Annotated in this window: 60 protein-coding genes and 2 tRNA genes (2 of these 62 only partly in view); 35 read left to right on the plus strand and 27 right to left on the minus strand. The window is 69.2% G+C overall.

Going from position 1 to position 54,437, the window contains the following annotated elements; all coding sequences use genetic code 11:
• Positions 1 to 306, minus strand: partial view of a tRNA (adenosine(37)-N6)-threonylcarbamoyltransferase complex transferase subunit TsaD gene (gene tsaD, locus RF701_RS11605; protein WP_203309054.1) — the beginning only. It extends 723 nt beyond the left edge of the window; only the first 306 of its 1,029 coding nucleotides appear in the window; the start codon lies at positions 304 to 306; its stop codon lies beyond the left edge, outside the window.
• Between the two features lie 86 nt (positions 307 to 392).
• Between tsaD and hemC the strand changes: the two genes are divergently transcribed.
• The 3 genes from hemC to RF701_RS11620 are packed head-to-tail and all read left to right on the plus strand — an operon-like array spanning position 393 to position 2,886.
• A complete protein-coding gene (gene hemC / locus RF701_RS11610; protein ID WP_308815034.1) occupies positions 393 to 1,307 on the plus strand; it encodes a hydroxymethylbilane synthase in 915 nt (304 codons plus the stop codon).
• Positions 1,304 to 1,987 (plus strand): uroporphyrinogen-III synthase, encoded by a 684-nt coding sequence (locus RF701_RS11615; RefSeq protein ID WP_308815035.1) that lies wholly within the window; start codon positions 1,304 to 1,306, stop codon positions 1,985 to 1,987. The genes hemC and RF701_RS11615 overlap by 4 nt, the downstream gene beginning before the upstream one ends.
• Positions 1,984 to 2,886, plus strand: a complete 903-nt coding sequence (locus RF701_RS11620; protein WP_287980165.1) for a hypothetical protein — start codon at positions 1,984 to 1,986, stop codon at positions 2,884 to 2,886. The genes RF701_RS11615 and RF701_RS11620 overlap by 4 nt, the downstream gene beginning before the upstream one ends.
• Before the next feature lie 3 nt (positions 2,887 to 2,889).
• Here RF701_RS11620 and RF701_RS11625 read toward each other — a convergent pair whose 3' ends face one another.
• Both RF701_RS11625 and RF701_RS11630 read right to left on the minus strand, forming a co-directional pair.
• Positions 2,890 to 3,684: a DUF72 domain-containing protein gene (locus RF701_RS11625; protein WP_374758621.1), complete on the minus strand. Its 795-nt coding sequence runs from the start codon at positions 3,682 to 3,684 to the stop codon at positions 2,890 to 2,892.
• 290 nt (positions 3,685 to 3,974) lie between these two features.
• Positions 3,975 to 4,049 (minus strand) — tRNA-Gly (locus tag RF701_RS11630).
• A gap of 140 nt (positions 4,050 to 4,189) precedes the next feature.
• On the opposite strand from RF701_RS11630, the gene RF701_RS11635 reads away from it, so the two are divergent.
• From RF701_RS11635 to RF701_RS11670, 8 genes are all read left to right on the plus strand, one after another.
• Complete coding sequence (locus RF701_RS11635; protein ID WP_308815037.1) at positions 4,190 to 4,951, plus strand: hypothetical protein; 762 nt, start codon at positions 4,190 to 4,192, stop codon at positions 4,949 to 4,951.
• Positions 4,860 to 6,398: a DNA polymerase Y family protein gene (locus tag RF701_RS11640; protein ID WP_308815038.1), complete on the plus strand. Its 1,539-nt coding sequence runs from the start codon at positions 4,860 to 4,862 to the stop codon at positions 6,396 to 6,398. Before RF701_RS11635 ends, RF701_RS11640 begins: the two co-directional genes overlap by 92 nt.
• Positions 6,395 to 9,760 (plus strand): error-prone DNA polymerase, encoded by a 3,366-nt coding sequence (locus RF701_RS11645; RefSeq protein ID WP_308815039.1) that lies wholly within the window; start codon positions 6,395 to 6,397, stop codon positions 9,758 to 9,760. The genes RF701_RS11640 and RF701_RS11645 overlap by 4 nt, the downstream gene beginning before the upstream one ends.
• 119 nt (positions 9,761 to 9,879) lie before the next feature.
• Positions 9,880 to 11,262 carry a glycosyl transferase family protein gene (locus RF701_RS11650; RefSeq protein WP_308815040.1) on the plus strand — a complete coding sequence of 461 codons (1,383 nt, stop codon included), beginning with the start codon at positions 9,880 to 9,882 and terminating at the stop codon, positions 11,260 to 11,262.
• Entirely contained in the window at positions 11,259 to 12,299 is a 1,041-nt protein-coding gene (locus RF701_RS11655) for a hypothetical protein (RefSeq protein WP_308815041.1), read from the plus strand. Before RF701_RS11650 ends, RF701_RS11655 begins: the two co-directional genes overlap by 4 nt.
• A gap of 41 nt (positions 12,300 to 12,340) precedes the next feature.
• Complete coding sequence (locus RF701_RS11660; protein WP_210357444.1) at positions 12,341 to 13,255, plus strand: sulfite exporter TauE/SafE family protein; 915 nt, start codon at positions 12,341 to 12,343, stop codon at positions 13,253 to 13,255.
• On the plus strand, positions 13,255 to 14,022 hold the full coding sequence (locus tag RF701_RS11665; RefSeq protein ID WP_210357443.1) for a TIGR02186 family protein: 768 nt from the start codon (positions 13,255 to 13,257) through the stop codon (positions 14,020 to 14,022). The genes RF701_RS11660 and RF701_RS11665 overlap by 1 nt, the downstream gene beginning before the upstream one ends.
• Positions 14,023 to 14,116: 94 nt before the next feature.
• A complete protein-coding gene (locus RF701_RS11670) occupies positions 14,117 to 15,802 on the plus strand; it encodes a helicase HerA domain-containing protein (protein ID WP_308815042.1) in 1,686 nt (561 codons plus the stop codon).
• A gap of 143 nt (positions 15,803 to 15,945) precedes the next feature.
• Here RF701_RS11670 and RF701_RS11675 read toward each other — a convergent pair whose 3' ends face one another.
• Positions 15,946 to 17,478 (minus strand): peptidoglycan DD-metalloendopeptidase family protein, encoded by a 1,533-nt coding sequence (locus RF701_RS11675; protein WP_308815043.1) that lies wholly within the window; start codon positions 17,476 to 17,478, stop codon positions 15,946 to 15,948.
• A gap of 313 nt (positions 17,479 to 17,791) precedes the next feature.
• On the opposite strand from RF701_RS11675, the gene RF701_RS11680 reads away from it, so the two are divergent.
• The 7 genes from RF701_RS11680 (at position 17,792) to RF701_RS11710 (ending at position 24,215) form a co-directional block, all read left to right on the plus strand.
• Positions 17,792 to 20,263 carry a helicase-related protein gene (locus RF701_RS11680; RefSeq protein WP_308815044.1) on the plus strand — a complete coding sequence of 824 codons (2,472 nt, stop codon included), beginning with the start codon at positions 17,792 to 17,794 and terminating at the stop codon, positions 20,261 to 20,263.
• Complete coding sequence (locus RF701_RS11685) at positions 20,256 to 20,576, plus strand: RNA-binding S4 domain-containing protein (protein ID WP_238940790.1); 321 nt, start codon at positions 20,256 to 20,258, stop codon at positions 20,574 to 20,576. The genes RF701_RS11680 and RF701_RS11685 overlap by 8 nt, the downstream gene beginning before the upstream one ends.
• 77 nt (positions 20,577 to 20,653) lie before the next feature.
• Positions 20,654 to 20,995: a ferredoxin FdxA gene (gene fdxA, locus RF701_RS11690; protein ID WP_203309042.1), complete on the plus strand. Its 342-nt coding sequence runs from the start codon at positions 20,654 to 20,656 to the stop codon at positions 20,993 to 20,995.
• Between the two features lie 252 nt (positions 20,996 to 21,247).
• Positions 21,248 to 21,781 carry a CarD family transcriptional regulator gene (locus RF701_RS11695; RefSeq protein WP_115378114.1) on the plus strand — a complete coding sequence of 178 codons (534 nt, stop codon included), beginning with the start codon at positions 21,248 to 21,250 and terminating at the stop codon, positions 21,779 to 21,781.
• A 116-nt stretch (positions 21,782 to 21,897) separates the two neighbouring features.
• Positions 21,898 to 22,647: a head GIN domain-containing protein gene (locus tag RF701_RS11700; protein WP_210357438.1), complete on the plus strand. Its 750-nt coding sequence runs from the start codon at positions 21,898 to 21,900 to the stop codon at positions 22,645 to 22,647.
• A 61-nt stretch (positions 22,648 to 22,708) separates the two neighbouring features.
• Positions 22,709 to 23,449 carry a head GIN domain-containing protein gene (locus RF701_RS11705; protein WP_308815661.1) on the plus strand — a complete coding sequence of 247 codons (741 nt, stop codon included), beginning with the start codon at positions 22,709 to 22,711 and terminating at the stop codon, positions 23,447 to 23,449.
• 55 nt (positions 23,450 to 23,504) lie between these two features.
• Positions 23,505 to 24,215, plus strand: coding sequence for a GIN domain-containing protein (locus RF701_RS11710; RefSeq protein ID WP_308815045.1), 711 nt, complete (start codon positions 23,505 to 23,507; stop codon positions 24,213 to 24,215).
• A 22-nt stretch (positions 24,216 to 24,237) separates the two neighbouring features.
• Here RF701_RS11710 and nadB read toward each other — a convergent pair whose 3' ends face one another.
• The 5 genes from nadB to RF701_RS11735 all read right to left on the minus strand — a co-directional run bounded on the left by nadB (position 24,238) and on the right by RF701_RS11735 (position 27,839).
• Entirely contained in the window at positions 24,238 to 25,818 is a 1,581-nt protein-coding gene (gene nadB / locus RF701_RS11715) for an L-aspartate oxidase (protein ID WP_203309039.1), read from the minus strand.
• 126 nt (positions 25,819 to 25,944) lie between these two features.
• A complete protein-coding gene (locus tag RF701_RS11720) occupies positions 25,945 to 26,244 on the minus strand; it encodes a DUF559 domain-containing protein (protein ID WP_308815662.1) in 300 nt (99 codons plus the stop codon).
• Complete coding sequence (locus RF701_RS11725; protein ID WP_308815046.1) at positions 26,177 to 26,329, minus strand: DUF559 domain-containing protein; 153 nt, start codon at positions 26,327 to 26,329, stop codon at positions 26,177 to 26,179. Before RF701_RS11725 ends, RF701_RS11720 begins: the two co-directional genes overlap by 68 nt.
• Before the next feature lie 180 nt (positions 26,330 to 26,509).
• Positions 26,510 to 27,454: an ABC transporter ATP-binding protein gene (locus RF701_RS11730; RefSeq protein WP_203309037.1), complete on the minus strand. Its 945-nt coding sequence runs from the start codon at positions 27,452 to 27,454 to the stop codon at positions 26,510 to 26,512.
• Between the two features lie 10 nt (positions 27,455 to 27,464).
• Positions 27,465 to 27,839 (minus strand): hypothetical protein, encoded by a 375-nt coding sequence (locus tag RF701_RS11735; RefSeq protein WP_308815047.1) that lies wholly within the window; start codon positions 27,837 to 27,839, stop codon positions 27,465 to 27,467.
• 85 nt (positions 27,840 to 27,924) lie between these two features.
• Between RF701_RS11735 and RF701_RS11740 the strand changes: the two genes are divergently transcribed.
• Entirely contained in the window at positions 27,925 to 28,167 is a 243-nt protein-coding gene (locus tag RF701_RS11740; RefSeq protein WP_210357434.1) for a zinc-finger domain-containing protein, read from the plus strand.
• A gap of 62 nt (positions 28,168 to 28,229) precedes the next feature.
• The gene (gene tldD, locus RF701_RS11745) at positions 28,230 to 29,657 is read left to right on the plus strand and encodes a metalloprotease TldD (RefSeq protein ID WP_308815048.1); all 1,428 of its coding nucleotides are present in this window, start codon (positions 28,230 to 28,232) and stop codon (positions 29,655 to 29,657) included.
• Positions 29,658 to 29,661: 4 nt separating this feature from the next.
• Here tldD and RF701_RS11750 read toward each other — a convergent pair whose 3' ends face one another.
• On the minus strand, positions 29,662 to 29,961 hold the full coding sequence (locus tag RF701_RS11750) for a CcdB family protein (protein ID WP_210357864.1): 300 nt from the start codon (positions 29,959 to 29,961) through the stop codon (positions 29,662 to 29,664).
• Entirely contained in the window at positions 29,958 to 30,203 is a 246-nt protein-coding gene (locus RF701_RS11755) for a type II toxin-antitoxin system CcdA family antitoxin (RefSeq protein WP_308815049.1), read from the minus strand. Before RF701_RS11755 ends, RF701_RS11750 begins: the two co-directional genes overlap by 4 nt.
• 49 nt (positions 30,204 to 30,252) lie before the next feature.
• On the opposite strand from RF701_RS11755, the gene RF701_RS11760 reads away from it, so the two are divergent.
• The 4 genes from RF701_RS11760 (at position 30,253) to RF701_RS11775 (ending at position 32,930) form a co-directional block, all read left to right on the plus strand.
• Positions 30,253 to 30,801: a pyridoxamine 5'-phosphate oxidase family protein gene (locus RF701_RS11760; RefSeq protein WP_210357431.1), complete on the plus strand. Its 549-nt coding sequence runs from the start codon at positions 30,253 to 30,255 to the stop codon at positions 30,799 to 30,801.
• Positions 30,801 to 31,001: a DUF2007 domain-containing protein gene (locus tag RF701_RS11765; RefSeq protein WP_210357430.1), complete on the plus strand. Its 201-nt coding sequence runs from the start codon at positions 30,801 to 30,803 to the stop codon at positions 30,999 to 31,001. The genes RF701_RS11760 and RF701_RS11765 overlap by 1 nt, the downstream gene beginning before the upstream one ends.
• A 142-nt stretch (positions 31,002 to 31,143) precedes the next feature.
• Entirely contained in the window at positions 31,144 to 31,482 is a 339-nt protein-coding gene (locus RF701_RS11770) for a P-II family nitrogen regulator (protein WP_203309031.1), read from the plus strand.
• Positions 31,483 to 31,493: 11 nt separating this feature from the next.
• Complete coding sequence (locus RF701_RS11775; RefSeq protein WP_308815050.1) at positions 31,494 to 32,930, plus strand: ammonium transporter; 1,437 nt, start codon at positions 31,494 to 31,496, stop codon at positions 32,928 to 32,930.
• 239 nt (positions 32,931 to 33,169) lie between these two features.
• Here RF701_RS11775 and RF701_RS11780 read toward each other — a convergent pair whose 3' ends face one another.
• From RF701_RS11780 to RF701_RS11810, 7 genes are all read right to left on the minus strand, one after another.
• Positions 33,170 to 33,577: a hypothetical protein gene (locus tag RF701_RS11780; protein WP_203309029.1), complete on the minus strand. Its 408-nt coding sequence runs from the start codon at positions 33,575 to 33,577 to the stop codon at positions 33,170 to 33,172.
• Positions 33,574 to 34,035, minus strand: coding sequence for a TIGR01244 family sulfur transferase (locus RF701_RS11785; RefSeq protein WP_203309028.1), 462 nt, complete (start codon positions 34,033 to 34,035; stop codon positions 33,574 to 33,576). Before RF701_RS11785 ends, RF701_RS11780 begins: the two co-directional genes overlap by 4 nt.
• A gap of 82 nt (positions 34,036 to 34,117) precedes the next feature.
• Entirely contained in the window at positions 34,118 to 35,884 is a 1,767-nt protein-coding gene (gene recQ / locus RF701_RS11790) for a DNA helicase RecQ (protein WP_308815051.1), read from the minus strand.
• Positions 35,885 to 36,132: 248 nt separating this feature from the next.
• Complete coding sequence (locus RF701_RS11795) at positions 36,133 to 36,372, minus strand: circumsporozoite protein (protein WP_308815052.1); 240 nt, start codon at positions 36,370 to 36,372, stop codon at positions 36,133 to 36,135.
• On the minus strand, positions 36,369 to 37,139 hold the full coding sequence (locus RF701_RS11800; protein WP_308815053.1) for a gamma-glutamyl-gamma-aminobutyrate hydrolase family protein: 771 nt from the start codon (positions 37,137 to 37,139) through the stop codon (positions 36,369 to 36,371). The genes RF701_RS11795 and RF701_RS11800 overlap by 4 nt, the downstream gene beginning before the upstream one ends.
• The gene (gene epsC, locus RF701_RS11805; protein ID WP_308815054.1) at positions 37,136 to 38,107 is read right to left on the minus strand and encodes a serine O-acetyltransferase EpsC; all 972 of its coding nucleotides are present in this window, start codon (positions 38,105 to 38,107) and stop codon (positions 37,136 to 37,138) included. Before epsC ends, RF701_RS11800 begins: the two co-directional genes overlap by 4 nt.
• A gap of 71 nt (positions 38,108 to 38,178) precedes the next feature.
• A complete protein-coding gene (locus RF701_RS11810; protein ID WP_308815055.1) occupies positions 38,179 to 38,718 on the minus strand; it encodes a thiamine phosphate synthase in 540 nt (179 codons plus the stop codon).
• 21 nt (positions 38,719 to 38,739) lie between these two features.
• On the opposite strand from RF701_RS11810, the gene RF701_RS11815 reads away from it, so the two are divergent.
• Both RF701_RS11815 and RF701_RS11820 read left to right on the plus strand, forming a co-directional pair.
• On the plus strand, positions 38,740 to 39,414 hold the full coding sequence (locus RF701_RS11815) for a YggS family pyridoxal phosphate-dependent enzyme (RefSeq protein WP_308815056.1): 675 nt from the start codon (positions 38,740 to 38,742) through the stop codon (positions 39,412 to 39,414).
• The gene (locus RF701_RS11820) at positions 39,411 to 40,076 is read left to right on the plus strand and encodes an HAD family phosphatase (protein WP_308815057.1); all 666 of its coding nucleotides are present in this window, start codon (positions 39,411 to 39,413) and stop codon (positions 40,074 to 40,076) included. The genes RF701_RS11815 and RF701_RS11820 overlap by 4 nt, the downstream gene beginning before the upstream one ends.
• Before the next feature lie 7 nt (positions 40,077 to 40,083).
• Here RF701_RS11820 and RF701_RS11825 read toward each other — a convergent pair whose 3' ends face one another.
• A complete protein-coding gene (locus RF701_RS11825) occupies positions 40,084 to 40,692 on the minus strand; it encodes an ankyrin repeat domain-containing protein (protein ID WP_210357421.1) in 609 nt (202 codons plus the stop codon).
• A gap of 76 nt (positions 40,693 to 40,768) precedes the next feature.
• Here RF701_RS11825 and RF701_RS11830 point away from each other — a divergent pair, with 76 nt between their 5' ends.
• From RF701_RS11830 to RF701_RS11840, 3 genes are read left to right on the plus strand one after another with little or no spacing between them, the layout of a single operon-like run.
• Positions 40,769 to 41,359, plus strand: coding sequence for an SCO family protein (locus RF701_RS11830; protein WP_308815058.1), 591 nt, complete (start codon positions 40,769 to 40,771; stop codon positions 41,357 to 41,359).
• A complete protein-coding gene (locus RF701_RS11835) occupies positions 41,356 to 41,784 on the plus strand; it encodes a YcgN family cysteine cluster protein (RefSeq protein WP_210357419.1) in 429 nt (142 codons plus the stop codon). The genes RF701_RS11830 and RF701_RS11835 overlap by 4 nt, the downstream gene beginning before the upstream one ends.
• A gap of 10 nt (positions 41,785 to 41,794) precedes the next feature.
• Positions 41,795 to 42,469, plus strand: a complete 675-nt coding sequence (locus RF701_RS11840) for a SprT family zinc-dependent metalloprotease (RefSeq protein ID WP_308815059.1) — start codon at positions 41,795 to 41,797, stop codon at positions 42,467 to 42,469.
• On the opposite strand, the gene RF701_RS11845 is transcribed toward RF701_RS11840, so the two are convergent.
• From RF701_RS11845 to RF701_RS11865, 5 genes are all read right to left on the minus strand, one after another.
• Complete coding sequence (locus RF701_RS11845; RefSeq protein WP_210357417.1) at positions 42,442 to 44,586, minus strand: transglycosylase domain-containing protein; 2,145 nt, start codon at positions 44,584 to 44,586, stop codon at positions 42,442 to 42,444. The genes RF701_RS11840 and RF701_RS11845 overlap by 28 nt on opposite strands.
• Positions 44,587 to 44,757: 171 nt before the next feature.
• Positions 44,758 to 45,171 (minus strand): peptide-methionine (R)-S-oxide reductase MsrB, encoded by a 414-nt coding sequence (msrB, locus tag RF701_RS11850; protein ID WP_210357416.1) that lies wholly within the window; start codon positions 45,169 to 45,171, stop codon positions 44,758 to 44,760.
• 31 nt (positions 45,172 to 45,202) lie between these two features.
• On the minus strand, positions 45,203 to 46,285 hold the full coding sequence (locus RF701_RS11855; protein ID WP_308815060.1) for an FAD-dependent monooxygenase: 1,083 nt from the start codon (positions 46,283 to 46,285) through the stop codon (positions 45,203 to 45,205).
• Positions 46,264 to 46,953, minus strand: a complete 690-nt coding sequence (locus RF701_RS11860; protein WP_308815061.1) for a methyltransferase domain-containing protein — start codon at positions 46,951 to 46,953, stop codon at positions 46,264 to 46,266. The genes RF701_RS11855 and RF701_RS11860 overlap by 22 nt, the downstream gene beginning before the upstream one ends.
• Complete coding sequence (locus RF701_RS11865) at positions 46,950 to 47,996, minus strand: type III polyketide synthase (protein WP_308815062.1); 1,047 nt, start codon at positions 47,994 to 47,996, stop codon at positions 46,950 to 46,952. Before RF701_RS11865 ends, RF701_RS11860 begins: the two co-directional genes overlap by 4 nt.
• Positions 47,997 to 48,238: 242 nt before the next feature.
• On the opposite strand from RF701_RS11865, the gene RF701_RS11870 reads away from it, so the two are divergent.
• Both RF701_RS11870 and RF701_RS11875 read left to right on the plus strand, forming a co-directional pair.
• The gene (locus RF701_RS11870; RefSeq protein WP_203309012.1) at positions 48,239 to 48,706 is read left to right on the plus strand and encodes a hypothetical protein; all 468 of its coding nucleotides are present in this window, start codon (positions 48,239 to 48,241) and stop codon (positions 48,704 to 48,706) included.
• A 295-nt stretch (positions 48,707 to 49,001) separates the two neighbouring features.
• On the plus strand, positions 49,002 to 49,601 hold the full coding sequence (locus RF701_RS11875; protein WP_210357412.1) for a PilZ domain-containing protein: 600 nt from the start codon (positions 49,002 to 49,004) through the stop codon (positions 49,599 to 49,601).
• A 37-nt stretch (positions 49,602 to 49,638) separates the two neighbouring features.
• Here RF701_RS11875 and RF701_RS11880 read toward each other — a convergent pair.
• Positions 49,639 to 49,725 (minus strand) — tRNA-Leu (locus tag RF701_RS11880).
• 145 nt (positions 49,726 to 49,870) lie between these two features.
• Positions 49,871 to 50,608, minus strand: a complete 738-nt coding sequence (locus RF701_RS11885) for an MJ0042-type zinc finger domain-containing protein (protein ID WP_210357410.1) — start codon at positions 50,606 to 50,608, stop codon at positions 49,871 to 49,873.
• 177 nt (positions 50,609 to 50,785) lie between these two features.
• Between RF701_RS11885 and ftsE the strand changes: the two genes are divergently transcribed.
• Genes ftsE through RF701_RS11905 form a run of 4 tightly spaced genes read left to right on the plus strand, consistent with a single transcriptional unit; the run spans position 50,786 to position 53,614 of the window.
• Positions 50,786 to 51,496: a cell division ATP-binding protein FtsE gene (gene ftsE, locus RF701_RS11890; protein WP_308815063.1), complete on the plus strand. Its 711-nt coding sequence runs from the start codon at positions 50,786 to 50,788 to the stop codon at positions 51,494 to 51,496.
• Complete coding sequence (locus RF701_RS11895; RefSeq protein ID WP_308815064.1) at positions 51,493 to 52,398, plus strand: permease; 906 nt, start codon at positions 51,493 to 51,495, stop codon at positions 52,396 to 52,398. The genes ftsE and RF701_RS11895 overlap by 4 nt, the downstream gene beginning before the upstream one ends.
• Complete coding sequence (locus RF701_RS11900) at positions 52,395 to 52,931, plus strand: YdcF family protein (protein WP_203309008.1); 537 nt, start codon at positions 52,395 to 52,397, stop codon at positions 52,929 to 52,931. Before RF701_RS11895 ends, RF701_RS11900 begins: the two co-directional genes overlap by 4 nt.
• Positions 52,910 to 53,614, plus strand: a complete 705-nt coding sequence (locus tag RF701_RS11905; RefSeq protein ID WP_308815065.1) for a lysophospholipid acyltransferase family protein — start codon at positions 52,910 to 52,912, stop codon at positions 53,612 to 53,614. Before RF701_RS11900 ends, RF701_RS11905 begins: the two co-directional genes overlap by 22 nt.
• Before the next feature lie 36 nt (positions 53,615 to 53,650).
• Here RF701_RS11905 and RF701_RS11910 read toward each other — a convergent pair whose 3' ends face one another.
• Positions 53,651 to 54,437 carry the 3' portion of a prephenate/arogenate dehydrogenase family protein gene (locus RF701_RS11910; protein ID WP_210357407.1) on the minus strand. Its footprint extends 119 nt past the window's final position, so the window shows 787 of its 906 coding nt (coding positions 120-906); the start codon falls outside the window, past its right edge; it ends in the stop codon at positions 53,651 to 53,653.

Genomic DNA, 54,437 nt, shown 5'->3' on the forward strand with positions numbered 1-54,437 from the left:
GGCGAGCGCCTTGCCGGTGACGAGGCCGACCATGACCCCGCCGATCAGTCCCGGTCCAGCCGTCGCGGCGATCGCATCTACCTGGTCGAGCCGCAGCCCCGCATCGTCCAGCGCGGCCGCGATTAGCGGCTCCAGCGCCTCGACATGCGCGCGTGCCGCGATTTCAGGCACTACCCCGCCGAACGGCGCATGATGCGCTTCCTGTCCCGCCAGGCGATGCGCCAGCACCCGGCGGTCGCCGGTCACCAGCGCGGCGGCAGTCTCGTCGCACGAGGATTCGAGGCCAAGGATGATCGATGCAGCCATGCTGCAGGCCTTTACGCGCTCGCGCGAAACTTGTCGAAGCCCCGCGCTTTCGCCATGGCGGCCGGGTACGGCAGGAAGGGCAAGGGGTGACCGTCAAGTTCAGGCTCGGCACGCGCGGCTCTCCGCTGGCGCTGACGCAGGCGAACATGGTGCGCGACGCCCTGTGCGCGCGCCACGGCTGGCCGGTTGACGCGGTCGAGCTTGTCGTCGTCCGCACCACCGGCGATCGGGTGCAGGACCGTGCGCTCGCGGAGATCGGCGGCAAGGCGCTGTGGACGAAGGAGCTCGATCGCGCCCTCCTCGATCGCGAGATCGACGCCTGCGTGCACTCGATGAAGGACGTCGAGACCTTCCGACCCGATGCGATCGCCATTGCCGCGATGCTGCCGCGAGCCGACGTGCGCGATCGCCTGATCGGTGCGGCCGAGATCGCCACGCTGCCGCCCGCCGCGGTGGTCGGCACCAGCAGTCCGCGCCGTCGCGCGCAGCTGCTCCGCCAGCGGCCGGACCTCCGCATCGTGCTGTTCCGCGGCAACGTCGATACCCGATTGGCCAAGCTGGCGGCGGGGGAGGCGGATGCGACGCTGCTCGCGGCGGCTGGGCTCGATCGGCTGGGTCGCGATACGATCGGCTATGCCATCCCGACCGACACGATGCTTCCCGCACCGGCACAGGGCGCGGTCGGCATCGAGGTCCGCGCCGCCGACGCCGCAGCGCGGGCGATCGTCGTCGCGATCGACGATGCGGTGACGCACCGCTGCGTCCTGGCGGAGCGTGCGCTGCTCGCCGCGCTGCGTGCCGGTTGCCATTCCCCGGTCGCCGCACTTGCCTCCGCCGCCGGCACGACGCTGTCGCTGCGTGCCGAGTTGCTGGCCGAGGATGGCGGCGCGTTCGTCGAGGGACATGTGGAGGGGATGATCGGCGAGGCGATCGCCGCCGAACTTGCCGGAGACCTGCTGTCGCGCGCCCCCGATCGCGTCAGGCGTCTGTTCGACGGATGATGGGCTCCCTCGTCGTCCGACCCGAACCCGGCAATGCGCGGACCCTCGCGCGCCTGCGGGCGGCCGGCGGCGATGCGCTGGGGTGGCCGCTGTTCGCCGTCGAACCGGTCGAATGGGCTCCCCCCGATCCCGCGACGTTCGATTCGCTGCTGGTGACGAGCGCCCAGGCGATCCGGCAGGCCGGTCCGCAATTGCGGATGCTGGCGATGATGCCGGTGATCGCGGTTGGACACGCCACGGCGTCGGTGGCGCGTGCGGCCGGGCTGCAAGTCTCGATCACCGGCACGCGCGATGTCGCCGCCGTACTGACGACGGCGGCCGAGGCCGGGCTCGTCCGTCCGCTCCATCTCGCCGGACGGGACCATGTCGCGACCGGGTCGCTCACTGCGATCGTTTATGACAGCGTCGCACTGCCCGTGGACGCCGCCGCCTTCGCCGCCGCAGCGGCGGGGCGGCTCGTGCTCCTGCATTCCGCCCGCGCGGCCCGGCGCGTCGCCGCGTTGATCCCGCAGGGCGAACGGCACGACGTGTCGATCGTGGCGCTGAGCCCGGCGGTCGCGTGCGCGGCGGGATCGGGCTGGCGGGCGGTAGCGGCGGCGGCGCAGCCGGTGGACGCGACGCTCGTCGCGCTTGCACAATCGATTGACCGTGCGGCGGGGGGCGGGGATAAGACGCTATGACCGACCATGTGCCGATCGACGCGATGCGTTCGCGCGCCCCGCGAAACGGCATCCAAGCGGGTGTCGTAATCCTGTTGGCGCTACTCGCTTTTGTCGCAGGCATCGGGCTTGCGGCCTATGCGATGAAGCGAATCGCCTGGTTTGGCGGCGCGCCCGTGCAGGCAAGGCGGCAGGCTGTCGCCGAACCGTCCGGCTTCTCGCCGTCGCAGCCGGTCAACGCCAATGACGAGGGTGCCGCGCCGGACGCAGCCGCGCTTGCGTCGCGGCAGGCGACGCTCGCCGGCCAGCTTTCTTCGATCGAGGCGCGTACCGCCACGGTGACGACGGAAGCGAATGCCGCCGCCGGGCAGGCGGCGCGCGCGGAGGGCGTGCTCGTCGCGGTCGCGACACGACGCGCGCTCGACCGCGGAACCGGGCTCGGGTATCTCGAGGAACAGCTCCGCACGCGCTTCGGCGCCAGCCAGCCGCGGGCCGTCGCGGAGGTCATCGCGGCCGCGCGCCAGCCGGTGACGCTGGAGGATCTGCGCCAGGGCCTCGATGCGATCGCGCCGCAGATCCAGACGATCGGCAGCAGTGATCTGATCGTAAGCCTTCGCCAGGAGCTCGGCAGCCTCGTCGTCCTGCGTCGTGCCGACACGCCCTCGCCGCGTCCGGCCGACCGGCTGGCGCGCGCCCGCCGGCTGCTCGAGGGCGGGCAGGTCGAGGCGGCGCGGGCGGAGGTGCTGCGCATGCCGGGCGCCCGCAACGCCGGCAACTGGCTATCCGCAGCGGGCCGCTACGTCGCGGCGCGCCAGGCACTCGACCGGATCGAGACGACGGCGCTCAGCATGCCCGCGCCGACACCCGTGGCGCCCGCGCCTCAGTCGACGGCGCCGGCGGTGACCACGGACGGCGTCTGATCGTCAGCCTATCCGCTCGATCAGCGCCATCGCGCCATGGGGCGCGCGGATCTTGGCGCCGTTGATGAAGAAGATGAATGTGTCCCGCGCTTCGCGGGGCGGAGCGTCGGGGCTGGCATAGGGCAGGCCCGGCGGCTGTTCCCCCGCCGCCCAGCCGCGTGCGATCCCGGCCCAGCGATCCAGCGCCGGATCGCTGTAGCCGTTCGGCTGCGCGTCCTCGGCCTGTTCCAGTCGCGCGTACACGAAGTCCCCCGCCACGTCGGCGATGGCCGGATAGTCGGCGGAGTCGGCGAAGGCGATCGCCACCCCGGCCTCGCGTGCCATCGCGACGAAAGCCGGATCGGCGAAGCTTTCGTGCCGCACCTGCACCGCATGGCGGAGCGTGACGCCGGCATGGGTTCCGGGCAGCAGGGCAAGGAAGGCGCGCATGTCGTCGGGATCGAAACGCTTGGTCGCCATGAATTGCCAAAGGATGGGACCCAGCCGGTCGCCAAGCTCGACGATGCCCTGTCCGACGAACCGCTCGATCGCTTCGCCGGCCTCCGCCAGCACCTTGCGGTTGGTACAGTATCGCGATGCCTTGAGCGTGAAGACGAAGCCGTCGGGTACGCTTGCCGCCCAGGCGGCGAAATTCTGCGGTTTGAAGCGGGAATAATAGGTGCCGTTGATCTCGATCGCGGTCATCCTGGATGCGGCATAGTCCAGCTCGCGCTTTTGCGGCCATCTTTCGGGATAGAAGCTTCCCCGCCACGGCTCGTAGGTCCAGCCGCCGATCCCGATTCGAATGGTCATGGGCATGGTATACGCGCAAGGCGCGGTAAGGGGCGAGCCGTCGCTATGTCGCGTTGCCGATAGAATGCCGTACCCGAAATTCGCCGGCTGGCGGCTTCGCTAATGTGCGACCCGGCTAAACCGGATCGGGTCGGCGCCGCTTCCACGCACGTGGATCAGACTCTATCCACGCAAAGCAGAGGTACCGTCGTGGGCGAAGCGCGTTCCCGTCATGGATGAGCGAGCAGCGGCCGCGTCGACGGGGAACAGATGGCTTCGCGAGAAGCCCGGCATGTCCGGCAAGTCTTTGAGAAGACTGGAGCGGGCGAAGGGATTCGAACCCTCGACCCCAACCTTGGCAAGGTTGTGCTCTACCCCTGAGCTACGCCCGCTCTGGCGCCTTGAGCCGGCGAACCGGCTGGGTGAGGCGCGGCCACTAGCAGGGGGTCCGAGGGTGCGCAAGCATCTTGTGCATGCGCAGCGAAAGATTCCGTCTTGGCGACTCGCTATATAGAACATTACAAGAACATAGATGTCCGACTCGACTGCCTTGATCGCCCGGCTGCGGCGCATTGCCGCGGGTACGGCCATGCTGCAAGCCACATCGGCCAGCCCCGACGGCTGGCTGAAACGGGGCCTGGCGCGTGGGCAACTGCATGAAATCTATGCGGTTCAGGCGGAAGATGGCGCGAGCGGCGCGGGATTCGGCATCGCCACGGCGCTCGCCGCCCGCGCCCTGCCGCTGTTCTGGCTGAGGACGGAGGCGGCGGAGCGGGCCCAGGGTCGGCCGCATGCAGGCGGGCTGGCCGAATTGGGGCTCGGCGCCGATTCGCTGGTGCTGGGCATCTTGCCCGACGAATCGGCGTTGCTGCGCGCTTCGGCGGATGCGGCGCGTTGCGCGGGACTCGGCACGCTGTTGGTCGAAACGGTGGGCCCCGCACGCGGGCTGGACCTCACCGCGACCCGGCGGCTGATGCTGGCGGCGGAAGGATCGGGCGTGACCGTGCTGTCGCTGCGCGTCGCGGCGACGCCCGCGCCCAGCGCCGCCGCGACGCGCTGGAGCGTGCGGGCGGCGCCGTCGCGTGCGCTGGAGGCGGATGCGCCCGGCGTACCGGCCTTCGACGTCGAATGCCTGCGTCGCCGCGGCGGCCCGGCGGGCGAGAGTTGGCGTGTGGAATGGGATCGAGATGCCAAGAGTTTCCGTGGCGCGCCGGTATCTGGCGCTGGTCTTTCCGTGGCTGCCGATCGAACGGTTGCGCACCACCCGGCCGCACCTGTTCGCCGGTCGGGATGAGACGCCTGTCGCGTTCACCGAAACGGTTGGCAATGCGACCCGGCTCACCGCGGTGAACCTGGCGGCGGCGCGCCTGGGGTTGGAGCCGGGGCTGACGCTTGCCGACGGCCGGGCGCGCGTGCCCGAGCTCGAAGCGTTTCCCGCCGATCCCCATGCCGATCTGGACTGGCTGGAGCGACTGGCGGAAGGCTGCGCACGCTACAGTCCTACCGTCGCGCTGGTGCCGCCGTCCGCACTCGTCGTCGACATCGCGGGCTGTACCCATGCTTTCGACGGCGAGCGGCCGCTCGCGGCGGACGTGGAGGGGCGGATGGCGCGGCGCGGCATCCTCATCCGCCATGCCTTCGGCGACACGCCGGAGATCGCGCTGGCCCTCGCCCGCTATGCCGGAGGTCCCGCGCCGGACGAGAAGAGCGCAGTGCGCCGCCTGCCCGTCGCGGCGCTGGAACTCGATCCCGACGATGCGGTCGCGCTCGCGCGCGCCGGCCTGAAGACGGTCGGCGACGTGATGGCGCGGCCGCTTGCCGGCATCGCCGCACGGTTCGGGGCAGACGCCGCAACCGCGGTCCGTCGCCTGTCGGGAGAGGTGCAGACGCCGGTCAAGCCATGGGTCCGCCAGGCGCCGGTGATCGCCGAACGCCGCTTTGCCGAACCGATCGCCCGGACCGAGCATGTGCTGGCGGTGATCGCCGATCTTGCCAGCGAGGCGGCGGCGATGCTCGAGACCCGTCATCAGGGTGGCCGTCGCTGGATCGCGCGATTGTTCCGCGCCGACGGTCACGTCCAGCCGCTCCCCATCGAAACCGGGCAGCCGACCCGCGACGTGCCGTTGTTGATGCGGCTGTTCGCCGAGCGGATCGACGCACTCGCCGATCCGCTCGATCCCGGCTTCGGCTACGACCTCGTCCGTCTCGACGTCGCGCTTGCCGAGCGCCTCGATGCCGCGCAGCTCCAGCTCGAGGGTGGGGAGACCGGCACCGAGCAGCTCGCCGGTCTAGTCGATCGGCTGTCGACGCGGCTCGGGCGCAACCGGCTGCGCCGTTTCGTGCCCCGCGACAGCCATATTCCCGAACAGGCCGAATTGATGCTGCCCGCCGCGGCGCCCGCAGCTGCCGCGGCGGCATGGCCGCAACCCGAGGAGGGAGAGCCGCCGATGCGGCCGATCTATCTGTTCGATCCGCCCCAGCCGATCGAGAGTGTGATGGCCGAAGTGCCCGACGGCCCGCCGCATCGCTTTCGCTGGCGCCGCCGGCTGCACGAGGTGGCGCGCGCCGAAGGGCCCGAGCGGATCGCCGGCGAATGGTGGCGGCGTCACGATGCGACCATCCCGACCCGCGACTATTACCGGGTGGAGGATCGCCGCGGTCGGCGTTTCTGGATATTCCGTCATGGCCTGCATGGAGAAACGGAAGATCCGCGCTGGTATCTACACGGCCTGTTCGCATGATCGGCCCCGTCCGCGCGATGGGTGAGGCGCCGCGCTTCGCCGAACTCGTCGCCGCGACGCATTATTCCTTCCTCCACGGCGCGAGTGCGCCGCCGGACATGGTATCTCGTGCGGTCGAGCTCGGCTTCGCTGGGATCGGAATCGCCGATCGCAACACCGTGGCGGGGGTCGTGCGCGCCTATGACGCGCTGCAGCGCGCGAACAAGGGGCTGCTCGGTGCGCGTATGCCACCCTATGATTTCAAGCTGGCGGTGGGCGCCAGGCTGGTCTTCGTCGACGGGACGCAGGACATCGTCGCCTATCCCGCAACCCGCCATGGCTGGGGACGGCTGACCCGGCTTCTCACCACGGGCAACCGGCGGGCCGTGAAGGGCGGCTGCATCCTCGGGATCGGCGACCTCGTCCGGCATGCGGACGATCTGTTGCTCATCGTGCTGCCGTACAGCAGCATCGGCGATACGCCCCCGATACCCCATCCGGACGCCGCGCAGGGGCCGCTGCCGCCGCATCGCGGCGATTCGAGCCTCGCCGCGACGCTGACGCGGCTGCGCGCCGTCGCGGCGGGGCGGCTGTGGCTGGGCGTGTCGATGCCGCGCGGCGGTCGCGACCGGCGCAGTCTGCTGCGCCTGGCGCGCCTTGCCGACACTGCCGGCATTCCGCTGCTTGCCACCGCGGACGCGCTCTACGCCAGCCCCGACGCGCGTGCGCTCCACGACATCGTGACCTGCATCCGCGAAGGCGTCACGGTGCAGCGCGCCGGGCGGCTGCTCGCCGCCAATGCCGAACGGCATCTCAAGGCGCCGGAGGAGATCGCGCGCCTCTTCGACGGCTGGCCGGCGGCGGTGGCGCAAAGCGGCGTGTTGCTGGACCGGATCGATTTCGACCTTGGCCAGCTGCGATATGAATATCCGCACGAACCGGTGCCGATGGGATGGGATGCGCACGACTGGCTCGAACATCTCGTCTGGCAGACCGCACTCGACCGCTACCAGGACCGCGTTCCCGACAAGATGCTGGGTCTTCTCCGCGACGAGTTCGCGCTGATCCGGGAAAAGGAATATGCCTATTATTTCCTGACCGTCTACGACGTCGTCCGCTACGCGCGCAGCATCGAGCCGCCGATCCTGTGCCAGGGGCGCGGGTCGGCGGCCAATTCGGCGGTCTGCTTTCTGCTGGGCGTCACGTCGGTCGATCCGATGGAGCACGATCTCTTGTTTTCGCGCTTCGTCTCCGCCGAGCGCGACGAACCGCCCGACATCGACGTGGATTTCGAACACGAGCGGCGCGAGGAGGTGATGCAGTACATCTACCGGCGCTACGGCCGTCACCGCGCTGCGATCGCGGCAACGGTGATCCACTATCGGCCGCGCTCCGCGGTGCGCGAGGTCGGCAAGGCGCTTGGCCTGACCGAGGATGTGACGCAGCGGCTGACCAGTACCGTCTGGGGCAGCTATGCCGGCAGGTTCGAGGAGAAGCATCTGGCGGAAAGCGGGCTGGACCCGGATTCGCCGGATATCGTGCGGCTATACGGCCTGGTCGAGCAGCTGCTCGAATTTCCGCGCCACCTGTCGCAGCATGTCGGCGGCTTCGTTCTCACCCAGGGGCGGCTCGACGAGACGGTGCCGATCCACAATGGCGCAATGAAGGACCGTACCTTCATCGAATGGGACAAGGACGACATCGATTGCCTGGGCCTGATGAAGGTCGACGTACTCGCGCTCGGCATGTTGACCTGCATCCGCAAGGCGTTCGACCTGATGCGCATGCACGGACTGGGCGATCCCGCGCTCGATACGGTGGCGATGGCGGAAGACGACGCGGTCTACGACATGCTGTGCAAGGGGGATAGTATCGGCGTATTCCAGGTGGAAAGCCGGGCGCAGATCAACATGCTGCCCCGCCTCCGCCCGCGCCGGCTCTACGACCTCGTCGTTCAGGTCGCGATCGTCCGGCCCGGTCCGATCGAGGGGGATATGGTGCACCCCTATCTGCGCCGCCGGGCCGGCAAGGAGGCGGCCGACCTGCCGTCGCCGGACCCCCGCTTCGGCCCGGCGGACGAACTGCAGACGTTGCTCAAGGACACGTACGGGGTGCCGCTGTTCCAGGAACAGGCGATGAAGCTCGCCATCGTCGCTGCGGAGTTCACCCCCGAAGAGGCGAACCAGCTGCGGCGTGCGATGGCGACGTTCCGCAACGTCGGCGGCATGCACAATTTCCACGCCAAGCTCGTCGAAGGCATGGCACGCCGGGGGTATCAGCGCGACTTCGCCGAACGGTGCTTCAAGCAGATCGAGGGGTTCGGCTCCTATGGGTTTCCCGAAAGTCATGCACTCAGCTTCGCGCGGCTGGTCTATGTCTCGAGCTGGATCAAATGCTTCCACCCGGCGGTCTTCTGTGCCGCCATCCTGAATTCCCAACCGATGGGTTTCTATGCGCCCGCGCAACTCGTGCAGGATGCGCGCGCGCATGACGTCGTGGTGCGGCCGGTCGACGTCAATGCCAGTGCATGGGACACCGTTTTGGAACGCTGCGAAGACGGCAAGCTCGCGGTGCGGCTCGGCTTTCGCCAGATCGACGGTTTTCGCGAGGATTGGGCGCGTCCGATCGTGACCGCGCGCGTCGACCGTCCTTTCGAGGGCGTGGAGGCGCTTGCCGCACGCGTCGACCTGCCGCCGCGCGCGTTGCGGCTGCTCGCTGATGCCGATGCTTTCCGTTCGATCGCGCTACCGCGACGCGATGCCTTGTGGGAGGTGCGTCGTACGCCGCCCCGTCAACTCGCCCTGTTCGCCGCCGCCGATGCACCGGAAATGGCGGCGGAACCTTGCTCCGCGCTTCCGGCGATGCCGGCCAGCGAGGAGGTGGCGACGGATTATCAGACCACACGTCTGTCGCTCAAGGATCATCCGATGCGCTTCCTGCGCCCGATGTTCGCGGCGGAAGGCGTGCTGTCAAGCGAACAGGCCGCAGGCGCCCGTGACGGCCGGCGGACCCGCGTCGCCGGCGTCGTGCTGGTCCGCCAGCGACCCGGCAAGGGGAATGCGATCTTCGTGACGATCGAGGACGAGACGGGAATCACCAATGCGCTTCTGTGGGCGCGGGATTTCGAGGCGAATCGACGAGTCGTCATGGCCGCGCGGTTGCTGGTCCTGGAGGGCGTCATCCAGCGCAGCGAAGAAGGCGTCGTCCATCTGATGACCACGCGCGCCTACGACCGCACCCACGAATTGGCGCGCCTGTCCCGGGGAGACGCCGATTCGATGATCCGGTCAAAGCCGATCATAGCGCAGGACTCGCGCGGTCAAAGCGGCCGCGGCCACCCGCGTGACGTCAGGATCCTGCCGAAGTCGCGGGATTTCCACTGATACCCAAGCAAAGCCAACATGATCCATAATGGATCATAATGATAGAGTCCGCCGGGCCATCTTGGCGTAGGACATTGTCCGAAACGGATGTTGTTTCATCTTCGGTATGGGGGCCGCGGGTGCTGAAGCAAAGCCTCGTCGTGATCGACGTGCTTGCGCGCGAAACGATGCTGTTTGCCGCCGCAGGCCTGTTGATCGGCGGCATCGACGATGCGCTGGTCGATCTCTGCTTCCTGGGATGGTATGTCGCCAACATCGCGCGTTGCCGACCCGCTCAGCGCGCATGGTCGGCCCGGCCCGATACGCAAGGGCCGCTGGTCGTATTCGTAGCCGCATGGGACGAGGTTGCGGTGATCGGACACATGCTCGCCGCCGCGGTTCAGCGGTTCGTGCATCCCGACTATCGCATCTACGTCGGCCTCTATCCGAACGATCGTCCGACGATCGCCGCTGCCGCGGCGGTCGCTGCGACCGATCCTCGCATCCGGCTGGTCATCGGCGATCTGCCCGGACCGACGACCAAGGCGGGGTGCCTGAACACCGTGTGGCGTGCCTTGTGCGACGACGAACGTCGCCAGGGCTTCCGCGCGCGTGCGGTCGTGCTGCACGATGCGGAAGATGTCGTGCATGCAAGAGAGCTTTCGACGTTCGATACGTTGATCGATCGTTATGCCGTCGTCCAACTGCCGGTCCTGCCGCTGATCCGCCGCGGATCGCTGGTCTCGGGCCATTATGCGGACGAGTTCGCCTATGCCCATGGCGTACAGCAGATCGTTCGCAACCGCCTCGGCGCCGCGATGCCGCTCGCCGGGACGGGGTGCGCCATTGCGCGCGATATGCTCGGCCGGCTGGCCGATGAGCGGGGCGGAGATCCCTTCGATGCCGCGAGCCTGACGGAAGATTACGAGATGGGCCTCAGGATCGGCGAACTGCAAGGGCGATCGGCTTTCGTGCGCCTGCGCGATCCCGTCGACGGCTCCCTGATCGCGGTGCGAGCCTATTTCCCCGAAACGCTGCAAGCGGCCACCCGACAGAAGGCGCGGTGGATGACGGGCATCGCGCTTGCGGGGTGGGACCGCACCGGATGGGCGCGTCCCCATGCTCTGGGCGACCACTGGATGCGGATGCGCGACCGACGCGCGTTGCTTTCCGTGCTGGTCCTCGCGATTGCCTATGCTGCGATCCTCCTATGGGGCGCCAGTCTGCTGCTGCATCTGGCGACCGGTCGGGCGGGCGACGCCGCCTATCTGGCGCCTTGGCTGGCGGTCTCCACGACGGGGCTGCTCGGCTGGCGGATCGTGATGCGGATCGTCTGCACTGGCCGAACCTATGGCGGCAGGGAGGCCCTGCGATCGGTGCCGCGGTTCTTCGTCGGCAACGTCGTCGCGCTCGTTGCCGCGCCGCGCGCGCTCGCCCGCTACGTGCGCCTGCTGCGTGGGGGCACCGTCGCCTGGGACAAGACCAGCCATGCCTTTCCGGACGGCACCACGCTACCGAGGTGAAGGGTCGGCCACTACGCTTCCTCGCCGGCGCACTGGCGATATGGGTATTCGCGCGCAGCGCCGCCCTGTGGCCGGTCGAGCACGATGCCGATGCGGTGGATTCGCCGGCGCCGATCCCGTCGGCGATCGCCGCGATCGCATTGCGTACCACGCAGGCGGGGCGCGTCGCGCCAGCGGTCATGACGCCTCGTGCGGACCTAAGGTGCCGCCTTTCCAACAATGAACGTGCAGCACACGGCAAGACGGATCGCCGATCACAAGGGGCCGGCACAATCCACGATGCCGTGCCGACGGCGTCGCTGACAGAGCAGAAAGCCGCGTCGGAGGAGGATCGCGCCGCGTCTCAAGCCATCTTGCCGATACCGGTCGCGCCACCTCCAGCAGCGAGACCCCCCTCCATCGCGGCAAGACGTGGAAGGCTGGCCGGCAGCCTTTGGGGCATCGTCCGCGGCGGATCGAGCAGCGCACTGCTGGGCGGTCAATTGGGCGGATCGCAGGCGGGACTGCGCGTAACCTACGCGCTCGACAGGCGGCGGCGCCTCGCGCTGGCGGCCCGGTTGTCGACTCCGCTGAACGGCGCGGGACGAGAGGCGGCGATCGGCATCGACTGGCAGCCCACCGCCGTTCCTATCCACCTGATCGCCGAGCGCCGCATGGCGCTGGATGGCGGCAGGGGCGGTCCGATGCTGGGCGTGATAGGCGGCTTCGGTCCCACCACGATCAGGGGCAGTTGGCGGGCGGAAGGATATGCCCAGGCAGGCGTCATCCACCGCGACGCCGCCGAGGGTTTTGCGGACGGCTCCCTCCGGATCACGCGGTCCGTGGTCGATCGCGATGGCGTGCGCGTCGATATCGGCGGTGGCGTCTGGGGCGGCATCCAGCACGGCGCGCGACGACTGGATCTCGGACCGACGCTCGGCCTGTCGCTGCCCGCAGGGGCCCGCCGCCTGCGCATCGCCGCGGATTGGCGTCAGCGGATCGCGGGCGAGGCGCGCCCGGGATCGGGTCCCGCGATCAGCCTGGGCAGCGACTTTTAGGGGGTGCGGGCACACGCCGGCTGCGCCTATAACGCCAGCCCGTGGACCTGTATCTTCCCATCGCCAACCTGTCCGTCAACGCGCTGGTGATCGTGCTGCTGGGTGGCGGCGTCGGTTTGTTGTCGGGAATGTTCGGCGTCGGTGGCGGCTTTCTGACCACGCCGTTGCTGATCATCTATGGCATTCCGCCGACCGTGGCGGCCGCGTCCTCCGCCAGCCAGGTGACGGGCGCCAGCGTGTCGGGCGTCTTCGCCCATTTCCACCGTGGCGGGGTGGATGTGAAGATGGGCGGCGTGCTGGTCGCCGGCGGCATCCTCGGCAGCTTCGCGGGGGCCTGGATCTTCCGGCTGCTGCAGCGCAGTGGCCAGATCGATACGGTGATCGGCGTCATCTACGTGCTGATGCTGGGTTTCATCGGCTTCACCATGGCGCGCGAGTCGATCGTCGCGATCGGTGTGAGCCGCGGCGGCCGGAAGCCGCGCCCCCGCAAGCGCCGTCATCATCCGCTCGTCGCCGCTTTGCCGCTGCGCACGCGATTCTATGCGTCGGGCCTGTACATCTCGCCGCTCGCCCCCCTGCTGCTCGGGTTCGGTACCGGCATATTGACCATCCTGCTGGGTATCGGCGGCGGCTTCATCCTGGTGCCGGCGATGATCTACCTTCTGGGCATGGCGACCAGCGTCGTGGTGGGGACGAGCCTTTTCCAGACGCTGTTCGTCACCGCCATCGCGACGATGGTCCATGCGACCACGACCAAGGCGGTCGATATCGTGCTCGCCGCCTTGCTGCTCGTGGGTTCGGTGACCGGCGCGCAGCTGGGCGCGCGGTTCGCGACCAAGGTGAAGCCGGAATATCTTCGTCTGGCGCTGGCGATCATGGTGCTGCTCGTCGGGCTGCGCATCCTGCTCGGCCTCGTCTGGCGTCCCGAGGACATCTTTTCGGTCGAGCTGACGTGATGCGCGTGGCGCTCGCCGTCTTGGCCCCGCTGCTGATGGCGCAGTCGGTGCCCGACGCCAAACCGGAGCTGGTCCCCGACGTCTCGCAGCGCAATATCGAAATCGCCTATAGCTTCACGGGCGCGGAACTGCTGCTGTTCGGCGCGATCCTCTACCCGGGCGGCCGGCGCCCCGCCGGACAGGCGCCGACCGACATCGTCGTCGTCGTGAAGGGGCCGACGCAGTCGATCCTCGTCCGGCAAAAGGAAAAGATCGCCGGCATCTGGGTCAATGCGAAGAGCCAGCGCTACAGTTCGGCGCCGTCCTTCTATGCGCTCGCCTCCTCGCGCCCGATCGAGCGGATCGTCGACGAGCGAACGCGCGCGATTTACGAACTGGGGCTCGGCAGCCTGCAGCTCTCCCCCGGCGCGGGCACGCTGAGCGACGTACAGGAGCGGTTCCAGCAGGGTCTCGTCGACCTGAAGCGGCGGAGCGGCCTCTATGTCGAGGCACCGCATGCGGTCGAGATCACCGATGGCGTGCTCTATCGCGCGCGCTTGACGATTCCCGCGCGCGTTCCGGTCGGGCGGTTCAGCGCGGAGACGTTCCTGATCCGCGACGGACGGGTGCTGGCGGCGGCGGTACGCGACATCGACATCCGCAAGTCGGGGTTCGAACGGTTCGTCGCGCGTGCGGCGGACCGGTCGGCTATCCTCTACGGGCTGACCGCCGTCGCGCTGTCGATCGCGCTGGGCTATGCGGCCGGCATGGCCGCGCGACGCATGTGAGGATGGCGGCGATTCCGCCGAAATGACCACCTTACGCTATCTTAACCGCTGCGCGGGCATAGCCTCGGTCCGATATGCTTAGAGGCGCGATGTGATGAGTGAGATGCCTGGCCCGCGTGCGTTCGAGAACGCCGTTCCCCTGGGCTATGGGGCGGCGGCGCTACGCGGCGGATCGGGTCCCCTGACTCCCATCGGGTGCGTCACGTCCGTCGGCGGCAGCGGCAGCCGCGTTCTGCTCGATCGAGCGAGCCTCGATCTCGTCAGCGCGGATGGCGATCCGGTCATTGCGGCCGCCGGACAGGTCGGCGGTCAGATCAAGATGCGCGTTGCGGGCGCCTGGCTGATCGCAAGTGTCCGCAGCCTGTCGCTGCAGCAGGGCGTCGGCCAGGACTGGGTCGCGGCGGACATCGACTTCTTAGGGGAGGGCGACGAGGAGCGCCTGACCGGCAAGCTCTACAATTTCCGGCGCGGCGTCACGCGCTACCCGGTGCCGGGATGCGAGGTATTCCCGATCAGCACCGCCGATCTGCGCCAGATCTATTCGGCGGCCGATCAACCGCATGTCGAGGTCGGCCACGTCCATCCCACCCGCGACGTGCGCGCGGCGCTGTATATCGATGCCATGCTCGGCAAGCATTTCGCGCTCGTCGGATCGACTGGTACCGGCAAGTCGACCGCGGCCGCGCTGATCCTTCACCGCATCTGCCAGATGGCGCCGCAGGGCCATGTGGTGATGATCGACCCGCATGGCGAATATGCCGCGGCCTTTCGCCACTCCGGCGCGATCTTCGATGTCGGCAACCTCGCCATGCCGTACTGGCTGATGAATTTCGAAGAGCATTGCGAGGTCTTCGTCACCAGTGCCGGCGCCGAGCGGCAGATCGATGCCGATATCCTCGCCAAATGCCTGCTGGCCGCTCGCGCCAAGAACCGGCTCGGGCAGGAGATCGCCAAGCTGACCGTGGACGCGCCGATCCCCTATCTTCTTTCCGACCTGACGCAGTTGATCCAGGCCGAGATGGGCAAGCTGGACCGCGCCGGCGATACCGCGCCCTATCTGCGCCTCAAGACCAAGATCGACGAGGTCAAGGCCGACCCGCGCTATTCGTTCATGTTCTCGGGCATGCTGGTCGCCGACACGATGGCGGATTTCCTGGCGCGGATCTTCCGGATGCCGGGGGACGGCCGGCCGATCTCCATCGTCGACGTATCGGGCGTACCGTCGGAAATCACCGCCGTCGTCGTCGCGGTGCTCAGCCGCATGACGTTCGACTATGCGATCTGGTCGCGCAACGAGCCGCAACGGCCGATCCTGCTCGTTTGCGAGGAAGCGCACCGCTATATTCCCGCCGGGCGCAACGAAAAGGGTACCGCCGTCGGTCGCATCCTCGGGCGCATCGCCAAGGAAGGCCGTAAATATGGCGTCAGCCTCGGGCTGATCACGCAGCGGCCCTCCGATCTTGAGGAGGGCGTGCTGTCGCAATGCGGCACGATCATCGCCATGCGGCTCAACAACGAGCGCGACCAGGCCTTCGTTCGCGCGGCGATGCCCGAGGGCGCACGCGGGTTCCTCGACGCCATTCCGGCGCTGCGCAACCGCGAGTGCATCGTCTGCGGCGAGGGCGTGTCGATACCGATCCGCGTCAGTTTCGATGCTCTGGAAGAAAGCAAGCGTCCGGCATCGGGCGATCCGCTCTTCTCGCAGCTGTGGCGCGATGCGGGCGGCGAGGATTCGATCCTGGAGCGCACGATCCGGCGTTGGCGTGCGCAGGGGCGCTAGGGCCTGATCCACCGATTCTGATCCACGTGCCTGGGGGCGGTGCCGACCCTCACCGTTTCGACGGAAGCGATGTCGGAACGCTGCAGATCGGTGGCATCGCAATGTGGGCGGCGTCTTCCTTACGCCGCCGACCTGATCGCCGATCAGCCGGCGTGGTCGACCCGGACCGAAAGTAGCCCCGCGACCCAGTTGCGGAACCGACGGCGCTCGGGACCCGATAGCGTCTGGGTCGTGGCGAAGGAGATCGATCGCGGATTGATCGTCTGTCCGTTCCGCCACACTTCCCAATGGAGGTGCGGGCCGGTCGACAAGCCCGTCGAGCCGACATAGCCGATCACCTGCCCCTGGCGGACATGCTGGCCGCGCGCCACCGCGATGCGGCTCATATGGCCATAGCCGCTGGCGAGGCCTGCGGGGTGGGCGAGCTTGACGAAATTGCCATAGCCGCCGGAGCGGCCGGCGGATTGCACGGTGCCGTCCAGCACCGCGTAGATCGGGGCGCCATAGGGCGCACCGATGTCCAGCCCCTTGTGCATGCGCATGAAGCCGAGCAGCGGGTGCATGCGCAGGCCGAAGGATGAGGTGATGCGTCCGGCGACGGGCATGCCCATCGTACCGTGGCGTTCCGCCTGGCCGTTGGCGTCGAACCAGGTGGGGTGATCCCCATCGGCGCCATCGTCGTCGCCATTGCCCTGCTGCCAGCGAACGAGCTGTACCGCGCGGCGGCTCTGGTCGATGCCGGCGAACAGCAGCTTGCCGAGCCGCACTTCGCCGGTCGCCGCGCGTTCGCGCTCGACGATCAGGTCGAACGTGTCGGCGGCATGAACGTCGCGGCCGATCGACAGACGGGTTGCGAGCGCCTTGATATACGTTTCCACGATACGCGCAGGCACACCGGCGGCGCGCGCCGAACGGTACAGACTGGACCCGACGAGTCCCTGAATCCGCAGCGGCGTGGCGTCGATCGCGATCGGCTGGCGCGTCAGCGCCAGGCCGTCACCAGCGCGATTGAGGGTGACGTTGAGGTCGAACCGCGCGCGCATCGCGAGCTTGTCGAGCGGGCGCGCGACCGTCCTGTTCGGACGCCGGCCGAGCGTGAGCGCGATGCGCGTGCCGGGCGCGATCGAGTCGATATCCGTGGTCTGGCCGATAAGCTCGGCGGCGGCGCGCGCATCCGTTCGACCGACGCCCGCCCTGACGAGGACGCGGTCCAGCGCGTCGCCCTCTCCCAGCGTCGCGCTGAGCTCGACCTGCGGCCGCTCCGGCGCCTCCGCGAGCGGCGCGACGAGGTCGCTCGCCGCCATGCGCCGACCGGTGTCGGCGCCCCAGGCGAGCGGCGCGATGCCCTGGGCGCGCGTTTCCTCCCACGCCGTGCCGGCGAGCGGCGCGGGCACGGCGCCGACCAACGGACGGTCGAGCCCGGGCGACAGCACCCACGCCGCAGCGATCAGGCCGCCGAGCGTGCCCAGTCCGCGCCACCATTGGCGGCTGCCGATCTGCGACCCGAGGTCGGGGACCCAATCGACGTCGTGCGTCGCATCGAGCACGGCGGCATGAAGGCGGGCGAGCAGCGAGGCCGGTGCCGGGCCACGCGGCGCGGATGCCGCGAGGCCTGGCGGCGTGCGCGATGCACCGCCACCGGCAAGTTCCAGACCCTGATCGTTGCGCAGGAACACGCGTGCGACGCCCCAAAAAGCCCTTCGATCGCCGCGCTATCCCCCCGGCGTGGGATGAAGCGTTGTGGGGATGACGTGCTAAAGTCAAATTAACCGGCCGATCCCCGGCGCTTCGCTGCGATGGATTGTGGTCGACCTGCGGCGGCTCGAAACCCCGCGGAAGCGAGCGTCCGGCCTGGCGACACGCGCCTGGCCGCCGGCACCGCCGCCGCTCGCCGGCGCGGACGCGTCGATCGTCCCGATCATCCGGACCGGCGGTGACGGGTAGCTTTGCGTTATTGCGTTCGTCCGCGCGAATGCCGATGTTGCGGACATGTCAGGTGGCGTCACCGCGGTCCTGGGACCGACCAATACCGGCAAGACCCACCTGGCGGTCGAGCGGATGTGCGGCCATTCGAGCGGCATCATGGGGTTTCCGCTGCGCCTGCTGGCGCGGGAGGTCTACGATCGCGTCGTCGCGCAGAAGGGCGCGGACAAGGTCGCGCTGGTGACGGGCGAGGAAAAGATCGTTCCCCCCAATGCGCGCTGGTTTCTCTGCACCGCGGAAAGCATGCCCGAGCACGACGCGGCCTTCGTTGCGCTGGACGAGGCGCAGCTGGGCACCGATCCGGAACGCGGCCACGTCTTCACCGACCGCCTGCTGCGCCGACGCGGGCGCGAGGAGACGATGATCCTCGGGTCGGAAGCGCTGCGGCCGATGGTGCGCGCGCTCGTGCCCGATGCGGAGATCATCGGCCGCCCGCGCTTCTCCAGGCTCACCTACGCCGGGGCCAAGAAGATCAGCCGCCTGCCCAAACGCTCCGCGATCGTCGCGTTCAGCGCGGAGGAGGTCTATGCCGTCGCCGAGATGCTGCGCCGGCTGCGCGGCGGGGCGGCGGTGGTGATGGGCGCGCTGTCGCCGCGCACGCGCAACGCGCAAGTGGCGATGTTCCAGGCGGGCGAGGTGGATTACCTCGTCGCCACGGACGCGATCGGCATGGGCCTCAACATGGATGTCGCGCATGTCGCCTTCGCTGGCCTGTCCAAGTTCGACGGGCGGCGGCAGCGGCGGCTCACAGTGGCGGAAATGGCGCAGATCGCGGGCCGCGCCGGGCGCCACCAGCGTGACGGCACCTTCGGTGCGATCACCGAGGAGGGCCCCGGTGCCTTCCTGCCCGAAGAGGTGCTGGCGATCGAGGAGCATCGCTTCAAGCCGATCGAGCATATGTACTGGCGCAGCGGCACGCCCGACTTCTCGAGCGTCGATGCGCTGATCGCCAGCCTGGAACGGCGGCCGGAGCCAGGCGTCCTGATCGCGGCCCCGCAGGCGATGGACCTGGCGGTGCTGAAGCGATTGGCGGACGAGGCCTGGGTCCGTGACCGCGCGCGCGGCGGCGCGATGGTCAAGCGTCTGTGGGCCGCCTGCGGATTGCCCGATTTCCGCAAGCTCGGCCTCGATCCCCATGCCCGCTTCGTCGCGCGGCTGTTCGGCTATCTGTCCGAGGGGCGCATGGTCGTGCCGCATCAGTGGTTCGCCGACGAGATCGCGCGGTTCGACACGATCGCGGGGGATGTCGAGACGATCGCGGGACGGATCGCGGCGATCCGCACCTATGCCTATATCGCCCATCGCGCCGACTGGCTGGCGGAACCGCAGCTGTGGGCGGAGCGGACGCGGAGCATCGAGGAGCGCCTGTCCGACGGCCTGCACGCGAGCCTGACCCAACGGTTCGTCGACAAGCGTACGACGGCGCTCATCCGCCAGATCGGTGCCGACGCGGGCGTCCTGCCGGTGACGATCGGCCCGGAGGGCGAGGTGCTGGTCGAGGATCATGCGATCGGCCGGCTGGACGGTTTCCGCTTCACCGTCGATCCCGCCGCGCGCGCGGGCGACCGCCGGCTGCTGCTCGCCGCGGCCGAGAAAAGGCTGGTCGGCGAGCGCGGGCGGCGGGCCGAGGCGCTGGTCGCGGCGGAGGATGCCGCCTTCTCCCTGACGGATGACGCGGTGTCGTGGCAGGGTCATGTCGTCGCGCGGCTGGTTGCCGGCCCGTCGCTGGCGCGGCCGCAACTGAAGCTCGACCGTGATCTCGACTGCCTCGACAAGGCGCCGCGTATGGCGGTGCAGGCGCGGCTGCAGACATGGCTTTCGGCGATGCTGGCGAAGCGCGTGCCCGCGCTGGTCGCACTGGCGGACATCGCGCGCGACGCGGGCGCGACGCCTCACCTGCGCGTCGTCGCCGGCGAACTGGAGGCGGTCGGCGGCCTCTCGCCCCGCCTCGCGCTGCATGAGCCGCTCGCCGCGCTGTCATCGGAGGAGCGCAAGCGTTTGCGCAAGGCGGGCGTGACGATCGGCGCGCTCGACCTGTTCGACCCGCGCCTGCTCAAGCCCGCGGCGGCGGGATGGCGGCGGACGCTGCTGGGCCTGCGCGGTGCCGCGCCGGCGCTGGCGCGGGAGGGGGCAACGGTGCTGGCGCGCGGCGCGGCGGGCGCCGTGCCGGCGGCGGGGTTCCGGCCCCTCGGTGCGCAGGCGGTGCGCATCGATCTGGTCGAGCGGATCGCGCGGGCCGCCCATGACGCACGCGAGGGTCGCAAGCCTTTCGCACCCGATCCGGCGCTGGCGACCTCGATGGGGCTCGAATCCGCGACGGTCGCGCGGTTGATGGCGGAACTCGGGTTTCAACCGGCGCGCGGTGCGGAGCCGGGCTGGGTCTGGCGGGGTCGGCGTGCGCCGCGTGCGGCGGCGCGGCCGACGCCGGTGCCGACCGGCGCATTCGCGGCGCTGGCGGGATGGCGGCACCATGGTTGACGGCGGGCCAGGCGGCGGCACGATGCGGCTCGACCGCTTCCTGTGGTTCGTCCGGCTCGCCAAGACGCGGGAGCGGGCGCAGGCGATGGCGAGCGACGGCCATCTGCGGATCGACGGGCGTGCGATCGACCGTGCGCATGCGCCAGTGCGTGTCGGCAATATCCTGACCTTCGCGCTGCATGGCGAGGTGCGCGTGCTGCGCGTGGAGGCCCTGCCCGCGCGTCGCGGGCCGGCGCCGGAAGCGCGCTCCTGCTACCAGGATCTCGTCGCTGGCGATGCTGCGAACCTCTCGCAAGCCGCCGCGATCGATTGACGCGGGGCGGAACGCGGCATAGCAGCCGGCCGTTCGTGAACAAGACGCCCGCCATTCGGGCGCGCGAGGGAGTCCCCATGACCTACGTCGTCACCGATGCCTGCATCCGCTGCAAGTATATGGACTGTGTCGAGGTATGTCCGGTCGACTGCTTCTACGAGGGCGAGAACATGCTCGTCATCAACCCGTCGGAATGCATCGATTGCGGCGTTTGCGAACCGGAATGCCCGGCCGAGGCGATCCTGCCCGATACAGAGAGCGGTCTGGAACAGTGGCTGGAACTCAACAGCACTTTCTCCGCGCAATGGCCGAACGTCACGCGCAAGCTCGACCAGACCCCGCCCGATGCGGATGCGATGAAGGGTGTCGAAGGCAAGTACGACAAGTTCTTCTCGCCGGAGCCCGGCAAGGGCGACTGAGCTTGGCCGCGGCGGCACGGAACAGCCAATTTTTTTGACCCGATCCAGCGATCGGACAGGCGATCTGCCTCATCTGCACTGGTAATTTTGTTGCGAGCGTGTTAAATGGTCCGTGACGGGCGCGACCTAGCGCGCCGCCCGCCGGAGACGTTCGTACCAACCATCCTCGCGCCGTTTGGCTCCACGGATCTTTCCTTCGGGGCCGGGCGGCTTTCCTTTGCGGGTGATGGGACTTTGTAGAAAGGCCCGTTCATGGCTGCCAAGGCATTGTCCTTCGATGTCGGTGATTACGTTGTTTATCCGAAGCATGGCGTCGGCCGTGTGATCGAGCTGCAGAAGCAGGAGATCGCCGGGACCAGCCTGGAGCTCTATGTCCTCCGCTTCGAGAAGGAGCGCATGACGCTGCGCGTTCCGACCAACAAGGCCGAGTCGGTCGGCATGCGCAAATTGTCGTCGGACAAGACCATGCGCGAGGCGATGGAGACGCTGAAGGGCAAGCCCAAGGTCAAGCGGACCATGTGGTCGCGCCGGGCGCAGGAATATGAGGCGAAGATCAACTCGGGCGACCTGGCGTCGATCGCCGAAGTCGTGCGCGATCTGTTCCGGGCCGACGACCAGCCCGAGCAGAGCTATTCCGAGCGGCAGATCTTCGAGGCCGCGTGCAGCCGCCTGGCGCGCGAGCTCGCCGCCATGGAGCAGATCGACGAACCGAAGGCGCAGGAGAAGATCCTCGAGATCCTGCGCGCCGCGGCCGCGATCTACAACAAGGAGAAGGTGCCGGCCTGATCCGGCATCCCTTCTGCCAAGCAGAAAAAGGGCGGTCCCGGTGGGGCCGCCTTTTTTCGTTTACGCACGTAATTGTCGGCTGTATTAGGGCAATACAACAGTTGGAGAGACCGACCATGACGCGTGCCGTGACCTTGCTTCTGTCGATCGCGTTGCCCTTTGCGGCGCCACTCGCCGGCACCGACGCTGCGGAGCGCGATCGTGGCCCCGGACTTGCCGGCCAGCGCCAGGGCGCCGGTTTCGTCTATCCCGGCGCGCGCGGGTTCGACGGCGTCTCGCTGGGCGGGGCCGCCCGCGTCGAGGTCCGCCATGGTCCGGCCTGGTCTGTCCTGGTCGAGGGGCCGGCGGCCGCGCTCGCCAATTTCCGCGTCGCGGTCGAGGGGCACACGCTGCAACTGGGGCGCCGGTACGACGGGCGCGACGACGGTGCGCTGCAGAAGCAGATCGTGGTGCGCGTGACGCTCCCCAGACTGTCCAGTGCGGCAGTCGGCGGATCGGGACAGATGCGGCTCGATCGCGCCGAAGGCGACTCGGTGTCGCTGAGCGTCGGCGGATCCGGCGGCCTGCGCGTCGACCGGCTGGAGGCGCGCAACGCGGACCTCAACGTCGGCGGATCGGGATCGATCGCCACCGCCGGCCAGGTCGGGGCGCTGACGGCGAACGTCGGCGGATCGGGCGGCGTGGACGCGCCCGGGCTGCGCGCCGCGCGCGCGAGCGTGTCGGTCGGCGGTTCGGGCAATGTGCATGTCACCGTCGTCGGATCCGCGGACGTCTCTCTGGCGGGCAGCGGCAGCGTCGACCTTGGTTCGCAGGCCCGCTGCTCGATCAGCAAAGTGGGCAGCGGCACGGTGCGCTGCGGCCGCTGAGTACGCTTGCGCACAATCCCTGCGTGTATTATAAAACCAATACACGCAGGGAGGAACGGTGATGCGGACGGTGGCGATCCTGATGGTGGCGGGCGTTCTTGGCGCCTGTTCGGCGCGTGAGACGGGTGACGAGGTCGCCGCCTCGGGCGGCGGCACGTCGCGTACCTATGCCGCGCGCGACTTTACCGGACTCCTGCTGAAGGGCGGCGACGATGTCGACGTGCGCGTCGGCACGGGCTTTTCCGTGCGTGCGGAGGGGCCGGGCGGCGAACTCGATACGCTGCGCATCGCGCGCGACGGCGACACGCTGGTGATCGGCCGGCGCCAGCGCACGCTGATCGGGTGGAGCAGCCGCAAGGATGCGGTGAAGGTCTATGTGACGATGCCGCGCCTCGCCGCCGCGACGCTGGCGGGATCGGGAACGATGGCGGTCGACCGTATCGAGGGCGGCAGCTTCGAGGGCACGCTGGCGGGATCGGGCGATCTCAACATCGCCGCGCTCGCGACCGATGCCGCGACGCTGTCGATCGCGGGATCGGGCGACGTCCATGCGGGCGGCGGGATCAAGCAGTTGCGCGTATCGATCGCCGGATCGGGCAGCCTCGACGCGGCGGGGCTGAAGGCGCAGTCCGCGGAGGTGTCGATCGCCGGTTCGGGCGACGTGCGTGCATCGGTCGCCGGCGATGCCAAGGTGAACATGATCGGTTCGGGCGACGTCACGCTCGGCGCGTCGGCGCGTTGCAGGGTGTCGAAGCTGGGATCGGGCACGGTGCAATGCGGGAGCATGGCGACCGAACGCTGAAGGCCGGTCGCGGCACGGCTTGTCGGCGGTCGCGCATGATGCGACCGTGGCCGGCATGACCGCCCACACCCTCCTGCCGCTTGTCGTCCTCCTGTCGCTGTCGACCCCCGCGGTTGCGGAGGAGCGGCGCATCGGCCTCGGCAGCTTCGAGCGCGTGCGGGTCGAAGGTCCCTATCGCGTCACGATCGCGACGGGGGCCTCGCCGGGTGCGACGGTGCGCGGTGCGGGCGGCCTCGACGGCGTCGAACTGCGCGCGGACGGCGGCACGCTGGTGCTGCGGCGCGCCGGGGGCACGGACTGGGCGGAGCGGCGCGCCGATGCGGGCGGGCCGGTGACGGTCGCGCTGACGACGCCCGCGCTCGCATCGGTCTCGGCGAGCGGTGGGGCGGAGGTCAGCGTGACGCGCATGGCGGCCGCGCGCGTCGACGTGGCGCTCGGCGGCGGCGGGCGGATCGCGGTCGATACGGTGACGGCGGACCAGTTGGGTGTCCAGCTGATCGGCGACGGGCAGATCCGCATCGGGGCTGGCAAGGTGGCGGCGGCGCGGCTGACCGCGAGCGGGACGGGCACCATCGATGCGGGCGGTGTCGATGCGGGGGACGCCAAGGTCTACCTCGCCGGATCGGGCGCGATCACCGCGCGGGCGCGCTATACGGCGACCGTGTCCAACGCGGGACTCGGCACGGTCAGCGTCGCGGGCCAGCCCAAATGCCGCCTGATCGGACAGCCGGCGGGAACCGTGACATGCGGCGCGGGGACCCGCTAGCGCGCGGGACGGACGTGGGTCGTCACGGCACGAGCACGGTGTCGACCGCCTCGGGCAGGGTTTCCGGCCAGTCGCGCGTATAGTGCAGGCCGCGGCTTTCGTGGCGGTGCAGCGCCGAGCGGACGATGAGCTCGGCGGTCTGGAGCAGGTTGCGCAGTTCGATGAGGTCGGGCGTCACGCGGAAATGGCCGTAGTAATCGGCGACCTCCTCCGTCAGCATCGCGATGCGGTGCTGCGCGCGTTCCAGCCGCTTGGTGGTGCGCACGATGCCGACGTAATTCCACATGAACCGCCGGATCTCCGTCCAGTTCTGCTTGATCACCACCTCCTCGTCCGAATCGGTGACGCGGCTTTCGTCCCAGGGGCGGATCTTCGGCACCGGGGGTAGCGCGTCCCAATGCGCGGCGATGTGATTGGCGCACGCCTCGCCGAACACGAAACATTCGAGCAGCGAGTTCGAGGCGAGGCGATTGGCGCCGTGCAGCCCGCTTTCGGTGCATTCGCCGGCCGCGTAGAGGCCCGGCAGGTCGGTCCGCCCGTCGCGGTCGATGACGATGCCGCCGCAGGTATAATGCTGCGCCGGGACGACGGGGATCGGCTGCGTCGTCATGTCGATGCCGAGGCCGATCAGCTTTTCGTGGATATTGGGGAAATGGCCGCGCACGAAGTCGGCGGGCATGTGGCTGATATCGAGGTGAACATAGTCCAGGCCGTATCGCTTGATCTCCGCGTCGATCGCGCGGGCGACGACGTCGCGCGGCGCCAGCTCCATCCTGACCGCGTCATAATAGGCCATGAAGCGCTTGCCCGTGGTCGGGTTGATCAGCCGGCCGCCCTCGCCGCGTACGGCCTCGGTGATCAGGAAGTTCTTGACCTCGAGATTGTACAGGCAGGTCGGGTGGAACTGCATCATCTCCATGTTGGAGACGCGGCAGCCCGCCCGCCATGCCATCGCGATCCCATCCCCCGTCGCCCCGCGCGGCGCGGTGGAGAAGAGATAGGTGCGGCCCGCGCCGCCGGTGGCGAGGATCGTCGCCTTGGCGGTATAGAGGTTCACGTCGCCCGTGCGCCGGTCGACCGCATAGACGCCCCAGACATTGCCCGCGCCCGAATAGCGTTCCTCGTGCCGGCTGGTGGCGAGGTCGATCGCGACCTGGTCCGGGACCAGCGTGATGTTGGGATGCGACTCCGCCGCCCGCTGCAGCGCCTCCTGCACGGCCCAGCCGGTGGCGTCGGCGACATGCACGATGCGGCGGTGCGAATGGCCGCCCTCGCGCGTCAGGTGCAAGGCGTTGCCTTCCGTGGCGAAAGGCACGCCGAGCCCGATCAGCCGCTCGATCGCGGCGGGCGCGTGCTCGACGACGAACTCGACGACGTCGCGGTCGTTGAGTCCGGCGCCCGCGACCATCGTGTCCTCGACATGATGGTCGAACGTATCGCCCGGTTCGAGAACCGCGGCGATCCCGCCCTGCGCCCAGGCGGTGGACCCGTCGTTAAGCGCGCCCTTCGCCAGCACGGTGACGCGGAAGCGCGGGGCGAGGGTGAGCGCCGCGGTCAACCCGGCGGCGCCGGAGCCGATGATGAGGATGTCGGACTGGGTCATCGAGGGAACGCTATACACGCCTCTCCGGCCTGCGGGAGAGGGTGGGATCGGGCCTGTCCGCAGGCGCGGCGGTGATGGCGGCAGCGGTGCCGGACTTTGGGATGGTCGCTTCCGGCGGGGATCACGTCACCGGCTCCCCTCCCGCATGCGGGAGGGGGTGGGGGTGGGCCCGTCGGCAAGCGCCGCGATGATGACGGAGATTACGCCTTCCGCATTACCGAGCACTACCGCGTTGGTGAAGCGCAGGACCCGATATCCCTGGCCGATCATGTAGAGGTCGCGCTGCAGGTCGTCCTGGCCGGATAGGTGCGATTCGCCGTCCAGTTCGACGACCAGCTTCCATCGCCGGCACAGGAAGTCACAAAAAATACGGCCCCAGCGGCATCTGGCGGCTGAACTTGGCGCCGAGCTTGCCGGCGCCGATATGCTGCCAGAGCATGCGTTCGGCTGGCGTTGCCTGGTTGCGGAGTTCCCTTGCACGGGCGGTATTGCGGGGCGTCCATTCGGGCATCACTCAGGCCCACCCCCAACCCCTCCCGCAGGCGGGAGGGGAGAAGAAGAGGACGCCCCTCCCGCAGGCGGGAGGGAAGAAGAATGTGCCTCTCCTGCAAGCGAGAGCGGGCGCGGGAACGAAGTAGCAGCCCCTCCAGCTTGCGGGCGGAGCGTTGGTCGTGGTCGTGGTGCCCCTCGCTCACCCATGCGATCGCGTCAGGCTGAGGAACACGTCCTCAAGATCCGCCTCGCGCGTCGTGACGTCGACGATGCCCAGGCCTTCCCGCGTCACCGCCGCCAGGACCTCGCCGGCGTTGACCTTGTCCTTGCTGTAGGTGATTTCCAGCGTCCGCGCGCCCTTCAGCACGATCTTCTCGAAACACGGTGCCGCCGGCGCCTGGGTCAGGTCGCGGTCGACGGTGACCGCGACCAGCTTTTCCTGCGCCTTGCCGACAAGCTCGCGCGTCGGTTCGTTCGCGACCAGACGTCCCTGGTTGATGATCGCGATCCGGTCGCACAGCTCCTCGGCTTCCTCGAGGTAGTGCGTGGTCAGCACGACCGTGACACCCGCTTGGTTGAGCTGGCGGACATAAGCCCAGAGCTGCTGGCGCAACTCGATGTCGACGCCCGCCGTCGGCTCGTCGAGCACCAGCACCGGCGGCGAATGGACCATCGCCTTGGCGACCATCAGCCGCCGCTTCATGCCGCCCGACAGGGTGCGGGCATAGGCGTTCGCCTTGTCCTCCAGATGCACCGCGCGCAGCAGGTCCATGCTGTGCCGCGCCGCCTTGGGCACGCCGTACAGGCCCGCCTGAATCTCAAGCGTCTCGACCGGCGTGAAGAACGGGTCGAACAGGATCTCCTGATTGACGATCCCGATCGACGCCTTGGCGTTGCGGGGGTGTTCGTCGATGTCGAAGCCCCAGATGCTCGCCGACCCGCTCGTCTTGTTGACCAGACCGGCGAGGATGTTGATCAGCGTCGACTTGCCGGCGCCGTTGGGGCCGAGCAGGCCGAAGATCTGGCCGCGCGGCACGTCGAACGTCACCCCGTCGAGCGCCTGCTTGGGCGGGCCACCCTTCACCCCCGCATAGGTCTTGCACATGTCGCGGATCGAGATGGCGGCTTCGAGAGGCTCGGTCATGCCGCTTCGGTTAGGCGTTTCGGAAGGGGCGGCCAAGTCCCCGCGGCCAGAGGAACGGCAGCGATCCGAGCACGAAGCCGAGAAACAGCGTCTGTAGCTGCAGCGCGGCGCCGACATCCCAGCCATAGGAGCAGACCGCATGGCTATTCGCCGTCACGTCCACGAGCATGATCGCGGCGGCCAGCGTCAGGCCGGTACGCCGGCAGCCGCAGGACAGCAAAATGATGACGGCGAGGTCGAGCGGCAGCAACGCCGACCAGAAGAGTTCGAGCGGCAACGGCACGAACGCATAGGGCCGTGAACCGCGCGCCAGGAAATCGCGCGCATGGTTGAAGGCGCCGCGCCGAAGCAGATTACGTAGAGACCGAGAGTCGTGCTGACCCATGTCGGATGGCGCATGGCTTGCGCATAACCCGGGCGGACGCCGCTAGCCAGTTGTCGCTGCCCGTCTTGATTGCTAATCGTCAGGCATGATCGCTCCGCCCGAAGTCGTCCGTGTCTCCCAACGCCGCGTCGCCTGCGACGGCGCCACCGACATTCCCGGCGGGGCCGCACTCGGCCATCCGCGCGTCTTCCTGCAGATCGACGAGCATGGCTATATCGACTGCGGCTATTGCGACCGTCGCTTCGTGCTGATCGGTGGCCCCGCCGACGGCGTCGACCCGGCGACGCTTCCCGATATCTCGGAAGGCGCCAGCCCCAGCGTGCGATAAGCGTCCGGGCGAAGAGGGCCGCGCCCGCTAGCCTAAAGGGTATGCATCCCTATATTGGAGGCATGACCGCCTCCGCCGATCCCCGCTCGTTCCTGTACCGCGACAAGCTGACGCCGGAGGCCGCCCAGCGTCTGACCGCCGAGGCGCTCGGCCGTGCCGACGACGGCGAGCTCTACCTGCAATATCGCCGGTCGGAGGCGTTCGGCTTCGACGACGGCCGGCTCAAGACGGCGAGCTATGACACGGGGGCCGGCTTCGGCCTGCGCGCCGTGTCGGGGGAAATGACCGCATTCGCTCATGCCAACGAGCTGAGCGAGGCGGCGATCCGGCGCGCCGGCGAGACGATGGCGCTGATCGATCCCTCGACGGCGGCGCGGGCGCCTGCGCCGCAGGGGACCAACCACCGGCTCTATACCGACGCCGATCCGCTCGATCTGGTGCCGTTCGCCGACAAGGTGAACCTGTGCCAGACGATCGATGCGGCGGCGCGCGCGCGCGACCCGCGCGTCGCGCAGGTCTCCGTCGGCCTGTCGGGCAGCTGGAGCGTGGTCGAGATCGTCCGCCCCGACGGATTCGTCGCGACCGACGTGCGCCCGCTGGTGCGGCTCAACGTGTCGATCGTCGCGGAGGCGAACGGCCGGCGCGAGACGGGCAGCTTCGGGATCGGCGGCCGATATCTCTATGATCGGCTGGTCGATCCGGCCACCTGGAACCGCGCGATCGACGAGGCGCTGGCGCAGGCGCTGGTCAATCTCGAATCGGTCGCGGCGCCCGCGGGCGAGATGACCGTGCTGCTCGGGCCGGGCTGGCCCGGCGTCCTGCTGCACGAGGCGATCGGCCACGGGCTGGAGGGCGACTTCAACCGCAAGGGCACCAGCGCCTTCTCGGGCAGGATCGGCGATCGCGTCGCCGCGCCGGGCATCACCATCGTCGACGACGGCTCGATCCCCGATCGGCGCGGATCGCTGTCGATCGACGACGAGGGAACGCCGACGCGCGAAACGGTGCTGATCGAGGACGGTATCCTCAAAGGCTATATGCAGGACCGGCTGAACGCCCGGCTGATGGGCGTCGCTGCGACGGGCAACGGTCGGCGCGAAAGCTTCGCGCATGCGCTGATGCCGCGGATGACCAATACCTTCATGAAGGCGGGCCACGACGATCCGGCGGAGCTGCTCGGCCGCGTGAAGTCGGGTATCTTCGCCAAGAGCTTCGGCGGCGGACAGGTCGACATCGTGTCCGGCAAGTTCGTCTTTTCGTGCACCGAGGCCTATCGAATCGAGGACGGCCGGCTCGGCGCGCCGATCAAGGGCGCGACGCTGATCGGCGACGGGCCGACCGTACTGACCAAGGTGACGGGCATCGGCAACGATTTCGCGCTCGACGAGGGCATCGGGGTGTGCGGCAAGGGCGGGCAGAGCGTGCCAGCCGGTGTCGGACAGCCGACGCTGCTGGTCGAGGGGCTGACGGTGGGCGGGACGGCGGCGTGAGGGGTCAGAAGCCGTTCAGAAGAAAATCGAGCGCGGATTTGATCGTCCATTCCTGATCGGCCAACGAACCGACGGGTGTGCGCAGCAGCCGGGCGTCGACCGTCGTCGCGAAGTGCGTCGCGAGAAGCCAATGCTCCCCGTTCAATGTCACCAGCGGATTGAGACGCTGGACCACGGCGGCTCCGTCCGTTGGTGCGATCAAGGGAAGGACCAGCCGGGTGGCGTGAACAGACGCGAGCGGGGACTGCACGTCGACGACCTGGATGCCATCGGGCAACCGATAGACATCGAATTGTGCGGTCACCACGTGCGATATTTTTCCAACGGGTTGCCGTTCTCTTCGTACCAGCGGTTCCAGCCCTGGATGGCGGTGGCATTCTCTTCCTGCCAGCGGGCTGCCTTCGCCTTCCGGGTAGCCTCGCGGATGGCCGCCTCGCTGACCTGGGACAGGTTGATGCCGACCTCCCTCGCCATCGCCACGATGCCCGTGTCGAGCGATAGGTTAACGGACTTGCGCTTGCCCGAGGCGACCGGATCGTGCTTCATGCGCGCAGAGGCTATGCGCATGGATGATGCGCGTCAATCGGAGCCGGCCATGTCCCAGTTCTTTCCCGCCATCACCGAGGATCACGCTGCCTTCATCGCGCGCCAACCCGTGTTCTTCGTCGCGACCGCGGCAGAGGGGGCGCGGATCAACCTCAGCCCCAAGGGGATGGACAGCTTTCGTGTCCTTGCGACTGATCAGGTCGCCTATCTCGATGTCGCGGGGTCGGGGAACGAGACGAACGCCCATCTCGCGGCGGACGGGCGGATCACGATCATGTTCTGCGCCTTCGACAATCCGGCGCTGATCCTGCGTCTGTACGGGCGCGGGCGGGCGGTGCTGCCGCAGGACGTCGACTGGATGGCGACCGCGGCGGCCTTTACGCTACTGCCCGGCACGCGGCAGATCTTCGTCGTCGAGGTGGAAAGCGTGCAGACCTCGTGCGGCTGGGGCGTGCCCCATATGGCGTTCGAGCGCGAGCGGCAGACACTGTCCAAATATCATGCCGCGCACGACGATGCGGCGCGGTTCGCCAAATATGCTGTGCGCGGGCACAGCATCGACGGCCTGCCGGTGCGCAACCCGACGGTCGCCGCCTGATGGCGCTCGCCGAGCTCGGGCGGTTCGACCGCAACCTCGCCAACATCCTGGTCGGTCGGCTGGCGGCGGAGGGCATTCCGGCGATCGCGTTCGACGGCGGCGCGAGTATCGCGGACGGCAGCTATCTGCTGATCCCGGTGCGGGTGATGGTCGACACCGACGATCTGGACGCGGCACGGGGGATCGTCGACGCTGCCTGATTTTCGGGCAGCGGAGCGGGCTTGCCTCTATTTTGACCGCAACGGACCTGTTCCAATGACCTTGATCGGGTTGCTTCCCTCCTGAAGGCCAATTGGCACGCGGTTTGCGACGCGCCCTGTCGGGTCAATCGAGGGGGCATGGATGAAGCTGGTCATTGCCATCATCAAGCCGTTCAAGCTGGACGAGGTGCGCGAGGCGCTCACCACGCTCGGCGTCGCGGGCATGACGGTCACCGAGGTCAAGGGGTTCGGTCGCCAGAAGGGGCAGACCGAAATCTATCGGGGCGCGGAATACAGCACCAACATGGTGCCCAAGATCAAGATCGAGGTGGTCTGTGCCGCCGCGCTCGCCGACCGGGTGGTCGAGGCGATCCAGGCGTCGGCCAACACCGGCGCGATCGGTGACGGGAAGATCTTCGTGCTCGATGTCGGCCAGGCGGTGCGCATCCGCACCGGCGAAACCGACGATTCGGCGCTGTGAAGGGGGAATCGATGAAACTCACGCAAAAGTTCGCGGGTGCGGGCGCGCTTCTCGCCGGCACCCTCGCCGCCGCCCCCGCCTGGGCACAGGCCGCCGCGGCAGCCCCGATCAAGGCGCCCACCGCCGCGCAGATGGCGACGATGGTCAACAAGGGCGATACGACCTGGATGCTGATCTCGTCGGCGCTGGTGCTGATGATGTCGGTGCCCGCGCTCGCGCTGTTCTACGGCGGTCTGGTGCGGACCAAGAACATGCTCAGCGTGCTGATGCAGGTGTTCATGATCGTCAGCGTCGCCAGCCTCGTCTGGGTTTGCTGGGGCTATAGCATCGCCTTCACCTCGGGCGGCGACAACCACTTCTTCGGCGGCCTTTCCAAGGCGTTCCTGATGGGCGTCAGCGGCACGACCTATGCCGCGACCTTCTCCAACAACGTCTACATCCCCGAATTCGCCTATGTCTGCTTCCAGATGACCTTTGCCTGCATCACGCCGGCGCTGATCGTCGGCGCGTTCGCGGAGCGGGTGAAGTTCACGCCGTTGATCCTGTTCGTCGTCGCCTGGCTGACGATCGTCTATTTCCCGATCGCGCACATGGTCTGGTACTGGGCAGGCCCGGACTTCCTGCCCGACGCGAAGACCGATGGCGGCTATCTGTTCAACCTGGGCGCGATCGACTTCGCGGGCGGCACGGTGGTGCACATCAACGCCGGCATCGCGGGCTTCGTCGGCTGCCTGATCATGGGGCCGCGCATGGGCTACAAGAAGGAGCCGATGCCGCCGCACTCGCTGACCATGACGATGATCGGCGCCTCGCTACTGTGGGTCGGCTGGTTCGGCTTCAACGCCGGATCCAACCTGGAGGCGAACGGCGTCACCGCGGTGGCCTTCATCAACACCTTCGTCGCCACCGCCGCGGCGGCGGTCGCCTGGGCGGTGATCGAGCAGGTCGTGCACAAGAAGCCGTCGCTATTGGGCGCGGCGACGGGCGCGGTCGCCGGCCTCGTCGCGATCACCCCGGCGTCCGGCTTCGGCGGCCCGATGACCTCGATCGTGCTCGGCTTCGTCGTTTCGGGGGTCTGCTTCTTCTTCGTCACGACGGTGAAGAACAAGTTCGGCTATGACGATACGCTCGACGTCTTCGGCGTCCACTGCGTCGGCGGCATCGTCGGCGCGCTAGGCACCGCGGTCGTCGCCTCGCCGGCGCTCGGCGGCCAGGGCGTGTTCGACTATACCGTCTTCCCCGCGGCGTTCGACGCGGCCAGCTATCACATCGGTGCTCAGTTCCTGAAGCAGGTCCAGGCGGTGGTCATCACCCTGGTCTGGTCGGGCGGCGTCTCGGCGGTCCTGTTCTACGCGCTGAAGCTGACCACGGGTCTGCGCCCGGCGCCGGAAGTCGAAGCCGAGGGCCTCGACATCAACGAGCATGGCGAGCGCGCCTACAATTACTGACGGATCGGGCGCGGGGGCATAAGACCCCCGCCCCCCACGACGTTCCTCCTGCGGACGACCCTGACCCGGTACGGCGACGTACCGGGTCTTTTTTTGCCCGATCCGCGCCCGGCGCCATCGCGGCGGACATGACAGGGCCCTCGGGACGGCGAGGGCGGTGTGGCCCTCACCGCCGGCGCGCCACGGATGTGCGCCGACCACGCGGCGCCTTCGCCAAGGCGCGCGCGGATCGCGGCATCTCAGCCCTTGCGCAGGTCGCCCGGAGCGAGCCGGCGGATATCCAGCGCGTCGACGCCGGCAACGGTGACCGTGCCGAGCTTGCGGTCGCCCGTCTCGACGACGATGCCCGACGGGGTCGAGCGCAAGGCGCCCCAGGCGACCTCGCGCACCATGACCCTCTGTCCCAGTCGGCGCAGCGCCGCGACGCGCCCGCGCGCGTCGACCGCGAGCGCGCCCGCGCCGTCGGCGCCCACCACCGCCCCCTGCGTGGCGAAGCCCGCCAGCGCCGCGTCGGCGGCGGCGGCGGCATCCTCCGGACTGTCGATCCGTCCGGGCCGGCTGCGGCGCCATGCCCAGAAGGCACATGCCAGCACCGGCACCGCCGCGCCCGCAGCGGCGGCGGCGATCGGAAGCGCGGCGTCCGTCATGCGTCGTGCGGCGTCTCGGCAGAGGGGGCGGCGCCTGCGAGCGCGTCCAGCGTGGGTCGCATCCCGCCGATGTCGTAGCCGGCGGCACGCGCCTGCATCACGAGCAGTTCGGGATTGCGCCCCGCCTTCGCCGCAGCGAGCGCCCACAGGTTGCAGCTGCGCGTGCCCGATCGACAATAGGCGAGCACCGGACCGTCGGCCGCGGCGAGCGCCGCTGCCATCGCGTCGAGCTGCGGATGCGAGAAACCGGCGTGCGTCACCGGAATCGCCGCATAGGCGAGCCCCGCCTCTTCCGCAGCGGCACGGATCGTCTCGCCCGAGGGCTGCCCCGGCTCTTCCTCGTCGGGACGGTTGTTGACGATCGCGACGAAGCCGGCGGCCTTGATGGCGGCGATGTCCTCCGGCGTGATCTGCGGTGCTACGCTGACGCGGTCGTTGATGGTGCGAATGTCGGCCATGCGAGGCCTTTACGCGATCGGTCGAGAGGCGTCAGCCCAAATTGGGTGGCTGGAGCCATCCTTTGCCTAGCACGTGCGTGCGTCAGGCGGCGTCGCGGATCACCTGCAGGAAGGCATCCCCATAGGCATCGAGCTTGCGCGCGCCGATGCCGGACAGCACCGCCAGCTCCGCCCGGCTGGTCGGTCGCCGCGCGGCCATGTCGCGCAGCACCGAATCGTGGAAGATGACATAGGGCGGGACGCCGGCATCCTTGGCGATGTCGCGTCGACGCGCGCGCAAGGCCTCGAACAGCGGATGGTCGGCGGGATTGGCGACGGTCGGCGCCTCGCCGCGCTTCTTCGACCGCAGGCGCTTGGGCGGAATGACGAGCGACAGCCGCTCGCCGCCCTTGAGCAGACCGCGGGCACCCGGTCCGAATTCTAGACCGCCATGCGCGTTGGTGCGCAGGGCATCGCGCAGCAGCAGTGCGCGATGGACCGGCTTGACCAGCGCGACCTCGTCGCCGTGCACGATACCCCAGACGGACAGGGCCTCATGTCCGTTCATCAGGCTGCGGTCCGTGGACTGGCCCAGCAGCACCTGCTCGATATAGCCGGCGCCGAACATCTGGCCGGTGCGGAACACCGCAGAGAGGAATTTCTGGGCGGTCGTCGTCGCATCGACCGCGTCGGGGCTGCCCAGGCAATTGTCGCAATTGCCGCAATCCTCCGCCAGCTCCTCGCCGAAATGGCGCAGCAGGATGCGGCGGCGGCAGCCGGCGGTCTCGACCAATGCGGCGAGCGCGGTCAGGCGCGTGCGCTCACCCGCCTGCCGTTCGGGTTCGACCTCGCCGATCCGCTGGCGGGCGCGGGCGAAATCCTCCGCCCCCCAGAACAGGTGCGCCACCGCCGGATCGCCGTCGCGACCGGCGCGGCCGGTCTCCTGATAATAGGCCTCGATCGACTTGGGCAGGCCGGCATGCACGACGAAGCGGACGTCGGGCTTGTCGATGCCCATGCCGAAGGCGACAGTGGCGCAGATCACCATGTCCTCCGACGCGACGAAGTCGGCCTGGTTCTTCGCGCGGATGTGCGGCTCCAGCCCGGCGTGATAGGCGCGCGTCGGCCGGCCGATGCGCGCGAGCGCCTCCGCCAGCTTCTCGGTCGCGGCGCGCGTCTGCGCATAGACGATGCCGGGGCCGGGCGTGGCGGCGATGACGTCGGCGATCTGCTTGTTGGTATTGGCCTTTGGCGTGATGCTGTAGCGGATGTTGGGCCTGTCGAAGCCCGAGACGATCAGCCCGTCGCGCGGGATGCCGAGCTGTTGCAGGATGTCGGCGCGGGTGTGCGCATCGGCGGTCGCGGTCAGCGCGAGGCGGGGGACGTCGGGAAAGGCGTCCATCAGCGGTTCGAGCAGCCGATAGTCGGGCCGGAAATCATGGCCCCATTCGCTGACGCAATGCGCCTCGTCGATCGCGAACAGGCTGAGCTTCGCGCTGCCCAGCAGCTCGCGGAAATGGCTGGACGAGGCACGCTCGGGCGCGACGTAGAGCAGGTCGAGCGCGCCGGCACGGAAGCGCGCGATCGTCTCGGCGCGATTGTCGTCGGCGCTGGTCAGCGTACCGGCCCGGATGCCGACCGCCTCCGCGCTGCGCAACTGGTCGTGCATCAGTGCGATCAGCGGGCTCACCACCACGCACGTCCCTTCGAGCATCACCGAGGGCAATTGGTAGCAGAGCGACTTGCCCGCGCCCGTCGGCATGACGCCAAGCGTCCGCTCACCCGCGAGCACACGGGCGACCACGTCCTCCTGCACGCCCCGGAATGCCGGAAAGCCGAAGACGCGCTGCAGGGTGGGGAGGGGATCCATCGCGCGGCGATATAGAGTTTCATCCACGTGCGTGGAAGCGGTACTGGGCCCGCCCCCAACGGGCCGACCACTCAGCGTATCCTGGATGGGCGGCCGGGTGGGGGGATGGGGCCGGTACCGCGCCGATCCAGCTTTGCTGGATCGCATACGAGCCACGGCGGCCGGCAGGAAAAAAGGCGGCCCGGCACCAGCAATGCCGAGCCGCCAGGAACGCCTAGGGAGCTATCCAGGCGTGTCCGAAAAAAGGATCAGAGCGCGTTCGTCGCGGCGGCGTTGCCGGGGACGTCGGCGGGCAGCGCCTGATTGTCCGCTGGCGCATCGAGATTGCCGCCGTCGGCGACGATAGCGTCATTCCCCGCCCCACCTTCCTCGTTGAGCGTCAGCGTCTCGTCGGCCGCGGCGGCATTGTTCGCGGCGCCGTTGCCGCCGCAGGCGGCAAGGCCGAGCGTCGCGGCGACGGCGAACGGCAGGAGGAAGCGTGTTTTCATTGGTAATCTCCCTGTTGGAAATGATGCCCGCGCACACCGGCGCCGAGCAGGGTGAAGAAGGCGCGGCTGGTGGGCGACGTGGCGACATCCCATTCGGGGTGCCATTGCACCGCCAGCACGCCGGCGCCGCACGGGCAGGCGGAGATCGCCTCGATCAGTCCGTCGTCGGCTCCGGTCGCCTCGACCGACAAACCCGCGCCGAGCCGGTCGATGCCCTGTTGGTGAACCGAATTGACGCGCAGCCGCCGTGCTCCGGTCGCGGTGGCGAGCCGGCCGCTCGCGGGAAGCTCGACGTCGTGGGCATGAGCGAACAGCGCATCATAATCGCCGTCCCAGGCCCCGGGATGGTGCGAGGTGACGGGGCCGAGCGAGCCGCCGAACAGGACGTTGATCTCCTGCAGACCACGACAGATGCCGAAGACCGGCTTGCCCGCGTCGATCATCCGTCTGGCGAGACCGAGCGCAACCGTGTCGCGATCGCGATCGATCGTCTGACCGTCGGGCAGTGCCGCGCCGCCGTAGCGCTCCGGCGCGACATGCGAGCGCGCACCGGTCAGCAACAGCCCGTCCAGCATCGCGGTGAGACGGGGCAGATCGACCGCTTCCGGTATCGCTGGGATCAGGATCACGCTGGCGTCCGCAAGCGCGGTCAGCGGCGCGACGAACCGGCTGGCGACCGCCTGGACCGGTCGTCCGGCCTGTTCATTGCAGCAGACGATGCCGACCAGCGGACGGACGCCATTCAGCGATCGTTGCTGGCCGGTCATGCGGCAGGTTCCGCGAGCACGCCGAGCAGCGCGTGCGCGGCACCGCGCGGCAGCACCCGGGCTTCGGGCTGGGTCACCACCGCACCCTCCGGGACATCGGTCAACAGCCAGACATTGCCGCCGATCGTCGCGCCGGCGCCGATCGTGACGCGGCCGAGGATCGTCGCGCCGGCATAGATGACCACATCGTCGCCGACGATCGGATGGCGTGCATAGCGGGTGCGCGGTCCGTCGCCGCCGAGGCCGAGCGGCGTGCGCGCGCCCAGCGTGACATGCTGGTACAGCCGTACGCGATCCCCGACGATCGCGGTTTCGCCGATCACGACCCCCGTGCCGTGATCGATGAAGAAGCGTTCGCCGATCGTCGCACCCGGGTGGATGTCGATGCCGGTACGCGCATTGGCGAGTTCCGAGATCAGTCGCGCGACGATCGGCGCGCCGAGTGCGTGGAGCGGATGCGCCAGCCGGTGATGCAGGCTGGCGATCGCGCCCGGATAGCAGAGCAGGATCTCGTCGGTGCTGCGCGCGGCGGGATCGCCGACGAAGGCCGCGTCGATGTCGCTGTCGACGAGGCGCCGGATCTCGGCGAGCTGCGCGGCGAACAGGCGCACGATGGTCGCGGGCTGGTCGGCGTCGAAGCGGGCGTCGCTTTCGGCCTGCCAATAGCCGAGCTCGTGCGCGACCTCGCGCTCCAGCTCGGCGAAGGCGGCGGTGATGCGCGCGGCGACGAACCGATCCTCCTCGAGCCGCGTGCCGCGGAGCTGCCCGAGCCGGCGCGGGTAAAGCGCTTCGGACAATTGGATGACGATCCGCTCGATCGCGCCGAGCGACGGGAACCGTGCCTGGCGATGCGCTTCGCTTTGCCGCGCGCGCCGGGCGTCGCGTGCGGCACCGAGCGCCGCGACCGCATCGCTGATCGACGCCCCGGCAAGGGGGGGCGCGATCCCGGAAGGAAGAGCGTGTCCCATCGCCCGCGAGGTTATCCCATCGGAATAGTGGGAATAGGAAGAAAAGCTTTGTCCCGATCAAGCAGGCCTGGTCAGGCGATGGTCGTGCGGGACGCCGCCCGGGACAGGGCGTCGATCGCTGCCCACCCCTCAAAGCCGACGTGACGCAGGCGCAGGAACCGTCGTGGCGTCATGCCGCCAAGCGCGATCGTTGCCACCGGCAGCCCCCGCGCGATCGCTGCCGCGCGTCGGCCGCCGAGCGGCCTCGCGCCCGGGTGGGATCGGGTGGAGTAGACGGGGGACACTAACAGATAGCGTGCGCCGGCGCGGGCGCCCGCGATGGCTTGCCTGCGGTCGTGCGCGGCATGCGTCAGCGGTCGACGGCCGCCATGGCCGGGCGCTCCCGGCAGGTCGCCTGCGGCGGAGATGCGCAATCGGCGCGCGGCGGCGATCCGGCGGACGCGCAGGAACAGTGCATGGCGATCGGCGCGCGGCAGATCACGATGGCGGAAGACGACGCCCGCGCCGGGCGGAAGCGCCCGCAGCGCGGCGACCGGGTCGTCCGGCATGCGCGGATCAGTCATCAGCCAGGCGGCGCGCATCGGGTTCAGATTGCGGTTCAGATCGCGCACGGCGCCGCTATAGCGGCACGCATGACCGAGACCAATTCTCCCCTCGACACGACGCGCGCGCAAATCGCGCACGCAGCGAAGCTTGCCGGCCGCAAGCCCGGCGACGTCACGCTCATCGCCGTCTCCAAGACGCATGCCGCCGCCGCGATCCGGCCGCTGCTCGACGCCGGCCATCGTGTGTTCGGCGAGAATCGCGTGCAGGAGGCGGCGGCGAAATGGCCGGAGCTGCGTGCGGCCTATCCCGGCGTCGAACTGCATCTCGTCGGTCAACTGCAATCGAACAAGGCCGACGAGGCGGTGGCGCTGTTCGACGCGATCCACAGCGTCGATCGGCCCTCGCTCGTCGACGCGCTGGCGAAGGCGATGGACAAGGCCGGACGCCGTCCCGCCTGCTTCGTCCAGGTCAATATCGGCGAGGAAGCGCAGAAGGGCGGATGCGCGATTCCCGACCTGCCGGCTTTGATCGACCAGGCCAAGGCCGTGGGTCTGCCGGTCGCCGGGCTGATGTGCGTCCCCCCGGCAGACGTCGAGCCCGCGCCCTATTTCGCACTGCTCGCCAAGCGGGCGCGCGATCATGGGCTGGACGGGCTCAGCATGGGCATGTCGGCGGACTATGCGACGGCGGTGACGCTGGGCGCGACGCATGTGCGGGTGGGCAGCGCCCTGTTCGGCGCGCGCGGGAGCGCGACGGCGTGAGGTTCGAGGGTATCCTGTTCGATTTCGACGGCGTGCTGATCGAAAGCGAATATGCGGGCAACCGGCACCTCGCCGAATTGCTCACCGCGGCCGGCCATCCGACGACGCCGGAGGATTCGATGGCGCAGTTCATGGGTCTGTCGGGCGAGGATTTTCGCGATGCCATCCGGCGCTGGATCGGCGGGCCGCTGCCGGCGAACTTCGAGGCGGCGCGCGCCGCCGAGGATGCGCGCGCCATGGCGGAGGGCGTCGGCGCGGTCGAAGGCGCGGTCGCGTTCGTCCGGTCGCTGCCGCGCGACCTGCCCAAGGCGGTCGTCTCGTCCAGCCATACCGCGTGGATCCGCCGCCACCTCGACCATATCGGCCTAGGCGACGCGTTCGGCGACCATGTCTACAGCGGTCGCGAGCATGTCGCGAAGGGCAAGCCGGCGCCCGACCTCTATTGGTACGGCGCGAAGGCGATCGGCGTGCCGATCGAACGCTGCGCGATCCTGGAGGATTCGCCGGTCGGCGCGACGGGGGCGGTCGCGTCCGGCGGCTATGTCATCGGCGTGTGCGCCGGCACGCATTGCGGCATCGGCCACGCCGACCGGCTGCGTGCGATCGGCGTCGATGCGATCGCGGCGGATTTCGCGGCGGTGGCGACGCTGGTGGGGCTGTGAGTCCCGCCTACAGCTTGGGACCCGCCACCGCCGCGCGCGACTTCTTGGGCAGGTCCTTGAACAGCGCGACCAGCGCCGGATTGCGCGCGTCGCGAATCGCGTAGTCGCGCGCCGACATGCCGGCAAGATTGTCGGTCTGATCCGGATCGGCGCCCTTCGCGAGCAGGACGCGGGTGAGTTCGACGTCGCGATTGTTGACCGCCAGGATCAGCGGCGTCTGCCCCTGGCCGTTCGCGAGATTCGGATTGGCCTTGTAGCCGAGCAGCAGCGAGACGAGATCCTCGCGCCCCGCCATCACCGCCAGGATCAGCGGCGTATTGCCCTTCGCGTCGCGGATGTTCGGGTCAGCCTTATGCTGCAGCAGATATTGCATGTAGAGCGTGCCGGCGTGGCTGGTCAGGATGTGCAGCGCCCCCTTGCCGGTGGTCACCTGCTTGGTGTTGATGATCGTGCTGCCCGGCGCCTCGATCATGTCGGTGACCGTCTTGCCGTCCTCCTTGTCGATCGCCGACAGGAATTTGTAGCTTTCCGACTGCTGCTGCGCGGCGACGGGAACGGCGGTGGCGGCAAGAACGGCGGCGGGGATGGCGGCGGAGAGAAGGCGGCGGGCGTTCATCGATGGTCCCTTGGCAAAGACGGGCGCGCAAGCGGGCTTGCCCGGCCGTCGGTAACAGATCATGGCTGGCGCGGTCATGAACATTCTGCGTCGCCTCCCGCTCGCCGCCGCGCTTCTCCTCGCCGCCTGCCACGGCGGCAGCGCCAAACCCGGGGAGCCGCCGCTCGCCGGCGCGAAGATCGGCGGGGCGTTTTCGCTGACCGATCAGGACGGGCATCAGGTCACCGACCGCAGCTTCGCCGGCAAGTACCGGATCATGTACTTCGGCTACACCTTCTGCCCCGACGTGTGTCCGACCGACATGGCGACGGTCGGGCAGGCGATGGCGCTGCTGGCGAAGAAGGACCCGGCCCTTGCGGCGAAGGTCGTGCCGGTGTTCGTCACCGTCGATCCGGAGCGCGACACGCCGGCGGTGCTCAAGCGGTTCGTCGCGGCCTTCTCGCCGGCGATGGTTGGACTGACCGGCAGCCCCCATGCGATCGCCGCGCTGGCGCAGGCTTATGGCGTCTTTTCGGGCAAGGGCGAGACGCAGCCGGGCGGCGGCTACCTGGTGAACCACAGCCGCGCCACCTATCTGATGGATCCGGACGGCAAGCCGCTGGCGCTGCTGCCCGCCGACAAGGGGCCACAAGCGGTGGCCGACGAGATCGAACGCTGGGCGAAATGACGAAATTCTGGGAGCTGCCGATCGAGCAGCTCGACCGCGGGCAATGGGAAGCCTTGTGCGACGGCTGCGGCAAATGCTGCATCCACAAGCTGGAGGACGAGGAGACGGGCGAGGTCTTTCCGACCAACGTCGCCTGCCGCCTTCTCGACCGGCGCACCGGCTTCTGCTCCGACTACAAGCATCGCCGCGCCTATGTGCCGGAATGCGTGCGGCTGACCGCGGGCAACGTCCGCGGCATCGACTGGCTGCCGTCGACCTGTGCCTATCGGCTGCGCGCCGAGGGGCGGCCGCTGCCAGACTGGCATTATCTGATCTCCGGCGACCGCGAGAGCGTGCATGCGGCGGGACAGTCGGTGCGCGGCTGGACGGTCAGCGAGGACGAAGTCGGCGATCTCGAAAACCACGTCGTCGATCGCGCGCTGTAGGACGGACGGCGTGACGGACATCGAGGTCGTCCGCCACCCGACCGCGCGGCGCATCCGGCTGGTCGTCGACCCGGCGAGCGGCACCGTACGACTGGTGCTGCCAAGGCACGCGGCGATGAAACCGGCCCTCGCCTGGGCACAGGACAAGGCGGACTGGATCGCCGCCCAGCGCGCGGCCCTGCCGCAGGCGGTGCCGTTCGTACCCGGCGCGGTGCTGAGCGTGGCCGACGAGACGCTGACGATCGGCTGGACGGCGGGCAGCCGGCGGCGCGTCGAGCGGATCGGCGACACGTTGTCGCTGTCCGGCCCGATCGAGACACTGCCCCGCCGGGTCGAAGCGTGGCTGCGCGCGCGGGCACTCGAGACGCTGGCCGCGGAGACCGCGCATTATGCCGCCAAAGCGGGCGTCACCGTGTCGAAGGTCGCGATCGGGGACGCGCGCGGGCGTTGGGGTAGCTGCGCGGGGGACGGAACGATCCGTTACAGCTGGCGGCTGATCCTCGCCCCCGCGTGGGTGCGCCGCGCGACCGTCGCGCACGAGGTGGCGCATCGCGTCCACATGGACCATTCGCCCGCCTTCCACGCGGTGGTCGCGCGGCTCTACGAGGGCGATGCGACCGCCGCGCGCGCCTGGCTGCGGACGCACGGCGCGGCGCTTCACTGGGTTGGTCGGTCGTCCGGCTGACGCTGCGGCGGCGGCAGGTCGCCGCGCGGTAGCGGCTGGCGGACCGGTGGAGGCGCGTTGCGGCGGTCGTCGCGGGGAGCGGCGTCGCGGCCCGTGACCCGATCGATCAGGTCGTCGAGCTGCTGTTGCGGCTGTGTCCGCGACGGCGGGCCGGGCTGCGGAGCCGGCGTGCTGCCGTCACCGTCCTGCTCGTCGCCGACCGTCGCCTGGGGGGGGAGCGGGTTGCCGTCCGGATCGACCATCGCGGCGCCATTGTCCGGCTGGCCGAAATAGCTCTCCTCGTCCGGCTCCAGCTGCCATTCCGGCAAGGTCACCTGCGTATCGAACTGTTCGATCGGGCGGTTCGCGACCGCCTGCTTCATATAGTCGGCGAAGGCGCGCGCCGGCGCGGTGCCGCCGTGCAGCCCGGAAACCGGGCGCGCGTCGTCGCGGCCCATCCAAACGCCCGTTGTCAGCCCCGACGAGAAGCCGAGGAACCAGCCATCCTTCAGCGAGGTCGTCGTGCCCGTCTTGCCCGCGACCGGGCGGCCGATCTGCGCGGCGCGGCCGGTGCCGGTGTTCACCGTGGTCTGCAGCAGGTCGATCATCTCGGCCGCGACATAGGGGGCGACCAGCACGTGGCTGCGATCGACTTCGTGCGTGTAGATCGTCTGGCCGTTGGCGGTGACCCGGGTGATGCCATAGGGCGCGATGGCGACGCCCTTCGCGCCGACGCTGGCGAAGGCGCGCGTCATGTCGATCAGCCGCACGTCCGACGTACCAAGCACCATTGCGGGATGGGTGTTGATCGGGGTCGTGATGCCGAAACGCCGAGCCATGTCGGCGACGGTGGTGAAGCCCACCTCCTGCCCCAGCTTGGCCGCCACGGTGTTGAGCGAATAGGCGAATGCGGTGCGCAGGCTGACGGGGCCGGAATTATGGCGCGAATCGTTGCGCGGGCTCCAGCCGTCGATCGTCACGGGCTCGTCGACGATCGTGTCCTCGGGCTTGTGACCGGCTTCCAGCGCCGCGAGGTAGACGAACAGCTTGAACGCCGAGCCCGGCTGGCGCACCGCCTGCGTGGCGCGATTGTAGATCGAGGTGATGTAATCCTTGCCGCCGACCATCGCGCGCACGGCGCCGTCACGGTCGAGGCTGACCAGCGCGCCCTGCACGCCGTCGGGCGCATTGGCGCGGATCGCGGCGTCGGCCGCCTTCTGCATCGCCGGGTCGAGCGTCGTCCATACCTCGAGCGGCGCCTGCGTCTCGTCGATCAGCGTATCGAGCTGCGGCAGCGCCCAGTCGGTGAAGTAGCGCGCCGAATTCTGCTGCTTTTCCGGCGTCAGCTTGAGGTCGGCGACGTCCGCCGCGTCCGCTTCCGCCTGGGAGATGTCGCCGGCGCGCACCATCTGCTGCAGCACGACCCCGGCGCGCCCCTTGGCCGCATCGACGTCCGCGGTCGGCGAATAGTTGGACGGCGCCTTGACGAGGCCGGCGATCACCGCAGCCTCGCCGAGGCTCAAGCTGTTCGCACTGTGACCGAAGAATTTGCGGGAGGCCGCGTCGATCCCATAGGTGCCGCCGCCATAGTACATCTTGTTCAGATACAGCTCGAGGATCTCGTCCTTCGAAAATTTGCGCTCGAGCGCCAGCGCGAGGATCCATTCCCGGAACTTGCGGCCGAACTTCTTCTGGTTGTTCAGGAAGACGTTGCGCGCCAGCTGCTGCGTGATGGTCGAGCCGCCCTGCACCCAGTGGCCGCGTTCGTAGCGGACCTGGACCGACCGGAGGATACCGATCGGGTCGACGCCGGGATGGCTGCGGAAACGGCGGTCCTCCACCGCAACGGTCGCCTCCCGCATCACCTGCGGAATTTGGCCATAGGCCAGCCACTCGCCATAGCTCGGCCCGAGCGAGGCGATCACCGTGCCGTCGGCGGCATGGACGCGGATCATCTGGCCGTTGGGCGAGGACTTGAGCTGGTCGAAGCTCGGCAGCTGCGAGCGGGCGACATAGACGGCGATGACGAGCGCGCCGAATGCGAGCACGGCAAGGCCGACCAGAAGTTGGAGCGTGACGATCAGCCGGCGGCGCCAGGGGGATCGCGGGGCGGGGCGGGGGGTACGCGCACGGGCCATGAGCAGGCGACGCAGATACGCGCTCGTGTGCGATCCAGCAAGGCTGGATCGAGGCGGTGCCGGCCCTCACCGCCCATCCAGGAGACGCTGTGCGGGCGGCCGGCCGGGGGTGGCGGCCGGCATCGCGTCCGAGCAATCGGATCGGACTCTGACCCGCGCGGCGGCAAGCGATCAGACAGATGTCTCCGGCACCGGACGAGCGCGGAATTCCAGTGCGATGCTGTTGATGCAGTAGCGCCGCCTGGTCGGCGGCGGGCCATCGGCGAACTGATGGCCCAGATGGCTGTCGCAGCGCGCGCAGCGCGTCTCGGTCCGGGTCGTGCCATGGTGCGTATCGCTGTGATCGGTGATCCGGTCGGATGCGATGGGACGGGTGAAGCTGGGCCAGCCGGACCCCGCGTCATATTTGTCGGCCGAGTCGAAGAGGTCGAGGTGGCACGCGACGCAATGGTAAAGCCCGTCGGCCCTGTTGTCGGTGAGCGTGCCGGAATAGGCCGGCTCGGTGCCGGCCTCGCGCAGAACGTGATATTGCGCGGGGGAGAGACGCTTGCGCCACTCTGCCTCTGACACGTTCAGCTGATCCATACGCCCGTTCTTCCGCCCGATATCCGATGCGTCAAGGTCGCTGGCCGACCCTCGTCATCTGCGCCACCCAGCCGACGAGCGATGTCGGGATGACGGGAAGGAAACCGGCTGCACGGCGGCTTTCGGCCAGCCGACGCGCCGCGCCGGCGATCGCGATGGGGGCGGCGATGCGTCGTGCGAAGCGCGCCTGCCAGTCCGGCGCGCTTTCGCCGCGCAGCCGCGCCTGGCCTGCTCCGATGCCGCTCGCGATCGCGATGCCCATCCCCTCGCCGGCGAGCGAGGGAATGACGCCGGCCTGGTCGCCGAGGCGGTACAGCCCCTGCTCCGTCGTCCGCGCCCGCCAGCCATAGGGAACATTGGCGATGGCATCGACGGGCGGATCCGCCGTCAGGTCCGCGAGCCGCTCCGCCAGGACGGGTGCCTCGCGCGCCAGTTCGGTGAGCAGCGCGGCGGGGTTTCCGGCCTCGTTCAGGCGCGAGCGGTGCACGGCGAGGCACAGGTTCGCGCTGCCATCCTCCTGCAGGACGAGCCCGACATAGCCGCGGTCGAACAGGTGCAGTTCGACCCGGCCCGCCATTGCCGCGCGGTTGGCAGCGGAGGGCAACAGGCGCACGCGCAGGCCGAGCGTCGGATCCTCCCCCCGTGCGCCGGCCGGTCGTGCCGATCCGCGCAGGTCGTGCTTTCCGGTGGCGAGGAAGATCGCGTCGCCCGCCATCTCCCCGCCGTCCGCGAGACGCGCGACACCGTTCTCCAGCGTGCGGACCGTGACCCCTGTCTCCACCGCCGCGCCCGCGCGCACCGCAGCGTCGCGCAGCAGGCCGTCCAGGCGTCGCCGTGAAACGCCCATGCCGCCGCCGGGCAGCGGTGCGGTACGACGGTGCCGTCCGGCGAACAGCTCGACGGTATCGATCGGGTCTCCGCCGAGCGTGGCGGGATCCACCCCGAGCGTGGCCAGCCGCTCCAGCGTACGCCAGCTGACGAAGCCGCCGCAGATCGCGTCCGCCGCCGCATGGCGTTCGAGCACGACCGGCCGCACGCCGCCGCGCGCCAGCGTGATCGCCGCCGCACTGCCGGCCGGGCCGCCGCCGACGATCAGCGCAGGCGTTCGACGCATAGCCGGAACGGAAAGGCGCGGAAGACGCGCGCATCGGACACGCCGGCGGCGGCGAGCAGCGGTGGCCACTCCCCGGGCCGATAGCTGCGCGCGATCGACAGGCGCCCGTCGTGGCGGACGATCGGATGCCAGCGGGCGAGGCGGGCGAGCAGCGGGAAGCCGGCATGGGCGAAGGCATGACGATGCAGATCGTTGACGAACCAGCCCGCGCGCGCCTCTTCTTCCATGAAGCGCAGGAACGCGACGAGTTGGTCGCGGGTCATGTGATGCGCAACGAGACTGCTGATGACGACGTCCCAGCCCTGTCCCGAAAGATCGGCGTAGTCGCCGGTGATATAGCGTATGGGTGCATCGGCGGGCGTATGCCGACGCGCTGCCGCCTCGCTGCGGGGGTTGAGGTCGATGCCGACGAGATCGACCGCGATCCGCCGGCGGCGCGCCCAGGCGGCGATCGCGCGCAGCATGTCGCCGTCCCCGAAGCCGACGTCGAGCAGCCGCAGCCGGTCGCGCCCGGCGCTTGCGCGATCGAGGAAGGCGAGCGTCGGACGCCGCGCGAGGGTGACGCTGTTGACGCGCGCCAGATCGGCGACGACGGCGGTATAGACGTCGCCGGGCAGGTCGTCGGCGTCCATGCGCTCTTCTTCCTCTGCGCGATGGGCCAGGCTCATCCGACATGCTCCAGCGCCAGTCCCTCGGCGGCAAGGCCCGGACCGAAGGCGAGCGCGACGCCCTGTCGCTGCGGCGGCGGATCCGCGAGCATCGCCGCCAGCACGGCCATCAGCGTGACCGACGACATGTTGCCCTTTTCGGCAAGCACGCGCCGCGACTGCGCCAGTGCGTCGGGCGGTAGCGCCAAGGCATGACCGACGGCGTCGAGAATGGATCGCCCGCCGGCATGGACCGCCCAGAAAAGCTCCCCCGGCTGCAGGCCGCCCGTGATACGCGCGACAAACGCCGGATCGGCGAGCGCGTGGCCGATCCGCCCCGGCACGGCGCCGTCCAGATGCATGGCAAAGCCCTGGTCGGTGATCGTCCAGCGGATGAGGTCGGCGCTGTCGGGCAAGGCGGCGGCAAAGGGGGTGCCGAGCGCGATCCCACCGGCTTCGGACGTCACCAGCGCGGCGGCGGCGCCGTCTCCGAACTGGAGCATCGCGAGCAGCGGTTCGATCGCATGCGTGTCCTGCAGGTGCAGGGTCGACAACTCCACGGTGACGACGAGCACGCGCGCCATCGGCTCCGACCGGACGATGTGACGTGCCTTGCGCAGTGCGGCGGCCGCGGCGTAGCAGCCCATGAAGCCGATCAGCGTTCGTTCCACCGACGGGGAAAGGCCGAGCGACCGTGCCAGGATCTGGTCGATCCCCGGTGCCACGAACCCGGTACAGCTGGCGACGACGAGATGGGTGATCCCGCCGCAGTCGATCTGCTGCGCCAGGGCTTCGACCGCGTCCAGCGCAAGGGCGGGCGCGCGATCCGCATAGACGGCCATCCGCGCCTCGGTCCCGGGCATGCGGTCCGCGTAGAAGCCTCCCGGTCCGACAGGATCGGCGAGCACGGACCAGCGATGGCCGATCCCCGCCCGCGACGCCATGCGGCGAAAGACGGGCCGCATGTCGGGATCGATCCGCGCCGATGCCCAGTCGATGAAGGCATGGTGGATGTCATGCGGGGGAGTAGCGGTACCGATGGCACGAACGAAGGCGGACAACATGGGCCTTTCACTAAAAACTGCCCGCGCCGGGCGAGCCCGGGGGACAGCTTTGCATAACGCGCGGCGGCGGCGAACGCCGCATGGTGCCGCCATCGCCGGTCTTCGCGTCCTTATCCCGCCGAATGCCTCCGTTTTGAAGCAAAAGGAACCATAAACCGAATTGGCGATATATCGGAATGAACTTGTTTTTATTCGCTGGCGAATGATAGTTCGCCTATCCGCTAGCAGCCGGGGAGAGCTTCGTGGCGAATGAATCCATCGCGACGCTGGTAAAGGATCTGAGCACGCAATTGTCCGCGATCGCGGTTGAATTTGGCGGGCGTGCGGATCGTCTGGCGCGACAGACGTCGCTGTCGGCACACGCGACGAACCGCGATGCAAGCGACATCGCACGACAGTTGCTCGCACAGCGCAGCGCGCGCTTCGACTATCTGCCGGCCGAATTGTTTCACGAGCCGGCCTGGGACATGCTGCTGGCGCTGTTCGTCGCGCACGAGGAACGGCAGACGATGAACGTCAAGACACTGGTCGGGAGCGCCAATGCGCCGGTGACGACGTCGCAGCGCTGGATCGATCATCTGCACAAGCTCAAGCTGATCGACCGCGTGATCGACCCGACCGACCGCCGCCGGATGGAGATCTCGCTCAGCGACACGGGCCACGCGGCGGTCCTCGCGTATCTTCAGCGGCTCGGCGCGGACGGTCGCTGAGACCGCCGGGTCCGCATCTGACGCCTGTAATCGCATCCGATCCGGAGGATTAATCGGGCCGCTACCGGAACCGGTTCCACCGAGGGGCGACATCGCACCCGTTATGGTTCGGTAGCGGTTGATTAACCCCGGCGCCTCATCATCGGCGCCCTGATGAATGCGGGCGCTTTCGCGTGCCGGGGGGCTGTCGGTCACGTCGACCGGCCGGCGCATGCCGGCCTGGAGACGGCGGAAACCGACGATCATGGTCCGCCGGCGCGAACGCGCAATACACGGTCGGCGCAAGGGCACCATGATGCAGACTTCTCCAGCCTCTGTCACGCCGCAGGAGGCGCTGGACCGGCGTAGCGGACAACGCCACGCGCTCGTCCTACTGATCGGCAAGGTCCGTCATGCCGGTCGGGAGGCGGCCTGTCTCGTCCACGACATATCGGTGGGCGGCATGAAGGTGCGGTTTACCGAACCGCATCGCGTCGACGACCGGCTGGAGATCGAGGTGCGCGGCCTGCCGCCCGTCCGTGGCACCATACGCTGGGTCAATGGATGCAAGGGCGGCGTGGAATTCGACGCGCCGCAGGACCTCGCGCGCGTGTTCCGCCTCCGCGACGACGACGGACATGTCATGCGCACACCGCGGTTCGCGATGGAGGCGAGCGGCACGCTCCGCTTGCTCGAGCGCCGCTGGGCGGTCGACATCCTCGATATCTCGCCCGGCGGCGCGAAGCTGGAAGGCGAGACGGGCGCGGAAATCGGCCAGGCCGGCAGCATCACCTTGCCCGACCTGCCGACGCCGGTCTTCGGCGTCGTCTGCTGGACGCAGGATAAAAAGCTGGGCTTCCGCTTTTCGAGCCCGCTGACGCTCGACATGCTCGCGCGCGTCCTGGGCTGCTGCTGATCTTTTGAAGCCCTTCTTCGCCGCCGGCGAAGAAGGATGGTGCGGTCGAGAAGACTCGAACTTCCACGGCCTTTCGGCCACAACGACCTCAACGTTGCGCGTCTACCAGTTCCGCCACGACCGCACGTGATAAGAACACCGGATCGACCGGCGTCTGGCAGGCGCAGGCCCCTAGCAAAGGCGATCGGGTTGCGCAACGCCCCTTTTGCGGCTGCGGCGAAAACAGGCGAAAAGACCGGCGCGGCGGACGATCGGCCGGCAGGGCGCGATCAGCGCCCGTCCTCGCCCGCGAAGCTCAACTCCAGCCGCTTCGAATTGGATGGCACGTCGAGCTTCGCCGAGTTGAAGTCGATTGCGCCGCCGGGGGCGAGCGTGCGCTGCTGCGGCGTGATCGTCCAGCTGTAGACGATCCGCCCCTGCGCATCGCGCAGTTCGGCGCGCACGTCGGGAACGCGCTGCCGCTCGGCCGACGGATTGGTGATCTGTCCGCTCACGGCGAACAGTTCCGACCCGTTCTCCAGTTCGCGCCGCTCGATCGGATTGTCCTTGATCTTGAGCGGCGATTCGGTGGCGACCGGCAAACCCGCGCGCGACAGCAGGCCCGGCGCGCCGACCCACACGATCGCCGCGACTCCGGCCAGCATCAGCAGACCCGCGAGGATCGCGATGACCGTCCAGCGCTTCGACGGGTCGCGGCGCGGGCGGAAGGGCGGGCGGTGCGCGAAGGCGTCATAGGCCGGCGCGGTGACGATCGGATCCGGCTCGACGAAGGGCGGCGGGGGCGGGGGGGCGGCTGGCGACGGCGACACCCGATCCGGCTGGTCCGCGTCCGCAGACGACGCAAGCGGGGCTGCGGCGAGCGGTTGGGCATCGGGGATGGGCGCCGGCGGCGGGTCCTGGAACCAGCTGTGGCGGCAGTTCGCGCAGCGCACCGTACGCCCGTCGACGCCAATCGCGCTGTCGGGGACCAGGTAACGCGTTCGGCATTCGGGACATTCGAGGATCATGCGAGCAGCGCTTTACGGGAACCGGCGGCCGCCAGTGGCCACGAACTGTACGAATCTAAGCACGCGTCCGCCTGCCGTGGCAAGCTTGAAGCCGCACGCAGGTCATGCGAAGGCTGATGAAACCGGCAGGACGGCCTGCGACGGCACCTTTTGGAAGAAGCGGTCCCAGCCACGCGCATGGCGAATATCGTCCAGTTCGAGAATGTGGGCCTCCGCTATGGCACCGGGCCGGAGACGCTGTCCGACATCAGCTTCACGCTGGGCAGTGGCGCCTTCTATTTCCTGACCGGCGCCAGCGGCGCGGGCAAGACGTCGCTGCTCAAGCTGCTCTATCTGGCACAGCGGCCGAGCCGCGGCATCATCAGGCTGTTCGGCGAGGACGCGGTGACGATGCCGCGCGGGCGCCTGCCCGGGTTCCGCCGGCGGATCGGCGTCGTGTTCCAGGATTTCCGGCTGGTGCCGCACCTGTCGGCCTGGAACAATATCGCGCTGCCGCTGCGGGTCGCCGGCATGCCGGAGGAAGACCTGGAGCAGCCTGTGCGCGAGATGCTCGCCTGGGTCGGCCTGGGCGAACGCGCGGGCGCCAAGCCCGCAACGCTGTCGGGCGGCGAACAGCAGCGCGTCGCGATCGCCCGCGCGGTGATCGGGCGGCCCGAGATCCTGGTCGCGGACGAGCCGACGGGCAATGTCGATCCGGAAATGGCGGACCGGCTGATCCACCTGTTCGATTCGCTCAACCGTCTCGGCACGACCGTGGTCGTCGCCACGCACGACTTCCAGCTGCTCGCTCGCGTACCGGGCGCGCAGATGATGCGGCTGGACAAGGGACGGCTGCTCGATCCGACGGGAGCGCTGCGGTACCCACCCCCGCCGCGGGGCGAATCGTGATCGTGTTCGGCACGCGCGGCGGAGAGACCCGGCGCGGCGGCGCGGATCGCCGCGTGCTCGACGAGGCGGGAACGCTGCGCGCGATGACCTGGGTCATGGCCATCATGCTGTTCCTGACCCTGCTCGCCGCGGCAGCGGGGCTCGGCACGCGGCAAGCGGCCACCGCGCTGGAGCGGCAGCTTGCCGGCCGGATGACCGTGCAGGTGGTGGAGGGCAGCCCGGCGAAGCGCGACGCGATCGCCGCGCAAATGGCGGCGGCCCTGAAGGCGTTGCCGCAGGTCCGGCGCGTGGTGCCGGTCGACCGGGCCGAGCTGACCCGCCTGCTCGCGCCCTGGCTGGGTGCGGCCGGCGCCGATGCGGATCTGCCGATGCCGGCGATGATCGACGTCGACCTCATCGCCGATGCAGACCCGGCGGCCGTCGTCGCGGCGGTCCGGCGGATCGACGCGGCCAGCCGTGTCGACCGGCATGCCAGCTGGATGTCGCCGGTCAGTGGCCTGATGGCGACGGTCACCTGGCTGGCATTCGGCCTGGTCGCGCTGATGCTGTCGGCGACCGCGGCCGTGGTGGTACTGGCGGCTCGCGCCGGGCTGGAGACGCATCGCGCGACGATCGAGATCATGCACATGCTGGGCAGCACCGACTTGCAGGTCGCGCGCCTGTTCCAGCGACGGATCGCGCGCGACGCCGCACTTGGCGCCATTGGCGGCGGCTTGCTGGCGATGGGCGTACTCGCCCTGGTCGCGGCGCGGATCGCCGCGGTCGGTTCCGACCTGCTGGGCAGCGCCACATTGGCGCCGGCGGACTGGACGATATTGCTGCTGCTCCCCGTCGCGTTCGTCCTGCTGGCGACCCTGGCAGCGCGGATCGCCGTGCTCGCAGCCTTGCGGAAGACGTTGTGATCGTCCGCGCGCTCGGCGTCGTCGCGCTCGGCTGGTGCCTGGGCTTCGCGGCCTTCATGCTGCTGCTGCCGCGGCCGCTGGAGGGCTATACGACCGACGCGATCGTCGTGCCCACGGGTGGCGCAGGCCGGATCGATCGCGGCATCGCGCTGCTCAAGGCGCATCAGGCGCACCGTATGCTCGTCACGGGCGTCGCGCCGGGCGTACGCCCCGTCGACCTGGCGCGGGAATACGACACGTCGCCCGCGCTGTTCGCCTGCTGCATCGACCTGGGCGCCGACGCGGTCGACACGCGGACCAACGCGGAAGAGACGAAGGCGTGGGTCGCCGCGCACGGCTATCGGACGATCCGTCTCGTGTCGTCCGACTGGCACGTGCCGCGCGCGAAGATGGAACTGGCCGCGGTGCTGGGGCCGAAGACGACGATCCTCGGCGACGGTGTGCCGAGCAGCCCCAGGATGGGAACGTTGATCAACGAATATAACAAGCTGCTCCTTCGGCGTGTCGCGCTATGGCTGGGTGTCGGCCTGTGAGCGGCTGGTTGCGCACCACGGCGTTCCGGATCGCCTTCTATGGCCTATCGGTGCCGATCGTGCTCGCCTCGCCGGTGGCGGCGCTGTTCGGGCGCCGCGCCATGATCGCCCATGCGCATGGCTGGGCGCGGCTCCATCGCGGCCTGACGCGCCACCTGCTCGGCATCCACGTACGCATCGAGGGCGTGGTGCCGACCCGCGCGGTGCTCTACGCGGCGAAGCACGAGGCCATGTTCGAGACGCTGGAGCTCCAGCTGATCCTCGGCGGCCCCGCGATGGTGCTGAAGCGCGAGCTGGCGCGCATCCCGCTATGGGGTTGGGCGGCGCAGCGGTACGGCGCGATCGTCGCAGACCGGGCGGCGTCCGCCTCGGCGCTGCGCAGCATGATGCGCGACGCGCGCGCGCTGACCGCTGAGGGACGATCGATCCTGATCTATCCGGAAGGGACGCGCGTCGCGCCGGGCGCGCGGCCGCCGCTGCAATCGGGTTTCGCGGGCCTGTACCGCACGCTGGGCCTGCCCGTCGTACCCATCGCGCTGGATGCGGGACGCGTGTGGCCGCGGCATGGTGCGAAGCGATCGGGCACCGTGACGATCCGGATCTGCGCGCCCATCCCGCCGGGCCTCCCGCGCGCCGAGATCGAGGCACAGGTCCATGCCGCGATCAACGTGCTGAACGACTGAGCGCGACGGTCCGCGTCGATCAGGTCGGCGCCAGGCTCAGTGCGCGCGCCCGAAATCGGGGGCCGGGTCGTCCTGCCCCTGGTCGATGATCGCGCGGCGGATGGCGCGGGTGCGCGTGAACAGATCGAACAGGGCGTCGCCGTCGCCCCAGCGGATCGCGCGCTGCAGCATCGTGACGTCCTCCGTCAGCCGCTGGAGGATTTCGAGCACCGCCTCCCGGTTGTTCAGGAAGACGTCGCGCCACATCGTCGGGTCCGACGCGGCGATGCGGGTGAAATCCCGGAAACCGCCGGCGGAATAGGCGATCACCTCGCTCTGCGTCACCTGTTCAAGATCGGACGCGGTGCCGACGATCGCATAGGCGATGAGATGCGGCACGTGACTGGTGACGGCGAGGACGCGGTCGTGATGGTCGGCGGACATCTCCTCCACCCTCGCGCCCAGCGCCTCCCAGAAGGCGCGCACGCGGGCGGTGGCGATCGACGGCGTCGTCTCGTCGGGCGTCAGGATGCACCAGCGGTCGCGGAAAAGGCTGGCGAACCCCGATTCGGGGCCACTGTGCTCGGTACCAGCGACAGGATGGCCGGGCACGATCGCGGCGTGCGGCAGCGCGGCGCGGATCGCCGCGGCGACGCTGGCCTTGGCACCGCCGACGTCGGTGACGATCGCCTCGGCGGGAAGATCGCCGGCGATCGCCGCCGCCGCGGCGCCGATCGCCCCGACCGGCACGCAAAGCACGACGAGCTCCGCATCGATCACCGCGGTGCCGGCGGTGTCGGCCACATCATCGCACAGGTCGATGCGGACCGCCGTTTCCCGCACC

It is taken from the genome of Sphingomonas sp. GV3 (assembly GCF_031082075.1).
In the GTDB taxonomy this organism is placed as follows: domain Bacteria; phylum Pseudomonadota; class Alphaproteobacteria; order Sphingomonadales; family Sphingomonadaceae; genus Sphingomonas; species Sphingomonas beigongshangi.

Excerpts from the sequence above, each read along its gene's own strand:
- RF701_RS11645 (WP_308815039.1), top strand. The coding sequence starts at position 6,395 with ATGATCGGCCCCGTCCGCGCGATGGGTGAGGCGCCGCGCTTCGCCGAA.
- RF701_RS11905 (WP_308815065.1), top strand. The coding sequence starts at position 52,910 with ATGGCTGGGTGTCGGCCTGTGAGCGGCTGGTTGCGCACCACGGCGTTC.
- RF701_RS11835 (WP_210357419.1), top strand. The coding sequence starts at position 41,356 with ATGACGAAATTCTGGGAGCTGCCGATCGAGCAGCTCGACCGCGGGCAA.
- RF701_RS11875 (WP_210357412.1), top strand. The coding sequence starts at position 49,002 with ATGCAGACTTCTCCAGCCTCTGTCACGCCGCAGGAGGCGCTGGACCGG.
- RF701_RS11770 (WP_203309031.1), top strand. The coding sequence starts at position 31,144 with ATGAAGCTGGTCATTGCCATCATCAAGCCGTTCAAGCTGGACGAGGTG.
- nadB (WP_203309039.1), bottom strand. The coding sequence starts at position 25,818 with ATGACCCAGTCCGACATCCTCATCATCGGCTCCGGCGCCGCCGGGTTG.
- RF701_RS11755 (WP_308815049.1), bottom strand. The coding sequence starts at position 30,203 with ATGAAGCACGATCCGGTCGCCTCGGGCAAGCGCAAGTCCGTTAACCTA.
- tldD (WP_308815048.1), top strand. The coding sequence starts at position 28,230 with ATGACCGCCTCCGCCGATCCCCGCTCGTTCCTGTACCGCGACAAGCTG.
- RF701_RS11615 (WP_308815035.1), top strand. The coding sequence starts at position 1,304 with ATGATGGGCTCCCTCGTCGTCCGACCCGAACCCGGCAATGCGCGGACC.
- RF701_RS11730 (WP_203309037.1), bottom strand. The coding sequence starts at position 27,454 with ATGACCGAGCCTCTCGAAGCCGCCATCTCGATCCGCGACATGTGCAAG.
- RF701_RS11865 (WP_308815062.1), bottom strand. The coding sequence starts at position 47,996 with ATGTTGTCCGCCTTCGTTCGTGCCATCGGTACCGCTACTCCCCCGCAT.
- RF701_RS11620 (WP_287980165.1), top strand. The coding sequence starts at position 1,984 with ATGACCGACCATGTGCCGATCGACGCGATGCGTTCGCGCGCCCCGCGA.
- RF701_RS11760 (WP_210357431.1), top strand. The coding sequence starts at position 30,253 with ATGTCCCAGTTCTTTCCCGCCATCACCGAGGATCACGCTGCCTTCATC.
- RF701_RS11725 (WP_308815046.1), bottom strand. The coding sequence starts at position 26,329 with ATGCCCGAATGGACGCCCCGCAATACCGCCCGTGCAAGGGAACTCCGC.
- RF701_RS11670 (WP_308815042.1), top strand. The coding sequence starts at position 14,117 with ATGAGTGAGATGCCTGGCCCGCGTGCGTTCGAGAACGCCGTTCCCCTG.
- RF701_RS11795 (WP_308815052.1), bottom strand. The coding sequence starts at position 36,372 with ATGAAAACACGCTTCCTCCTGCCGTTCGCCGTCGCCGCGACGCTCGGC.
- RF701_RS11665 (WP_210357443.1), top strand. The coding sequence starts at position 13,255 with ATGCGCGTGGCGCTCGCCGTCTTGGCCCCGCTGCTGATGGCGCAGTCG.
- RF701_RS11705 (WP_308815661.1), top strand. The coding sequence starts at position 22,709 with ATGCGGACGGTGGCGATCCTGATGGTGGCGGGCGTTCTTGGCGCCTGT.
- RF701_RS11740 (WP_210357434.1), top strand. The coding sequence starts at position 27,925 with ATGATCGCTCCGCCCGAAGTCGTCCGTGTCTCCCAACGCCGCGTCGCC.
- epsC (WP_308815054.1), bottom strand. The coding sequence starts at position 38,107 with ATGGGACACGCTCTTCCTTCCGGGATCGCGCCCCCCCTTGCCGGGGCG.
- RF701_RS11815 (WP_308815056.1), top strand. The coding sequence starts at position 38,740 with ATGACCGAGACCAATTCTCCCCTCGACACGACGCGCGCGCAAATCGCG.
- RF701_RS11680 (WP_308815044.1), top strand. The coding sequence starts at position 17,792 with ATGTCAGGTGGCGTCACCGCGGTCCTGGGACCGACCAATACCGGCAAG.
- RF701_RS11695 (WP_115378114.1), top strand. The coding sequence starts at position 21,248 with ATGGCTGCCAAGGCATTGTCCTTCGATGTCGGTGATTACGTTGTTTAT.
- RF701_RS11785 (WP_203309028.1), bottom strand. The coding sequence starts at position 34,035 with ATGGCCGACATTCGCACCATCAACGACCGCGTCAGCGTAGCACCGCAG.
- fdxA (WP_203309042.1), top strand. The coding sequence starts at position 20,654 with ATGACCTACGTCGTCACCGATGCCTGCATCCGCTGCAAGTATATGGAC.
- ftsE (WP_308815063.1), top strand. The coding sequence starts at position 50,786 with ATGGCGAATATCGTCCAGTTCGAGAATGTGGGCCTCCGCTATGGCACC.
- RF701_RS11885 (WP_210357410.1), bottom strand. The coding sequence starts at position 50,608 with ATGATCCTCGAATGTCCCGAATGCCGAACGCGTTACCTGGTCCCCGAC.
- RF701_RS11700 (WP_210357438.1), top strand. The coding sequence starts at position 21,898 with ATGACGCGTGCCGTGACCTTGCTTCTGTCGATCGCGTTGCCCTTTGCG.
- RF701_RS11735 (WP_308815047.1), bottom strand. The coding sequence starts at position 27,839 with ATGGGTCAGCACGACTCTCGGTCTCTACGTAATCTGCTTCGGCGCGGC.
- RF701_RS11800 (WP_308815053.1), bottom strand. The coding sequence starts at position 37,139 with ATGACCGGCCAGCAACGATCGCTGAATGGCGTCCGTCCGCTGGTCGGC.
- RF701_RS11765 (WP_210357430.1), top strand. The coding sequence starts at position 30,801 with ATGGCGCTCGCCGAGCTCGGGCGGTTCGACCGCAACCTCGCCAACATC.
- RF701_RS11860 (WP_308815061.1), bottom strand. The coding sequence starts at position 46,953 with ATGAGCCTGGCCCATCGCGCAGAGGAAGAAGAGCGCATGGACGCCGAC.
- RF701_RS11710 (WP_308815045.1), top strand. The coding sequence starts at position 23,505 with ATGACCGCCCACACCCTCCTGCCGCTTGTCGTCCTCCTGTCGCTGTCG.
- msrB (WP_210357416.1), bottom strand. The coding sequence starts at position 45,171 with ATGGATCAGCTGAACGTGTCAGAGGCAGAGTGGCGCAAGCGTCTCTCC.
- recQ (WP_308815051.1), bottom strand. The coding sequence starts at position 35,884 with ATGGATCCCCTCCCCACCCTGCAGCGCGTCTTCGGCTTTCCGGCATTC.
- RF701_RS11625 (WP_374758621.1), bottom strand. The coding sequence starts at position 3,684 with ATGCCCATGACCATTCGAATCGGGATCGGCGGCTGGACCTACGAGCCG.
- RF701_RS11855 (WP_308815060.1), bottom strand. The coding sequence starts at position 46,285 with ATGCGTCGAACGCCTGCGCTGATCGTCGGCGGCGGCCCGGCCGGCAGT.
- RF701_RS11775 (WP_308815050.1), top strand. The coding sequence starts at position 31,494 with ATGAAACTCACGCAAAAGTTCGCGGGTGCGGGCGCGCTTCTCGCCGGC.
- RF701_RS11845 (WP_210357417.1), bottom strand. The coding sequence starts at position 44,586 with ATGGCCCGTGCGCGTACCCCCCGCCCCGCCCCGCGATCCCCCTGGCGC.
- RF701_RS11825 (WP_210357421.1), bottom strand. The coding sequence starts at position 40,692 with ATGAACGCCCGCCGCCTTCTCTCCGCCGCCATCCCCGCCGCCGTTCTT.
- RF701_RS11830 (WP_308815058.1), top strand. The coding sequence starts at position 40,769 with ATGAACATTCTGCGTCGCCTCCCGCTCGCCGCCGCGCTTCTCCTCGCC.
- RF701_RS11635 (WP_308815037.1), top strand. The coding sequence starts at position 4,190 with ATGTCCGACTCGACTGCCTTGATCGCCCGGCTGCGGCGCATTGCCGCG.
- RF701_RS11685 (WP_238940790.1), top strand. The coding sequence starts at position 20,256 with ATGGTTGACGGCGGGCCAGGCGGCGGCACGATGCGGCTCGACCGCTTC.
- RF701_RS11780 (WP_203309029.1), bottom strand. The coding sequence starts at position 33,577 with ATGACGGACGCCGCGCTTCCGATCGCCGCCGCCGCTGCGGGCGCGGCG.